Annotated in this window: 53 protein-coding genes (1 of these 53 running past the window's edge); 30 read left to right on the forward strand and 23 right to left on the reverse strand. The window is 71.1% G+C overall.

What is annotated here, in order from left to right:
• Positions 1-23 precede the first annotated feature (23 nt).
• The 3 genes from ACFPIJ_RS42585 to ACFPIJ_RS42595 all read right to left on the reverse strand — a co-directional run bounded on the left by ACFPIJ_RS42585 (position 24) and on the right by ACFPIJ_RS42595 (position 2,871).
• Positions 24-467 carry a MarR family winged helix-turn-helix transcriptional regulator gene (locus ACFPIJ_RS42585; protein ID WP_380124458.1) on the reverse strand — a complete coding sequence of 148 codons (444 nt, stop codon included), beginning with the start codon at positions 465-467 and terminating at the stop codon, positions 24-26.
• Between the two features lie 144 nt (positions 468-611).
• Complete coding sequence (locus ACFPIJ_RS42590; protein WP_380124460.1) at positions 612-1,841, reverse strand: MFS transporter; 1,230 nt, start codon at positions 1,839-1,841, stop codon at positions 612-614.
• Positions 1,842-1,923: 82 nt separating this feature from the next.
• Entirely contained in the window at positions 1,924-2,871 is a 948-nt protein-coding gene (locus ACFPIJ_RS42595) for a quinone oxidoreductase family protein (RefSeq protein WP_380124462.1), read from the reverse strand.
• An 87-nt stretch (positions 2,872-2,958) separates the two neighbouring features.
• On the opposite strand from ACFPIJ_RS42595, the gene ACFPIJ_RS42600 reads away from it, so the two are divergent.
• The 3 genes from ACFPIJ_RS42600 (at position 2,959) to ACFPIJ_RS42610 (ending at position 4,992) form a co-directional block, all read left to right on the forward strand.
• Complete coding sequence (locus ACFPIJ_RS42600) at positions 2,959-3,417, forward strand: MarR family winged helix-turn-helix transcriptional regulator (RefSeq protein ID WP_380124464.1); 459 nt, start codon at positions 2,959-2,961, stop codon at positions 3,415-3,417.
• A 218-nt stretch (positions 3,418-3,635) separates the two neighbouring features.
• Positions 3,636-4,226: a hypothetical protein gene (locus tag ACFPIJ_RS42605; RefSeq protein WP_380124465.1), complete on the forward strand. Its 591-nt coding sequence runs from the start codon at positions 3,636-3,638 to the stop codon at positions 4,224-4,226.
• Positions 4,227-4,395: 169 nt separating this feature from the next.
• Positions 4,396-4,992 carry a cadmium resistance transporter gene (locus ACFPIJ_RS42610; RefSeq protein ID WP_380124467.1) on the forward strand — a complete coding sequence of 199 codons (597 nt, stop codon included), beginning with the start codon at positions 4,396-4,398 and terminating at the stop codon, positions 4,990-4,992.
• A 2-nt stretch (positions 4,993-4,994) separates the two neighbouring features.
• Here ACFPIJ_RS42610 and ACFPIJ_RS42615 read toward each other — a convergent pair whose 3' ends face one another.
• The gene (locus tag ACFPIJ_RS42615) at positions 4,995-5,429 is read right to left on the reverse strand and encodes an aldo/keto reductase (RefSeq protein ID WP_380124469.1); all 435 of its coding nucleotides are present in this window, start codon (positions 5,427-5,429) and stop codon (positions 4,995-4,997) included.
• Positions 5,430-5,600: 171 nt separating this feature from the next.
• Between ACFPIJ_RS42615 and ACFPIJ_RS42620 the strand changes: the two genes are divergently transcribed.
• The 4 genes from ACFPIJ_RS42620 to ACFPIJ_RS42635 all read left to right on the forward strand — a co-directional run bounded on the left by ACFPIJ_RS42620 (position 5,601) and on the right by ACFPIJ_RS42635 (position 9,786).
• Positions 5,601-5,954, forward strand: coding sequence for a PRC-barrel domain-containing protein (locus ACFPIJ_RS42620; RefSeq protein WP_380124471.1), 354 nt, complete (start codon positions 5,601-5,603; stop codon positions 5,952-5,954).
• Between the two features lie 100 nt (positions 5,955-6,054).
• The gene (locus tag ACFPIJ_RS42625; protein WP_380124472.1) at positions 6,055-6,576 is read left to right on the forward strand and encodes an aspartate-alanine antiporter-like transporter; all 522 of its coding nucleotides are present in this window, start codon (positions 6,055-6,057) and stop codon (positions 6,574-6,576) included.
• 25 nt (positions 6,577-6,601) lie between these two features.
• A complete protein-coding gene (locus tag ACFPIJ_RS42630; RefSeq protein WP_380124474.1) occupies positions 6,602-8,317 on the forward strand; it encodes a bifunctional aspartate transaminase/aspartate 4-decarboxylase in 1,716 nt (571 codons plus the stop codon).
• On the forward strand, positions 8,314-9,786 hold the full coding sequence (locus ACFPIJ_RS42635) for an aspartate-alanine antiporter-like transporter (protein ID WP_380124476.1): 1,473 nt from the start codon (positions 8,314-8,316) through the stop codon (positions 9,784-9,786). The genes ACFPIJ_RS42630 and ACFPIJ_RS42635 overlap by 4 nt, the downstream gene beginning before the upstream one ends.
• A 123-nt stretch (positions 9,787-9,909) precedes the next feature.
• On the opposite strand, the gene ACFPIJ_RS42640 is transcribed toward ACFPIJ_RS42635, so the two are convergent.
• Positions 9,910-12,297, reverse strand: a complete 2,388-nt coding sequence (locus ACFPIJ_RS42640) for a CHAT domain-containing protein (RefSeq protein WP_380124478.1) — start codon at positions 12,295-12,297, stop codon at positions 9,910-9,912.
• Positions 12,298-12,310: 13 nt separating this feature from the next.
• On the reverse strand, positions 12,311-12,631 hold the full coding sequence (locus ACFPIJ_RS42645) for a hypothetical protein (protein WP_380124480.1): 321 nt from the start codon (positions 12,629-12,631) through the stop codon (positions 12,311-12,313).
• Positions 12,632-12,662: 31 nt separating this feature from the next.
• Between ACFPIJ_RS42645 and ACFPIJ_RS42650 the strand changes: the two genes are divergently transcribed.
• Positions 12,663-13,556, forward strand: coding sequence for a hypothetical protein (locus ACFPIJ_RS42650; protein ID WP_380124481.1), 894 nt, complete (start codon positions 12,663-12,665; stop codon positions 13,554-13,556).
• Positions 13,557-13,704: 148 nt separating this feature from the next.
• Entirely contained in the window at positions 13,705-14,454 is a 750-nt protein-coding gene (locus tag ACFPIJ_RS42655; RefSeq protein ID WP_380124483.1) for an MBL fold metallo-hydrolase, read from the forward strand.
• A gap of 8 nt (positions 14,455-14,462) precedes the next feature.
• Here the strand turns inward: ACFPIJ_RS42655 and ACFPIJ_RS42660 are convergent, their stop codons facing one another.
• Positions 14,463-15,125 (reverse strand): response regulator, encoded by a 663-nt coding sequence (locus ACFPIJ_RS42660; RefSeq protein WP_380124485.1) that lies wholly within the window; start codon positions 15,123-15,125, stop codon positions 14,463-14,465.
• Positions 15,122-16,234: a sensor histidine kinase gene (locus ACFPIJ_RS42665; protein ID WP_380124487.1), complete on the reverse strand. Its 1,113-nt coding sequence runs from the start codon at positions 16,232-16,234 to the stop codon at positions 15,122-15,124. The genes ACFPIJ_RS42660 and ACFPIJ_RS42665 overlap by 4 nt, the downstream gene beginning before the upstream one ends.
• A 116-nt stretch (positions 16,235-16,350) precedes the next feature.
• On the opposite strand from ACFPIJ_RS42665, the gene ACFPIJ_RS42670 reads away from it, so the two are divergent.
• From ACFPIJ_RS42670 to ACFPIJ_RS42685, 4 genes are read left to right on the forward strand one after another with little or no spacing between them, the layout of a single operon-like run.
• On the forward strand, positions 16,351-17,394 hold the full coding sequence (locus ACFPIJ_RS42670) for a pectin acetylesterase-family hydrolase (protein ID WP_380124489.1): 1,044 nt from the start codon (positions 16,351-16,353) through the stop codon (positions 17,392-17,394).
• 8 nt (positions 17,395-17,402) lie between these two features.
• Positions 17,403-17,624, forward strand: a complete 222-nt coding sequence (locus ACFPIJ_RS42675) for a hypothetical protein (protein WP_380124491.1) — start codon at positions 17,403-17,405, stop codon at positions 17,622-17,624.
• Entirely contained in the window at positions 17,621-18,694 is a 1,074-nt protein-coding gene (locus ACFPIJ_RS42680) for a sensor histidine kinase (RefSeq protein ID WP_380124493.1), read from the forward strand. The genes ACFPIJ_RS42675 and ACFPIJ_RS42680 overlap by 4 nt, the downstream gene beginning before the upstream one ends.
• Positions 18,691-19,353, forward strand: coding sequence for a response regulator (locus ACFPIJ_RS42685; RefSeq protein WP_380124495.1), 663 nt, complete (start codon positions 18,691-18,693; stop codon positions 19,351-19,353). The genes ACFPIJ_RS42680 and ACFPIJ_RS42685 overlap by 4 nt, the downstream gene beginning before the upstream one ends.
• On the opposite strand, the gene ACFPIJ_RS42690 is transcribed toward ACFPIJ_RS42685, so the two are convergent.
• The gene (locus tag ACFPIJ_RS42690; protein ID WP_380124497.1) at positions 19,283-19,684 is read right to left on the reverse strand and encodes a hypothetical protein; all 402 of its coding nucleotides are present in this window, start codon (positions 19,682-19,684) and stop codon (positions 19,283-19,285) included. The two genes, ACFPIJ_RS42685 and ACFPIJ_RS42690, sit on opposite strands and share 71 nt — an antisense overlap.
• 217 nt (positions 19,685-19,901) lie before the next feature.
• Between ACFPIJ_RS42690 and ACFPIJ_RS42695 the strand changes: the two genes are divergently transcribed.
• Positions 19,902-20,435, forward strand: a complete 534-nt coding sequence (locus tag ACFPIJ_RS42695; RefSeq protein WP_380124499.1) for a DUF2306 domain-containing protein — start codon at positions 19,902-19,904, stop codon at positions 20,433-20,435.
• On the opposite strand, the gene ACFPIJ_RS42700 is transcribed toward ACFPIJ_RS42695, so the two are convergent.
• A complete protein-coding gene (locus ACFPIJ_RS42700; RefSeq protein WP_380124500.1) occupies positions 20,398-21,591 on the reverse strand; it encodes a hypothetical protein in 1,194 nt (397 codons plus the stop codon). The two genes, ACFPIJ_RS42695 and ACFPIJ_RS42700, sit on opposite strands and share 38 nt — an antisense overlap.
• A 79-nt stretch (positions 21,592-21,670) precedes the next feature.
• A complete protein-coding gene (locus tag ACFPIJ_RS42705) occupies positions 21,671-22,210 on the reverse strand; it encodes a GNAT family N-acetyltransferase (RefSeq protein WP_380124502.1) in 540 nt (179 codons plus the stop codon).
• Positions 22,211-22,300: 90 nt separating this feature from the next.
• On the opposite strand from ACFPIJ_RS42705, the gene ACFPIJ_RS42710 reads away from it, so the two are divergent.
• The 4 genes from ACFPIJ_RS42710 to ACFPIJ_RS42725 are packed head-to-tail and all read left to right on the forward strand — an operon-like array spanning position 22,301 to position 26,659.
• Positions 22,301-23,428: a M20 family metallopeptidase gene (locus ACFPIJ_RS42710; protein ID WP_380124504.1), complete on the forward strand. Its 1,128-nt coding sequence runs from the start codon at positions 22,301-22,303 to the stop codon at positions 23,426-23,428.
• Positions 23,418-24,854 carry an aminotransferase class I/II-fold pyridoxal phosphate-dependent enzyme gene (locus ACFPIJ_RS42715; protein WP_380124506.1) on the forward strand — a complete coding sequence of 479 codons (1,437 nt, stop codon included), beginning with the start codon at positions 23,418-23,420 and terminating at the stop codon, positions 24,852-24,854. The genes ACFPIJ_RS42710 and ACFPIJ_RS42715 overlap by 11 nt, the downstream gene beginning before the upstream one ends.
• Positions 24,855-24,899: 45 nt before the next feature.
• Positions 24,900-26,261, forward strand: a complete 1,362-nt coding sequence (locus ACFPIJ_RS42720; RefSeq protein ID WP_380124508.1) for a serine/threonine-protein kinase — start codon at positions 24,900-24,902, stop codon at positions 26,259-26,261.
• Complete coding sequence (locus ACFPIJ_RS42725) at positions 26,258-26,659, forward strand: NACHT N-terminal helical domain 7-containing protein (RefSeq protein ID WP_380124510.1); 402 nt, start codon at positions 26,258-26,260, stop codon at positions 26,657-26,659. Before ACFPIJ_RS42720 ends, ACFPIJ_RS42725 begins: the two co-directional genes overlap by 4 nt.
• 263 nt (positions 26,660-26,922) lie before the next feature.
• On the opposite strand, the gene ACFPIJ_RS42735 is transcribed toward ACFPIJ_RS42725, so the two are convergent.
• The gene (locus tag ACFPIJ_RS42735) at positions 26,923-27,120 is read right to left on the reverse strand and encodes a hypothetical protein (RefSeq protein WP_380125427.1); all 198 of its coding nucleotides are present in this window, start codon (positions 27,118-27,120) and stop codon (positions 26,923-26,925) included.
• Positions 27,121-27,349: 229 nt separating this feature from the next.
• Between ACFPIJ_RS42735 and ACFPIJ_RS42740 the strand changes: the two genes are divergently transcribed.
• Together ACFPIJ_RS42740 and ACFPIJ_RS42745 are read left to right on the forward strand one after the other, a co-directional pair.
• Positions 27,350-28,120, forward strand: coding sequence for a hypothetical protein (locus ACFPIJ_RS42740; RefSeq protein WP_380125429.1), 771 nt, complete (start codon positions 27,350-27,352; stop codon positions 28,118-28,120).
• Between the two features lie 56 nt (positions 28,121-28,176).
• Positions 28,177-31,296 carry an NACHT domain-containing protein gene (locus ACFPIJ_RS42745; protein WP_380124512.1) on the forward strand — a complete coding sequence of 1,040 codons (3,120 nt, stop codon included), beginning with the start codon at positions 28,177-28,179 and terminating at the stop codon, positions 31,294-31,296.
• A gap of 33 nt (positions 31,297-31,329) precedes the next feature.
• Here the strand turns inward: ACFPIJ_RS42745 and ACFPIJ_RS42750 are convergent, their stop codons facing one another.
• The 4 genes from ACFPIJ_RS42750 to ACFPIJ_RS42765 all read right to left on the reverse strand — a co-directional run bounded on the left by ACFPIJ_RS42750 (position 31,330) and on the right by ACFPIJ_RS42765 (position 37,615).
• On the reverse strand, positions 31,330-31,701 hold the full coding sequence (locus tag ACFPIJ_RS42750; protein ID WP_380124514.1) for a hypothetical protein: 372 nt from the start codon (positions 31,699-31,701) through the stop codon (positions 31,330-31,332).
• 63 nt (positions 31,702-31,764) lie between these two features.
• Positions 31,765-35,457, reverse strand: a complete 3,693-nt coding sequence (locus tag ACFPIJ_RS42755; protein WP_380124515.1) for an effector-associated domain EAD1-containing protein — start codon at positions 35,455-35,457, stop codon at positions 31,765-31,767.
• Complete coding sequence (locus ACFPIJ_RS42760; RefSeq protein WP_380124517.1) at positions 35,454-36,536, reverse strand: hypothetical protein; 1,083 nt, start codon at positions 36,534-36,536, stop codon at positions 35,454-35,456. Before ACFPIJ_RS42760 ends, ACFPIJ_RS42755 begins: the two co-directional genes overlap by 4 nt.
• Positions 36,533-37,615, reverse strand: a complete 1,083-nt coding sequence (locus ACFPIJ_RS42765; protein WP_380124519.1) for a trypsin-like peptidase domain-containing protein — start codon at positions 37,613-37,615, stop codon at positions 36,533-36,535. Before ACFPIJ_RS42765 ends, ACFPIJ_RS42760 begins: the two co-directional genes overlap by 4 nt.
• A 154-nt stretch (positions 37,616-37,769) precedes the next feature.
• On the opposite strand from ACFPIJ_RS42765, the gene ACFPIJ_RS42770 reads away from it, so the two are divergent.
• The 5 genes from ACFPIJ_RS42770 to ACFPIJ_RS42790 all read left to right on the forward strand — a co-directional run bounded on the left by ACFPIJ_RS42770 (position 37,770) and on the right by ACFPIJ_RS42790 (position 46,816).
• On the forward strand, positions 37,770-39,005 hold the full coding sequence (locus tag ACFPIJ_RS42770) for a lipase family protein (RefSeq protein WP_380124520.1): 1,236 nt from the start codon (positions 37,770-37,772) through the stop codon (positions 39,003-39,005).
• Positions 39,002-40,942 carry a caspase family protein gene (locus ACFPIJ_RS42775; protein WP_380124522.1) on the forward strand — a complete coding sequence of 647 codons (1,941 nt, stop codon included), beginning with the start codon at positions 39,002-39,004 and terminating at the stop codon, positions 40,940-40,942. The genes ACFPIJ_RS42770 and ACFPIJ_RS42775 overlap by 4 nt, the downstream gene beginning before the upstream one ends.
• Entirely contained in the window at positions 40,939-42,015 is a 1,077-nt protein-coding gene (locus ACFPIJ_RS42780; protein WP_380124524.1) for an effector-associated domain EAD1-containing protein, read from the forward strand. Before ACFPIJ_RS42775 ends, ACFPIJ_RS42780 begins: the two co-directional genes overlap by 4 nt.
• Positions 42,012-44,951, forward strand: a complete 2,940-nt coding sequence (locus ACFPIJ_RS42785) for a tetratricopeptide repeat protein (RefSeq protein WP_380124526.1) — start codon at positions 42,012-42,014, stop codon at positions 44,949-44,951. The genes ACFPIJ_RS42780 and ACFPIJ_RS42785 overlap by 4 nt, the downstream gene beginning before the upstream one ends.
• An 86-nt stretch (positions 44,952-45,037) precedes the next feature.
• A complete protein-coding gene (locus ACFPIJ_RS42790; protein ID WP_380124528.1) occupies positions 45,038-46,816 on the forward strand; it encodes a lysophospholipid acyltransferase in 1,779 nt (592 codons plus the stop codon).
• Positions 46,817-46,822: 6 nt separating this feature from the next.
• Here ACFPIJ_RS42790 and ACFPIJ_RS42795 read toward each other — a convergent pair whose 3' ends face one another.
• Both ACFPIJ_RS42795 and ACFPIJ_RS42800 read right to left on the reverse strand, forming a co-directional pair.
• Positions 46,823-48,220, reverse strand: a complete 1,398-nt coding sequence (locus ACFPIJ_RS42795; RefSeq protein ID WP_380124529.1) for a hypothetical protein — start codon at positions 48,218-48,220, stop codon at positions 46,823-46,825.
• Positions 48,217-48,735: a SigE family RNA polymerase sigma factor gene (locus ACFPIJ_RS42800; protein ID WP_380124531.1), complete on the reverse strand. Its 519-nt coding sequence runs from the start codon at positions 48,733-48,735 to the stop codon at positions 48,217-48,219. Before ACFPIJ_RS42800 ends, ACFPIJ_RS42795 begins: the two co-directional genes overlap by 4 nt.
• Before the next feature lie 83 nt (positions 48,736-48,818).
• On the opposite strand from ACFPIJ_RS42800, the gene ACFPIJ_RS42805 reads away from it, so the two are divergent.
• The gene (locus ACFPIJ_RS42805; protein ID WP_380124533.1) at positions 48,819-49,328 is read left to right on the forward strand and encodes a DUF3995 domain-containing protein; all 510 of its coding nucleotides are present in this window, start codon (positions 48,819-48,821) and stop codon (positions 49,326-49,328) included.
• A 43-nt stretch (positions 49,329-49,371) separates the two neighbouring features.
• On the opposite strand, the gene ACFPIJ_RS42810 is transcribed toward ACFPIJ_RS42805, so the two are convergent.
• The gene (locus ACFPIJ_RS42810) at positions 49,372-49,956 is read right to left on the reverse strand and encodes a dihydrofolate reductase family protein (RefSeq protein ID WP_380124534.1); all 585 of its coding nucleotides are present in this window, start codon (positions 49,954-49,956) and stop codon (positions 49,372-49,374) included.
• Positions 49,957-50,059: 103 nt separating this feature from the next.
• Positions 50,060-51,481 (reverse strand): MFS transporter, encoded by a 1,422-nt coding sequence (locus ACFPIJ_RS42815; RefSeq protein WP_380124536.1) that lies wholly within the window; start codon positions 51,479-51,481, stop codon positions 50,060-50,062.
• Positions 51,482-51,569: 88 nt separating this feature from the next.
• Between ACFPIJ_RS42815 and ACFPIJ_RS42820 the strand changes: the two genes are divergently transcribed.
• The 4 genes from ACFPIJ_RS42820 to ACFPIJ_RS42835 all read left to right on the forward strand — a co-directional run bounded on the left by ACFPIJ_RS42820 (position 51,570) and on the right by ACFPIJ_RS42835 (position 53,424).
• Positions 51,570-52,061: a winged helix-turn-helix transcriptional regulator gene (locus ACFPIJ_RS42820; protein ID WP_380124538.1), complete on the forward strand. Its 492-nt coding sequence runs from the start codon at positions 51,570-51,572 to the stop codon at positions 52,059-52,061.
• A 98-nt stretch (positions 52,062-52,159) separates the two neighbouring features.
• Positions 52,160-52,615 (forward strand): hypothetical protein, encoded by a 456-nt coding sequence (locus ACFPIJ_RS42825; protein WP_380124540.1) that lies wholly within the window; start codon positions 52,160-52,162, stop codon positions 52,613-52,615.
• Positions 52,569-53,096, forward strand: a complete 528-nt coding sequence (locus ACFPIJ_RS42830; RefSeq protein ID WP_380124542.1) for a hypothetical protein — start codon at positions 52,569-52,571, stop codon at positions 53,094-53,096. The genes ACFPIJ_RS42825 and ACFPIJ_RS42830 overlap by 47 nt, the downstream gene beginning before the upstream one ends.
• Entirely contained in the window at positions 53,068-53,424 is a 357-nt protein-coding gene (locus ACFPIJ_RS42835; RefSeq protein ID WP_380124544.1) for a transcriptional regulator, read from the forward strand. The genes ACFPIJ_RS42830 and ACFPIJ_RS42835 overlap by 29 nt, the downstream gene beginning before the upstream one ends.
• A gap of 44 nt (positions 53,425-53,468) precedes the next feature.
• On the opposite strand, the gene ACFPIJ_RS42840 is transcribed toward ACFPIJ_RS42835, so the two are convergent.
• From ACFPIJ_RS42840 to ACFPIJ_RS42850, 3 genes are all read right to left on the reverse strand, one after another.
• On the reverse strand, positions 53,469-54,053 hold the full coding sequence (locus tag ACFPIJ_RS42840; protein WP_380124546.1) for a GNAT family N-acetyltransferase: 585 nt from the start codon (positions 54,051-54,053) through the stop codon (positions 53,469-53,471).
• A gap of 71 nt (positions 54,054-54,124) precedes the next feature.
• Complete coding sequence (locus ACFPIJ_RS42845; protein WP_380124548.1) at positions 54,125-55,270, reverse strand: hypothetical protein; 1,146 nt, start codon at positions 55,268-55,270, stop codon at positions 54,125-54,127.
• Positions 55,270-55,541, reverse strand: the 3' portion of a protein-coding gene (locus ACFPIJ_RS42850) for a hypothetical protein (RefSeq protein ID WP_380124550.1). 82 nt of this gene lie beyond the right edge of the window; 272 of the gene's 354 nt are visible here — the last part of the coding sequence; the start codon falls outside the window, past its right edge; its stop codon occupies positions 55,270-55,272. Before ACFPIJ_RS42850 ends, ACFPIJ_RS42845 begins: the two co-directional genes overlap by 1 nt.

Raw genomic sequence — 55,541 nt, forward strand, 5'->3', positions numbered from 1 at the left:
GCGCGGGAGGGGTCAGGCTGCGGTTACGACCGCGTCGGTTGCGGCAGCTCCGCGGTGATCTTGGAGAGCAGGGCGTGCAGCGTGTCCCGCTCGGCCTGGCTCAGCGGGGCGAGGATGGTCTCCTCGGTGGCGGCCATCGCGGTGTCGAACCCGGCGATCAGCTCGACGCCCGCCGGGGTCGCGTAGACGCGCTTGCTGCGCTCGTCGCCGCCCTCGGTGCGGCGTTCGACGAGCTCGCGGCGTTCGAGGCCCTGTAGCAGGCTGGTGACGCTCGCTGCGCTGGTGCGGGTGACCTCCGCGATGTCCCGCTGGATCGCACCGGGGCGCTTCGCCAGGTAGCCGAGCACGAAGGCCTGCGGGTGGCTGAGCTCGCGGGCCCGGATCCAGTCCTCGCCGGCCTTCTGCTGCGCCCACCCGATCCAGCGGACCAGGTCCAGCGGGCTGGTGAGCTTCGGTGCGTCGTCCATGCTTAGAAAGCTAACCGTTAGAGTTCTAACTGTCAACGGGCGGGCACGTGTGCGGCCCGCCACCCTGGCCACGCACGACCACATCCGCTGGTACGTCTACCGCTGACACCCGTCGCACACCTCGAGGACCGCAACGCCGCGCCGTCAGCTGTCGACGGCGCGGTCCCCAGCCGAGCGGGCCATCACCGTCAGCCCGGCGACAGCCAGCAGGCCGAACGCGGCCGGGATGAGAAAGACGTGGGGTAGCCCCACGACGGCGGCGCCGATGCCGCCGGCGGCTCCACCGAAGGCCGAGGCGAGCGCGGTGCAGCTGAGGAAGATCGCGGACGCAGTGGCGACCGCCGTCGGCAGGAGCCGCTGGGCGACGATGATGCCGAGCGCGGCGAAGACGCCCCACACGCCGCCCATGAGGATCTGCCCGGCGAAGAGCCCCGCCGCGGTGCCGGTGACGGCGAAGCAGACGTTCGCGGCGACGCCGAACCCGGCGCCGAGGACCATCAGCCACATCATCCCGGTCCGCCGGGCCACGAGCACGGCGAGCGGCATGAGCACGATCTCGACCAATGGCTGGATGCCGATGACCGCGCCGCTGAGCCCGGCGGCGAGGTGGAGCTGGTCGTTCATGTAGATCGGCAGGTACGCGTATTTGATCGGCTCACCGGCGTACACCAGGACGTAGAGCGTCGTGAACGCCAGCAGCGGCAGCATCGCCCGTACCCCTGGGCTGGTGTGCGGTTGCCCGTCGGATGACGGTGCGGCGGCCGGGGTTCGCTGCGTGCCGAGCGGCACCACCTGCAGCAGCGTGCAGAACGCCGTCGCGACCAGCATGGTGCGCAGTGATGTCTGCGCGGCCAGGAACGATCCGGCGACCGGGCCGACCACCCAGCCGCCGGTCAGGGCCATCCGCACGACGGCGACCACCCCGTCGTTGCCCGGGTTCGGGTTGGCCTGCTGCTCGTCGTGGACGGCGGCGAAGAGCTGCGACGTGGCGGCACCGCCGAACGCACCGATGACGGCGCTGATCACGTAGGGCATCCACAGCTGGGTGGAGTACGCGATGGCCAGCCAGCCCACGAAACCCGCCACCGCGCAGAGGCGGAACAGGCCCAGCCGCCGGCCGGTACGGTCGGAGCGCCGCCCGACCAGGTATCCGGCCACCGGCGCCGTCAGGTTCGTCAGGTAGAACAGCCCGGCCGCGGTGAGCGACGCGTGCAGGTCGTTGACCAGGAACAACGCGATCTGCGGAGCGGCCGCGGAGAACCCGAGCGCCGACAGGAACACCGCGATCGTCGCACCGCGGTACAACGGCGACGTGAGCGTCAGCCGCAGCGCCGAGGTGCGCGCCACGGGGGTCTCCAGTTCGGGCAATGCCATGCGCCACTCCTTCCAGGGGATCGCACCCTACGTGGCGGCGGCACCGGCTGGCCGGACGGGTCACCGGGTCAGCGGCAGGAGGTCACCCGACGCGGACGATGCTCTTGCCGTGGGTCGCCCCGCCTGCCAGGTCGGCGATCGCGGTCTCGACGTCGGCGAGGTCGTACTCGGCGGTGATGTCGATACGCACCGAACCGTCGGCGACCAGTGCCATCGCTCGGGTGGCGCTGTCGGCCAGCCGTTGCGGGTCGGTCTGACTCGCCAGGTTGCTGTTGTACGTCAGCAGCGACTGGCCCTGCATCAGCAGGTCGTTGGCCGACACGGTGACCGGTTCGAAGGTGGCGATGTTGCCGTAGACGACGATCCGGCCGTGCGGGGCCAGCCGGGCCAGGTTCGCCAGGCGGGTCTGGCCGCCGATCGGATCGAGGATCACGTCGAACCGCTCATCGCCGAGCGCGTCGGGGAACTCCGCACGCACCAGCACCTCCTGGTAGCCGGACCGGCGGGCGTGCTCGACCTGGTCGGGGTTGCCGACCACGCCGACCAGCCGGCGCGCGCCGGCGGCGGGGGCGAACTGCCCGGCCAGTGAGCCGACGCCGCCGGCCGCGGCGTGGATCAGCACGCTGTCCCCGGTGCGGACCCGGGCGACCGTGTTGATCAGGTCGTAGGCGGTCGGGGTCACCCACCCGAAGCCGGCCGCGGTGCGCGGGTCGACGTGCGGTGCGGCGATTGCCAGCACCGACGGCGCAATGACGACCTCGCCGAACCCGCCGCCACCGATCAGCGCGGTGACCCGCTCGCCGACGCGCGATCCGGGCACGTCCTCGCCAACGGCGACGATCTCGCCGGCGGCCTCGAAGCCCGGCACGAACGGGCGGGGAATCGGGAAGTGCCCCGCGCGGACGAGCACGTCGCCGTATTGCACGCCGGCGTAGTCGACCCGGATCGCGACCTGCCCGGGACCTGGCACGGGTTCGGGGACCTCCTCGACGCGGAACCGGTCGTCGGCGTCCAGCACAACAGCCCTCATGGTTTCAACCTTCTGTGGTGACTCAGTATCCTGATACTCGGAATCTAGGCTGTATCAACTAGCTGAGTCAACTGAGGAGATTGTGACATGGTCGACGTGCCGGTGGAGGAGTACCTGTGCACCCGGATCCGGCGCGCCGAACAGGCGCTGATGGCCCACCACGAGGCCGTGCTGCGCGGGTACGGGCTGACCATGACGCAGTACACGGTGCTGCTGACGCTCTCCCGCGAGGACGGCATGTCCGGCGCCCAGCTGGCCCGCGCCTGCGGGGTCACCCAGCAGAGCATGGCCACCGTCCTGACCGGCCTGGAGAACAAGGGGCTGATCGGCCGCCGCCCCTCCCCGGTGCACGCGAAGGTCATGATCGCCACGCTCACGGACGCCGGCCGGGACGTGCTCGACCGCGCCTACCGGGAGGTCATCGTGCTCGAGCGCGCGCTCACCGACCGGTTCGCCACCGACGAGCACCGGCAGCTCTGCGACCTGCTCGACCGGGCCATCGCCACCCTCGTCGAGCAGACGCCCACCCCGCACGCCGGCCGCTGAGCCCGGCGCGGTCATGAACCGGCTGCCCTCGGGCTGCTCGCCGTCCTCGGCCTCACCGTCATGGCATCTCGGCTGAGCGGTACCGCCGTGCGCAGGACGCCGCCGGGGTGGAGCCTGAGTCCCGGACGGAATCGGTGCTTGGTTTGCCCGGCAGGGCAAGCGTTCGGAGAATCGGGGTCGTGTCAGCACATCATCTGCCGGACAGCGGCGAGGACGAGATGGTCGTCGAGAGCTATGTCGCCGGGTGTCCGATCGGTCCCGAGCTGGCTGGGCAGCTCATCGAATTGGCGGACCTGCCGTGGGACGATCCGGATGTCACCGACCGGGCGCTGCGCCGCCTCGGATGGTCCGACGAGGACATACCGATCGACGAGGCCCGCTTCGTCACTGCCGCCGGTCACGTGGTCCATGGCGACCGTTGCCTCTACATGCCGTTCGCCCACTCCTACGGTGTGGGCGGAGAGCTGTGGCCAGATGACTTCTGGGGCTCCTTGCCCGGCTGGACCAGCCAGCGGGGGGCAGGCCGCGAGGAGTTCGCGGCACACGTGGACGTCGCCATCGATCGGTTCGCCGAACGGCTCGGTACACCGGAGTGTGACGTCAGGACTGAGGGCACGCGGATCGCCATCGGCCGGTACTCATGGCGGTACGCCGCCTGGCGACGCGGCGGCAACGTCATAGTGGTCGGCCCGGCCCTGGATGGCTTTTCGTACTGTCAGGACGAGGAGGCCGTCGTCTACCTGGGCGGCTTCCCGGAGAATGCCCCATTCCCGGACGCCGCCGGATTCCTCGACCTCATGCGCAGCTAGGCGGAGTTTGGAAACCCCAGGCTGCCGCTCTGTGACCCCTGCGGAACAGGAGCAACGCTGATCGCTACCGTCGTAGCCGCCGGCGGGACGTGCTCGACCGTGCCTGCCAGGAGGTCATCGTGCTCGAACGCGCCCGCACCGCACGCCGGCCGCTGAGCCCGGCGCGGTCATGAACCTCGGCATCATCGGCCAGGCGGCCGGCCTGTTCGCGGTCACCAACATCGACGACCTGCTCGTCCTCGCCCTGTTCTTCGCTCAGGGCGCCGGTCACCGGGGCTCGACGAGGAACATCGCCATCGGGCAGTACCTCGGCTTCGCCGCGATTCTGGTCGCCGCCGTGGCCGCCGCGTTCGGCGCGACGTTCCTGCCCGACAGCGTCATCCCCTATCTCGGGCTGCTCCCGCTCGGGCTGGGCGTCAAGGCCGCGGTGCAGGCGTGGCGGCACCGCGGCGACGCCGACGAGGAAGCCCGGGCCGGGTCGGACGGGCCGAAGGTCCTCGAGGTTGCCACGGTGACGTTCGCCAACGGCGGCGACAACATCGGTGTCTACGTGCCGGTGTTCGCCACCGCGGGAACCGGCGGCATGAGCGTCTACGTCGCCGTCTTCCTCGTTCTGGTCGGTGTCTGGGTCGCCGCCGGCCGGTACTTCGCCACCCGCCCCGTGATCGCCAGGGCGCTCAGCCGGTGGGGGCACATCCTGATGCCGGCCGTCCTGATCGGCATCGGCCTGCTCATCCTCGTCGAGGGCGGCGCCTTCGGGCTGTAGGGCTACCGGCGGTTGCCGATGCCTCCGGTGGGGGCGATGGCGTCGATGTGGGCGAGGTCGTCGGCGGTCAGTGCGAGGTCCACGGCGGCGATGTTCTGTGCGACGCGGCCGGGGTTGCGTGAGCCGGGGATCGGGACGATGGAGTCCTTCTTGGCGAGCAACCAGGCCAGGGCGAGCTGTGCGAGGGTTGCGTCCCTGGTCTCGGCGAACTTGGTGAGCTCGCTGACGATGGCGACGTTCTGGTCGAAGTTCTCCGGCGCCCACCAGGGGATGAGCTGACGGAAATCGGCGGCGCCGTAGTGCTCGCGGGACTTGACCGCGCCGCTGAGGAAGCCGCGGGCCAGCGGGGAGTAGGCGACGAAGCCGATGCCGAGCTCTTCGACCACCGGCAGCAGCGGCTCGGCGTCGTGGGCCTTGGCCGATGAGGCTCTGGACACGACCGGCGACCGGGACGCCTTCCTGGCGGCACGCCGTGCGGCCATCGTCGCCGCCGTCGAGCGGCTCTTCCCCGCCGTCAGCACACCTGATCGTTGACAGCGTGCTGGCGTGGACCAGTTCGGTCGTGCTCCGCTGCGGTCGTTGCACGCAATGGTGGGTATGTCGTCTGCATGGAGGATCTCGGTACGCCGGTGCCGTACTCGGCCCTGCCGATCGGGGTGCCGGTGTTCGATCGCGACGGGACCCGGGTCGGCGTCGTGGAGCACGTGCTGGCCGACGTGGACAGCGACGTCTTCCACGGCCTGATCGTGCGGCCCCAGTATCTGCTGAAGGGCGCGGTGTTCGCCGACCGTGACCAGGTCGACGGGTTGCACGAGCACGGCGTCACCCTCACCGTCCCCGGTGCCGAGCTGCACGATCCGGGTGAGGACCCGGTCGCGGCCGAGGCCGCGGAGGGCCCGGCGGGCGAGACGATCCGTGAGCGGCTGCACCAGGCGTGGCGGTGGCTGCGGCAGCCGCGATGACCCGGGCCCGGCGGCACGGCCGGCGCGCCGGGGTGAGCGGTGAGGTGAACGGCCACCCGTGGCAGGGACGGATCGTCACTTTCCACTTAGCCTGCCCGATATGTGGCATTGGTTCCGTAGTGCGCTGCAGGACCACGCCGAACTCGCGATCTTCCTGACCCTGGCGCTGGGTTTCCTCGTCGGACGGCTGCGGTTCCGCAGCGTCGTGCTCGGCCCGGTCACCGGCACCCTCCTCGCCGGCGTCCTCGTCGGGCAGCTCGACATCACCATCCCGGACCTCGTCAAGACGGTGGCGTTCATCGGGTTCCTGTTCGCCCTGGGCTACCGGGTGGGGCCGCAGTTCTTCGCCGCGTTACGCAAGGACGGACTGCCACAACTGGTCGTCGCGGTCGTCGGCTGCGTCGCCGGGCTGCTCATCGCCTACGGCATGGCCCGGGCCATGGGCTACGGACCGGGGTGGGGCTCCGGCCTGCTCGCCGGCGGACTCACCCAGTCGTCGATCGGCGCGATCTGCGATGCGGCGAAGAGCCGGGTGCCGGTGCTCGGCTACACGGTCCCGTACGCCATCGGCAACACCCTGCTCACGATCTGGGGCGCGCTCATCGTCGCCCTGTTGTCCTAACACCGTCGAACTGGGGGAAGCGGCCATGACCAGCAGAGCCGACCAGCAGCGCCTGGAGACACTCAGCCCGTTCGAACTCAAGAACGCGCTCATCGCACTCGCCGACGGCATCACCCGACCCAACGCGGTCTCCATGCTCAACGCCGGACGGGGCAACCCGAACTGGGTCGCCACCGCGCCCCGCGAGGCGTTCTTCCTGCTCGGCCGGTTCGGCCTGGAGGAGTCGAGGCGGGACTGGGACGAATGGGAGGGCGTCGGCGGCATGCCGGCCCGCGACGGCATCGGTGCACGCCTGGACCGGTTCCTCGCCACGCACGCCGCCGAACCCGGCGCGGATCTGTTGCGCGGCAGCGTCGAGCACGGCGTCCAGCGGCTCGGCTTCGACCACGACGCCTGGGTCTGGGAGCTCACCGACGCCGTGATCGGCGACCACTACCCGCAACCGGACCGGATGCTGCCGCACCTGGAGCAGGTGGTCCACGCCTACCTCGTGCAGGAACTCTGCGGCGGCCGGGCACCGGCCCAGCCGTTCGACCTGTTCGCCGTCGAGGGCGGCACCGCCGCGATGTGCTACCTGTTCGACTCGACCGTCATCAACGGCATCCTCGACCCCGGCAACACGATCGCCATCATGACGCCGATCTTCACCCCGTACCTGGAGATCCCGCGGCTGGACCGGTACCGGTTCGACGTCGTGGAACTGCGGGCCTCACGCTACGACGACGAGGGCTTCCACACCTGGCAGTACGACGAGGACGAGATCGCGAAACTCGCCGACCCGAAGGTCAAGGCGCTGTTCCTGGTCAACCCGTCCAACCCGCCGTCGGTCGCCCTCGCCGCGCGGGCCCGCGAGCAGATCAAGACGATCGTCGCCACCACCAACCCCGACCTGACGATCATCACCGACGACGTCTACGGCACGTTCGTCGACGGCTTCGAGTCGTTGCTGTCGACCGTGCCGCGCAACACCATCGGCGTCTACTCGTTCAGCAAGTACTTCGGCGCCACCGGATGGCGTCTCGGGGTCATCGCCATCAACCGCGACAACATCTTCGACGAGAAGCTCGCGCGGCTGCCGGAGGACCGCGCGGCGGCGCTGCGCCGGCGGTACAGCCCGCTCACCCTGGAACCGGACCGGCTGACGTTCATCGACCGGATCGTCGCCGACTCCCGCCAGGTCGCGCTCAACCACACCGCCGGGCTGTCGCTGCCCCAGCAGGCGCAGATGGGCCTGTTCGCGCTGTTCGCCCTCCTCGACACGCACGGCGACTACAAGCGGACCTGCCGCAGCATCATCGACCGGCGGATGCACGCCCTCACCAAAGGCATGGGCGTCACGCTGCCGCACGACCCGCTCGCCGCGCGGTACTACGTGGAGCTGGACGTGCTCAACTACGCCCGCCGCTGGATCAGCCCCCAGTTCGCCGACTGGCTGCAGGCGACGTTCGAACCCGTCGACCCGGTCTTCCGCCTCGCCGAGAAGGGCTCCGTGGTGCTGCTCAACGGCGGCGGTTTCGACGGGCCCGAGTGGAGCGTGCGGATCAGCCTGGCCAACCTGCGCTTCGACGCGTACGAACAGATCGGCGGCTGGCTGCGCGACGTGATGCGCGACTACCAGGCCGAGTTCGAACGCACCGGCGGCCAGCTCCCGGCTCGCACCGACGGCGGGCATTTCACCGACGAGGCGATGCTCGCCAGCGGCATGGCCACCATGATCGAGCCGGCCAAGGCGGCCCGGTGAAACAGGCCCTGACGGACCTGCTCACCTCCGTCGAAGGTCTCGTCCTCTTCGTCTGCCTGGCCCTCGGCTTCGCCCTGGGCAAGGTCAAATTCTGGAAGATCTCCCTCGGTGGCGTCGCCGGCACCCTCATCGTCGCCATCTTCGTCGGCATGCTCGGCGTCACCCTCAACAGCCAGGTGCAGAACATTGCCTTCGCCATGTTCATCTTCACCCTCGGCTACATGAGCGGCCCGTCGTTCTTCGCCAGCCTCAACCGGACCAGCCTGCGCTACGGCATCTTCACCGTCGTCGAGGTCATCACCATCCTGGCCGTCGTCGCCGGCGCCACCCTCGTGCTCGACCTCGACGAAGGCACCGCCGCCGGGCTGCTGGCCGGCGGAGCGACCGAGTCCGCGGTGGTGCTGCTCACCAGCCAGTTCGCCCCGGCCCTGATGCGGGTCAACCTGCGCGACGAGGCGACGAAACTGTGGGCGAAACTCGGCGGCGGCGCCACCGAGGAAGGCACCACCACCCAGGCCCTGCCCGGCATCGTCGGCCGGGTCCACGAGGTCACCACCGCTGCGGGCCGCACCGTCGAACAGGCGGAACGGTCCCTCGGCGACGCCGTCGCGATCGAGCAGCTCCACCGCGGCGGCACCAGCCTCGACGTCACGCCGGCAACCCGCCTGGAGGCCGGCGACGTCGTGCTGCTCAACGGCCGCCGGGAACTGCTCCTCGACGCCGCCGAGACCATCGGACCCGAACGCTCCGGCATCCCCGGCATGGACCTCAACCTCGACGTGCAGCAGGTCGTGCTCACCACCAAGCAGTACGACGGCGCCACCCTCGGCGAGCTGCGGCGCACGATCGCGCCGCAGCGCCGCCACGGCGCCTTCCTCACCGGCGTCACCCGCCTGGACCACGCACTGCCGGTCCGCGACGGCACACCCATCAACGCCGGCGACACCCTGCAGTTCACCGGCCGTGCAGCCGACCTCAACCGGTTCCTGCCCGGCATCGGCTTCCGCATCGACCCGGCGATCAAGATGGACGTCATCGCCATCGCCACCGGCATCATCATCGGCATGCTGATCGGTACCATCGAGATCCCGCTCGGCTCGATCCCGCTGTCCCTCGGCACCGGCGGCGGCTGCCTGCTCGCCGGACTCGCGTTCGGCTGGCTCCGGGGCCGCAACCCCCGCCACGGCCAGTACCATCCCGCCGCGGCCCAGGTCGTGAAGGAACTGGGCCTGGCCACGTTCATCTGCGCCGTCGGACTCTCCTCCGGCCCGCAGGCCGTCGACCTCATCGCCCGCTACGGCATCGCCCTGCCGATCGTCGGGGTCCTGGTCACCCTCATCCCGGCGTCGATCTCCCTGCTGGTGGCCTGGAAACTTCTGAAACTCCCGGCACCGCTCGCCCTGGGCGCCGTGGCCGGGCAGCAGTGCTCCACCCCCGGCCGCCACCGCAGTCCAGCAGGCGGCCGGTAACACCACCCCACTGATGAGCTACACCGTCGTCTACGCCATGTCCAACGTCGTGCTACCCCTGCTCGGCCCCATCGTCGTGGCCATGACCGGCGCCCTCACCTGATCCGGCGAAGGTCGCTGCTGTCAGTACACACCCATGCACTGGAACGACGCCCACACCAGCGGGGTGGCGAGGTCGGACGGGAGCATGAGCCTCGCGCCCTCGGTGAGGTCGAAGTCGCTGACCCGCCATTCCGCGAGGCGGCGGAGCTGGCAGGCACGCAGCGCGGACGCAGGGTCGACGCCGGCAACGAGAGCGTCGAGGAGGTCCTCCTCGAACGCCAGCGTCGCCGGGTGATCGAGAATCGGCCACGCGGTGCCGATGACCTGCCGCGCACCGCGCAGCAGGCAGGCAGCGCTGAGGCCGAGCCACTCGCCGCGGCCGGCGCCGACGGCACCGCCGGAGCTGCAGGAGGAGAACACCACCCTGGCCGGAAAGGCGAGCCCGGCGCCGAACGTGAGGTCCTCGGCGGTGAGCAGGCCGTCCTCCAGGCGCAGTGCGGCGTCCACGCCGGCAACGCCGGCGTCGGAGTGGCCGGTGAAGAACGCGATCTTCGGCGCGGCGGGTGCCGTGGCGGCCAGCGCGCGCAGGAAGTTCTCCCGCGACGCCGGCTGCGACGTGCGGTCGACCCGCTTGCTGTTGCGAAGCGTGACCTCGTAGGCGCCTTCGGCCTGCGCGGCGACGCTCAGGGTGCCGTCCGCGTCGATGCACGCCAGAGCTATGGGGTAGGTGTCCACAACGTAGACCGGCTGTGCCGCCGCGGCCTGCACCACCGGCACCGGGGGCGCCCAACGCAGGACGGCCTTCTCGATGAGCCGTTCGACCCGTCCGGCCGCTCCGCGCAAACCGAGCAGGCAGACGGGCAGGGTGGCGAGAAAGCCGCCCGCGATGACCAGCGACGGCGCCCACTGCGGCACTGAGGTCGCGTCCCACAACGCGGCACGCAGCGGCCCGGGCACGAGGATCTCACCCACGGCGAGCGCGGCGGCCTCTTCCGACGCGGGGCTTCGACAGAACGGCCGCCAGAACAGCTCCGCGATCGAAGCTCCGTCCGCGTCGAACGAACCGGCCGCGGCGGTGAGCTGATCAATCTCGGGTTCGGTGAGGTCACGGTAGCCGGTGAAGAGCTCGAGACCCGGCGACACGACCGCCCAGAAGTATCGCTGATCGATGATCGCCGCACCCCACCACCACGCGTCGGCACCGCCGACGGCGGCGATGATCTCGAACAGCGCGGTGTCCGCCGGCTCGACCGCGTCGGGCGGGAAGTGCGGGCGGAGCCGTGACGGGCCGTCGACGGCGAGCGGATGGATCGCAGACAGCCGCACCGCGCCGGTGCGCGCGACCATGCGGGCCATGTTGGTGTCGCCGGTGCCCGTGGAGTCGGCGATGCGCCCGATCGGACGGACCTGCAGGCGACTCGACTCGAGCAACTCGATGAACAGGCCACGGTCGCCGATGTCGGCCGCCTCTGTGAGGGCGACGTAGCGCGCCACGTCGCCGCTGCGGGCGCTCTGCATGGCGCGCACGACCGTCGCCGCGGTCCGCGCGGCCGAGGTGTCGCGCAGCGCGACGGCCCGCAGCGCGAGGTGCAGTTTGCGGTGCCGCAGCGGGGCCAGGCTCGGTTGGGTGTGCAGCACCGTCGCGACCGTCTCGCAGATCGCCGCCTGCCAAACCAGGTTGTCCAGGCCGGACGTGGCGTCAAGGGCGCGTGGCAGTTCAGCGATCAGGCCGTTGCCGAGGATGATCGGCCGTTGCCGGGTGACCCGCAGGAGCTCGAACATCGCGACGTACTTGTCCCATTGCCGCTGCTCGCGCATTCGTGTCAGCGCCCGCAGCAGCCTCGCCTGCCCTTCGGCATGCAGGTCCGGCGACCCGAAGGCGAGAATGAGGCTGGCCAGGTTGGCCTCGGCGACCGCCCGGTCATCGGCGTTCCTGGTCGCCTCGATCATGCCGCGCAGCTCGACGATCTCGGCGGCGACGTCGCCGGGCTCGCCGGTCTCATCGGCGGTGTCGATGTCCTCGAGCCGGATGATGTACTCGGCGATCTCGTCGAAATACGGTCCTTCGACGGACTTCGCCAGTTTCTTTGCCTGCTTGAGCGTCTCCACCCCGAACGCGTGCATATCGTGATCGATCAGCATCACGGCGAGGTCGTGCAGCATCCGCACCAGATCCTCGCGGTTGTCGGGATGCCGGGACAGGGCATCCTCAGCGAGGCCGTATTCGTGGATCGCCTGATCCAATGAGCCCATTCCGGCCTGGCAGACGGCCTGGATCTGATGGGCGACCCCGAGGTACTGGTCGGCCCGCTGACCGGTCGCGCCCCGCTCCTCCAGCCACCGCATGGTGGCGTTGGCGAGCGCGAACGCCTTCTCGAACCGGCCCTCATCCATGAGGTCCGCCGCGTCGTCCAGTTGCCGCTCGGCGCGTTCCCGCTCAGCGGCAGATAACGCAATCTCGCCAGACATCGGGCGACTCGTGTCAGTTGGACCGGTCGGCAATGGTCGTCAAGGACTCGCCGATACTGCGCAGCACTGCCTGCTGCGCCTCGCCGTGCTGCGCCGTCAGCCATTCGAGGTCGATGTTGATGTCGACCTGGTCACCGATCTGGATGCGGAGTTTCTCCGCGCGCGGCTGCCGCCGGAACGATCTGATGATCGCCTGCCACAGCAGCTTGAGCGAACCGGCCGCGACGAGGAGCGTCACCGCATTGGCCGCGATGCCCGTGGCGGTCACCGCGAACTGCACGACGTCATCTGCGCCGCGTGCCTCGAGCGGCTTCTGCGCGAGGCCCTTCGCCACCAGGTCGTCCCCGACCGAAGTCGGCACACTGATGCTCAGCAAATTCACGATCATCTCCGTCCGGCAATTGCTGCGGGCGCGTCGCGCCGATTACATTACAGCGGGCACCGGACGCCGCGGAAATGAGCTGAACGTGCACGAACTTATTTGCCGGCAGGTCACACATCCGCCGGACATCGACGACGGCACGGCGGTTGCGGTATGGCCGAATCTCATGGTCCGCCTTTCGGGTGACGAAACCATCCGTTGGCGCGGACTCGCGGACACATCGTTGTCCCGATACAACCGGTCGGCGCCGGAAGGCAACCGCTACGAGTTCGCCTGGAATCTGGTCGAACCGGCCGAGATCCTGGTTACCGACACCCGATTGATCTACCGCGCGAATCACCTCGGCACGAGGCCGGGCCTGGCCGCCGCGTTCGGCGCCGGCGCCATCACCCAGTTCCGCAGTGCGGCACTGCGGCCCGACGCCTATGCGGGCCACATCCAGTTCGACTGGGTCGCCAACGTCGCCTTCGGGCACACCCAGCTGCTCGGGATCGCGGCAGCGGTCATCCTGGTCACGACCCTGGGACACGGCGACGGTCCGCTGCGGCTGTCGATGACATTCTCGACGCGGTGGGGCGGCACCACCGTCGAGGCGGCCCGCATGCTGGCCGCCGCGCTTGCCGGCAACGTCGCGCGGCACCGCCTCGCAACCGGCCGTGACCGGCTCTCCGACGACGACGCCCGCGCGCTGGAACGGCAACGCGACGGTGCCGAACCGGTGATCCTGGACCCGCGGACGCTGCGCTGGGACCTGCCCGGCGCCACGCTCGTCGGCGCGAGGACACCGTCGCTCGGTGAGCTCCTGACCGCGCTGGACCAGGCGATTCTGCGACTTCCCCGGCCTCGGGCGGTCGGGGGCGTCGGGGCAGAGCGCTGACCGGGCGTCACCCCGTCGGACACGACCCGAGCCGACACCCAGACATTGATCGTGCACACCGGCTCAGCGCCGTTGGACCATGCGAAGTGTCTCGGCGGCCTCCGGCCTGTAGCGCTGCGGCGATGCCCGCGCTGGCACACTGGCGGGCATGGTCGACTGGTACACGCGGGCCGAGGTGGGCACCGACGTCATCCGGATCTCGGAACCGCACGTCAACGAACTGCTGTCGGCGAACTTCTGGTGGTTGCGCGGCACCGACCGCGACATCGTGATCGACGCCGGGCTCGGCGTCGTAGCGCTGCGGGACGCGATCCCGGGCCTGTTCGCGCGCGACCCGATGGTCGTGCTCACCCACGCGCACCTGGATCACGTCGGTGGGGCGCCCGAGTTCGGCGACCGGGCCGCCCACCCTGCCGAGGCGGGGCTCCTGGAGACGGGTGTGCCGGCGAGCCTGTACGGCGCCGAGCTCTACGACAAACTCGGGATCGACGCAGCGGGCGAACCCGTCCCGGAGCTCATGCTCGACGTCCTGCCCGATCCCGGCTACGACCCGGCCACGTACCGCATCGCACCGATGACCGTGCACCGCACGCTCGACGACGGCGCAAAGGTCGACCTGGGCGGGCGGGAACTGACGGTGCTGCACCTGCCCGGCCACACCCCGGGCAGCATCGCCCTGCTGGAGGAGCGCACCGGGACGCTGTACTCCGGCGACATCATCTACGACGGTGGCCTGATCGACGACCTGCCGAACTCCGACGTGCCGGCGTACCGGCGAAGCATGCAGTTCCTCGCCGACCTCGACGTGTCCGTCGTGCACCCCGGCCACGGGCGCAGCTTCGACCGGACCCGCCTCCGCCAGCTGGCGGAGACCTACCTGCGCAGGACAGCCGGATGACGGGCCCGTTACGCGCCGGGGCGGACCAGGCCGCACTCGTAGGAGAGGATGACGGCCTGCACCCGGTCGCGGAGGCCGAGTTTCGTCAGGATGCGGCTGACATGGCCCTTCACGGTGCCCTCGGTGAGGAACAGCCGGCCGGCGATCTCCGCGTTCGACAGCCCCCGCGCGATCAGCTCGAGCACCTCGCGTTCCCGATCCGTCAAGACCCGCAGTTCAGCTTCGGTGCGGGGGAGAGGATCGCCGGACGTGCCGATGTGCCGTTCGATGAGCCGGCGGGTGATCGGTGGCGCGACGATCGCGTCGCCCCTGGCCACCACGCGGATCGCGGACAGCAGGTCGGCGGCGAGGGTGTCCTTGAGCAGGAACCCGCTCGCGCCGCAGCGCAGCGCCGAATACACGTACTCGTCCAGGTCGAACGTGGTGAGGATCAGGATGCGCGGCCCGTCCGGCAGTGAGGCCCGGATGCGGCGGGTCGCCTCGAGGCCGTCGACCTCGGGCATCCGGATGTCCATCAGGATCACGTCGGGTGCCGCGTCGGCCGCCAGGGTGACGGCCGCGGCGCCGTCGTTCGCCTCGCCGACGACGTCCATGTCGTCGGCGTTCTCGAGGATCATCCGCAGACCGGCCCGCAGCAGCGCCTGATCGTCGACCAGCAGCACCCGGATCATGCGGGCCCGGCCGGATCGAGGGGGATACGGGCGCGCACGACATACCCGCCGTCAGGCCCCGGCCCCGCGGTCACCGACCCGCCGAGCAGCGCCACGCGTTCCCGCATGCCCCGCAGCCCATTGCCGGTCCCCGCAGCAACGGGCCTGCCGTCGTCGACGGCCTCGAGGACCACCTCGGTAACGCCGTAGGTCACCGAAACCCGGGCACGGGCGCCGGGGCCGGCGTGCTTCATGGTGTTCGTCAGCGCCTCCTGGATGATCCGGTACGCCGACACGCCCACCCCCGTCGGCACCGCCCGCGCAGCACCGTCGACGCGCAGCTCCACCGGAGTCCCGGCCTGCCGCACCTGGTCGACGAGGCGCGGCAGGTCCGCGAGGCCGGGCACCGGCGCAGCGTCCGTGACCTGATCGAGCGACGACAGCACGTGCCGCATGTCGGCCAGGGACGCGCGGCCGGTCGCCACGATGGTGTCCAGCGCGGCCAGGGTGTCGGCGGGCCGCTTCGCGAACGCCGCCGCGCCGCCCTGCGCCTGCATGACGATGACCGCGAGCCCGTGCGCGACCACGTCGTGCACCTCCCGGGCGATCCGGGCCCGCTCGGCCGCCACCGCGAGTGCGGCGGATCGGGCCAGCTCATCGAGGTACGCTCGCCGACTCTGCACGCCCCATCCGATCGCCCACGCTACGACCAGCAGCGCGCCGAGCACCGGGATCCCGGCCGTGCCCTCCTCCGGTTGGAGGGTCTGCCCGCCGGAGCCGAACGGCCCGGTGTACTGCCACCCGTCGCCAGTTCCGTACACGGACCGTGCCGTCGCCACGACCAGACCGGCGCCGAGCAGCGGCAGGGACACGCCGCGCCGCCGGTGCGCGGCGATCGTGTACAGGATCAACGGGACGGCCAGGTCGGCAGTTGCCGACGGTGACACCACGGTGGCGAGCAGGGCCACCGCGAACGCCGGGATCGGCCACCTGCGACGCACCGCCACGGCCGCCGCGCAGACCCCGGCCAGGAGCCAGTTCGCCGGGTCGTACCCCATCAAAGCGACGATCACCAGCAGGACGGCGAGGAAGGCGTCCTGGATGTCTGGTCTCCGGAAGGCAGTCTTCATACCAGGCAGAACCATAGGGCCTCGGCGCGACCGCCCGGAACCCGTCGGAAGTCATGGTCCGGGACATGACCGCGGACAGGTGCGCGCTCGGCCCGCCCCCACCGAGCCTGGGACGCATGAGGAAAGCATTGGCCGTCCTGGCCTTGGCCTGCGCAGGTATCGTCGTCGTGCTCAACGGCCGGGCGCACGGCCTGGAATGGACCAGGGTCGCGCTCGCGGGGGAGTGCCGCTGCGCCGACGGCAGCGAGTTCGCCGTCTGGGAACGGCGCGCCGATCCGAAGAAGGTCGTGCTCTTCCTCAACGGCGGCGGTGTCTGCTGGGACGCGACCACCTGCGCGTTGACCGGCGACCACGGCGAGAACGACTTCTACGACTGGAGCCTGCAGGGCACCGAACCGGAGAACCGCAGCGGCATGTTCGACGTCACCAGGTCCGACAACCCGTTCGCCGGCTTCTCGTTCATCTACGTGAGTTCCTGCACCGGCGACGCCCACCTGGGCAACACCACCCAGGTGTACTCGCCGGCGCTCACCGTCGAACACCGCGGCTTCGTCAACGGTACGGCGGCGCTCGCCTACCTGGCTGCGCAGTACCCCGGCGCCACGCAGGTCGTCGTCGTCGGCAAGACCGCCGGGTCGGTCGCCGCGCCCCTCTACGGCGGCCTCGTCGCCGACCGGCTCCCCAACGCCAAGGTCACTGTCCTCGGCGCCCAATCCGGCGCGTGGCCGGACCATCCCGACTTCAACGCCGACATCCTCGGCGCCCGGTGGGGCGCCTACGCCGCCATGTCCGGCTGGCCGGTGCACGGCCTCACCGTCCGGGACTGGGGCGTGCCCAGGTTCTGGACCCAGGCCGCCGCGCACCACCCGGACCTGGTGCTCGCCCGGTTCGACTTCGCCTACGACCCGCACGCCACGTCGGAACTGACGAGGTGGTCCGACGGGGACCTCCTCGCCACGATCGACCGCAACGAGGCAGCCATCGAGGCCACCGGGGTGCGGCTGCACAGCTACACCGCGCCCGGCGCCGACCACCAGATCTTCGAGCCGGACCGGTTCTACACCCTCAAGGTGAAGGGCGTCCGGCTGGTCGACTGGATCACCGCGCTGGTCGATGGGAAGAAGCCCGCCGACGTCCACTGCGACACCTGCGCCGGTTAAGGTGAGGCGTGGGGCTGGCGGAGCGCATCGAGGCGACCTGGGCCGGAGCGGACCGCGACGCACCGCAGCCGACCCTCACCCGGTTCCGGGCGCTGCTCGACGAGCACCCGGGCGACGTCGCCGCCCTCTACGCCCACGCCTGCGCCCTGGACCCGGGCCTGCGCCGTTACCAGTGGGCGTTGCAGCGGTACGCGGCGGCCCTCACCGACGACGACCGGCGGCATCCGTGAGGCTGCCCGCCGGTCGCGACGCCGTGACGGCACTCGGCGCGGTGGCGGTCGCGGTCCTGCTCTCCGTGCAGGCGGGCACCTCGCAGGGCGACGCCCGGACCCTGGACGTCTGGGGTTACGCGCTCGTCGTCGTGGCGGCGGGGGTACTGGCCTGGCGGCGCGCGGCACCCGTCGCCGCTTTGGCCGTCAGCGTGGCGGCGAACGCCGCGTACCTGCTCGCTGGGTACCCCTACGGCCCGAGCCTGCTCTGCGTCGGCTGGGCGATGTTCGAGGTCGCGTGGCGGCGCCCGATCCGCAGGTCCGCGCTCCTCGCCGCGGTCGCCGCCGTGACGTCGGTGGCCGCCGTGCTGCCCCGGCTCATCGGCGAGCTGGACATCCTCGCGTTGGGCCTGGTGCTGTGGGGCGCGTGCTGGCTGGCGTTGCCGTGGTCGCTCGGCGCGCTGCTGCACGTGCGGTCCGCCGCCCGGGCGGAGCTGCTGGCACGGGTGGCCCTCGAGGAACGGGTCCGGATCTCCCGCGAGGTCCACGACGTCGCCGGCCACGGGTTCGCGGTGATCGCCATGCAGGCCGGCGTCGCCCTCGTCGTGCTCGACGAGCAGCCGGAGCAGGCCCGCGCATCCCTCGAAGGCATCCGGGCCACGGCGACAGCCGCCCTCGGCGACCTGCGCCAGGTCCTCGACGACCGCCGCCCCGCGGTGGTCCTGGACCTGGCGGCGTTGGTGGCCCGGGCCAGGGCCGCCGGACTCCCGGTCGAGCTGACCAGCACCGCCGGTGACCTGCCCGCCGCCGTGCAGGACATCGTCTACCAGGTGGTCCGCGAGTCGCTGACGAACGTCATCCGGCACGCGGGCCCGACCAGCGCCGCCGTTGTCGTCGCCCGCGAACCGGGCGCGGTGCTCGTCACGGTCACCGACCGCGGCACCGGCTCGGCGGACGTCGTGGCGGGGCGCGGACTGGCGGGACTGCGTTCACGGGTCGAGGCCGCCGCAGGATCGTTCACGGCGGCCGGACTCGAGGCGGGAGGCTTCGAGGTACACGCGAAACTGCCGCTGGACGGAGACCCCGCATGATCCGCGTCGCGCTCGCGGACGACCAGGCACTCGTCCGCATGGGTCTGCGAGTGCTGATCTCCCGCGAACCGGACCTGACGGTCGTCGGCGAGGCGGCCGACGGGCACGAGGCCCTGGCGCTCGTCCGGCGGACGAACCCCGACGTGGTGCTGCTCGACATCCGCATGCCCGGCCCGGACGGGCTGCGGGTGCTGCGCGACATCACCGGCGACCCGTCGCTGGCCGGCACCCGCGTGGTCATCGTGACGACGTTCGAGACCGACGAGTATGTCCTCGACGCGGTCCGCGACGGCGCCAGCGGCTTCGTGCTCAAGGACGCCGAACCCGCCGACCTGGTCCGCGCGATCCGGGCCGCCGCCAACGGCGACGCGCTGCTGTCCCCGTCGGTGACCCGCCGCCTGGTCGAACTCGTCGGCCGTCGCATCCCTGGTACCGGTGCCGACGTCCCCGCAATGGACACGCTGACCGAGCGGGAACGGGAGATCGTCGCCTGGGTCGCGACCGGCCGCTCCAACGACGAGATCGCCGCCGAGCTGTTCATCAGCCCGGCGACGGTCCGCACCCACGTCGGCCGGGCGATGCTGAAGCTCAACGCCCGGGACCGTGCCCAGCTGGTGGTGTTCGCGGTGCGGGCCGGCCTGACGATCCCGCGCGCCTGAGTGCCACCGACCCGGCGCCGATCGCGATCAGCACCCCGGCCAGCTGGATCGCCTGACCGGCGGCGACGCTCGCCCCGTGCTGCCCGGTGAGGTTCGGCCAGCCGGTCGGGCTGATCGCCCACCCGACGGCGACGAACAACCCGAGGAACACCCCGACGGCCGGCGCCCACCGCCACCGCGCCACGCTCACGAACACCGCACCGGCCAGGAGGATCACGATCCCCGGCGGCACGGCCACCGGAAACTCCACCCCGGCCGCCCATAACACCGCAATCCCGGCCGCCCCGATGATGAGGCCACCGACCGTCACCGCCCGCGAAGTCACATTCATGAAGTGCAGCCTTACCGCTGCTCTTCTGCGCCGCGTCCACGTGCGCGTTGATGTCCCGTACGAAGATCTTCGTACGGTGGCTTCGCCCCCAGGCGGATGCCCTCGCTTCCCGGGCCCGCGACGCTGAGGCATGCGCAGGTGGCTTCTCCTGGTCGTGGCGATCATTTTCGGTCTGGTGCTGAGCTTTCCGTACCTTCGTGGTGGCAGCCGTCTCGATGTGCCTGACGGAGTGCAGTACTGGGTGCTGGTCGCGCACGTGCTCACGGCGACGGTGGCGCTGGTCGTCGGGCCGGCGCAGTTCATCCCCCGGATCCGGGCGCGCCGCGGGGTGCACCGGGCGCTCGGCCGGACCTACCTCCTCGCCGGGGTGCTGCCGGCCGGGCTGACCGCGATCCCGGTGGCCCTGTGGTCGGGCCACCTGCTGACCCAGCTCAGCCTCACCACCGCGGCCGTGCTCTGGCTGGTGACGGGCGGGCTCGCGTACCGCGCCGCCCGCCGCCGGGACTTCGCCGCCCACCGGCGGTGGATGCTGCGCAACTACGCCCTGACGTTCCTCGCGGTGACGTCCCGCATCCTCGTGCCGGTGCTGCTGCTGTCCCGGATCCCGTTCGGCGGGGCGGGCGTCGGCTCGATCGGCGAGGACGCCCCGTCGATGATCCCGATCGGCCAGACCCTCGGCTGGATCATCAACCTGGCCCTGGTCGAGGTCCTCATCAGACGACGACGATGCCACCCAGGGCGCGCCACATGAGGTCGGCGGTGGCGGGGGCGTCGAGGGCGGTGAAGACGAGCGCGAGGACCGCGCCGTTGCCGGCCCAGACACACGCTGTGCCGTGCTGGTCCGTGGTGGTGAACTGGGTGCACCGGGCGCCGCGGGAGAGTCCGTCCTGGGCGAGGCGGAAGTGGTCGAGCGGGGCGCCGCCGAGTGGGCCGAGCGCGGCGAGGACCGTGTCGAGGGCGTCGGCGTTGAAGGCCTTGTCGTAGGCCTGGCCGGTGCCGCCCCAGATCGCGATCGTGTGCCCGGCCGGGTCGCGGTAGTAGGCGGTGAACGGCACCTCGACGCCAGGGAGCGGGTGCGCGGTGCGCATCGCGGTCGCGGGGGACTGGTTCGACTGCCGCGCGTACTCGGCGATGGCGGCCGGCGCCCGCAGGGTGGCCCGCGGCCGGACCTGGCTCGGTCCGGCACTCGGGCTCGCCGCGACGCTGGGTGGCAGCGAGGCGCCCGACGCGTGCGGCACCGTCGCCGGGACGGTGACGGCGAGGGTGACGACCGCGAGCACCAGCAGGCCGGCCAGTCCCGCTCCGAGGACCCCGCCGACCAGGAGGGACTCGCGGGGAGCGGTCGGGCCCGGCGTCCGCGTGAGGCGGCGCCAGACGAGGATGACGTACGCCGAGAGTAGCGTCACCATGGCGATCCGTAGGGCCGTGTACCCCATCAGTGCGTAGCCGTGGCGCACGAACGCGTCGGCGTCCGGCTGGGGGCGACTGCCGACGAACAGCGAGAACACGATGACCAGCACCAGGCTGAGCCGCCAGACCGTGTACGTCCAGTGCCGCAGGATCTCGTCGCGTTCGTAGCCGAGCCGTTGGACGGTGCGCCGGCTGCTGACGGACCAGCAGAGGAAGGCACCGACGTACACCCAGATCCACACCAGCGTGACCGAGCTGAGCAGCGCGGTCAGGTCGAACACCGTGCCCGACGCCGAGGTGGAGATGACCGCGGCCAGCGCCACGATGTTCAACACCAGCAGGCTGAGGTAACCGAGGGTGACGGCCACGAACAGCCAGGTCAGCACCTGCCAGCCGAGCGGTGGGCGCGGCCGGGCCACCGTCATCGGCGGACGGCCGCCGTGCTCGGGGCACAGGTGCCCGTCGCCGGTGGTGAAGCCGGGAGCACCGCAGATCATGCAAGGCATGGACACAAGATCGGGACTCTAACAGCCCGCTGCGCCTGTCGCGCTCCCTATCAGGCGAGGTGAGGGCGCGTCAGGAGGTGGGTACCCAGAATCGGAACTTGTCGCCGCGGCGGTCCTCGAGGACGCCGCCGTTGGCTTCGATCACCCGGCGGGAGGCGGTGTTGGTGACGTCGCAGGTCAGCAGGGCGGATTCGATGCCCAGGGCGCGGGCCACCGGCAGGGCGGCGCGGAGCATCGCGGTGGCGTGGCCGCGACGGCGGGCCGAGGGGCGGATGTCGTAGCCGATGTGGCCGCCGGCCTCGCGCAGGTGCGGGGTCAGTTGGTGCCGGATCGCCACGCGGCCGAGGTACTCGTCGGCGTGCAGCCACCAGAGCGTCGTGGACGGCACGTGATCGGCGGGGCGGGGAGTGTCCGGCAGGGCCAGTGCGCGGAGCCGGTCGACGTAGGCGGCGAAAATCTCCGGCCGCGCCCAGCCGGGCTCGAACTCGCGCAGGTCCGCGCCGAGCGCCGAGCCGTCGGCGGGACTGCCGCGGCCCTCGTCGCGGAACTCGGCCATGGCGCTGACGAACGATCGATGGACGCGCACCGTCGGACCGCTCAGCTCCGCCATGCCCATATTGGTACCGAACCGGGCGTGCCCGCGCATCCGGATTGTCCGACGGCACCTTGATGACCGCGATCAATTGTCTACGCTCGGATCATGGGAGACGTGGCAGCCGACGCGCTGCACCTGCTGTCGGACCTCGTCGGCATCGACAGCGTCAACCCGGGCCTGGTCCCGGCCGCCGCGGGCGAGGCGGAGATCGTCGAGCACCTCCGCGCGCGGCTGCACGGTTCGGGCTTCGCCACCACCGTCGTGACGGCACCTGGCCACGCCGACCGCCCCAGCCTGATAGCGGTACCGCCCGGACCGGGGCAGCGGCCGACGCTGGTGCTGAACGGCCACCTCGACACCGTGGGTGTGGCCGGGATGCCGGCGCCGTTCACGCCCCGGTGCGACGGCGACCGGCTCTACGGGCGCGGCGCCGCGGACATGAAGGGCGGCGTCGCGGCCATCGTCGCCGCCGCGGAGCACCTGGTCGCAGTGAACGCGCCGGTGCGCCCGGTGCTCGCGCTGGTGGCCGACGAGGAGGACGCGAGCCTGGGCAGCGAGGCCGTGATCGACGCGCTCCCCGGGCTCGGGATCCGGCCCGACGCCTGCCTGATCGCGGAGCCGACCGACCTCGCCCTGACCAGGTCGCTGCGCGGGTTCGCCGTCGTGCGGGTGACCTTCACCGGCCGCGCCGCGCACAGCTCGCAGGCGGACCTCGGCGTCAACGCCGTCACCCACCTCGGTCGGCTGCTGCACGCGGTCGACGAACGCGCCGCGGCGGTACGCGCCGGCGGCGGCGACCTGATGGTGACCGTCGCACGCGGCGGTGGGTCACCGTTCGTGGTGCCCGACCACGCCGAGTGCCTGGTCGAGCTGCGCACACCGGCGGGCCGGTCGAGCGCCGAGGCACTGGACGAGGTGCGCTCCCTGCTCCGGCCGGACTGGGACGCCACCGCCGACCTGGTCGCCCACCGCGACGGCTGGCGGCTCGACGACGCAGGGCCGGCCGCCGACCTCTCCCGCCGGCTCGGCGACGAACTCGGCACCGGCCCGACGTTCGACGCGCCGTACTGGATGGAGGCACCGCTGTGGCAGCGGCGCTGCCCCACCCTGGTGTGCGGACCGTCCGGCGGTGGGCTGCACGCCGTCGACGAGTGGGTCGACGTGCGGCAGGTCGGCGCCCTCGCGGCCGCGCTGACGACGGTCCTCGCCGGCTGGCGGCCCGATGCCGACTGACCCGCGCGGCCTCCGCGGCGACGCGCCACTGCTGGACGCCTGGCTGCGCTTCAGCGAGAACCCTCCGACACCGTTCACCATCCCGGGCCACAAACAGCGCGGCGACCTCGTCGGCGACGTGGTCGCCGGTGACGTGCCGCTGTACGCCGGCCTCGACACCATGAAACTCAGCACCGGCGTCCTCACCGAGGCCGAGGCCCGCGCGGCGCGGCTGTGGGGCGCGGACTTCTGCCGCTTCTCCACCGGTGGCGCGACCCACGCCAACCAGGCCGTCGCCCTGGCCGTCGCCGGCGACGGCGACCGGGTCGTGGTCAGCCGCACCCTGCACCGTTCGCTCCTGCTCGGGCTCGTGCTCGCCGGCCTGACCCCCGTCTGGGTGCGCCCCGAGGTCGACCCCGCCACCGGCCTCCCGCTGGGCGTCGCGCCCGCGACCGTCCGGCAGGCCCTGGCCGCCAACCCCGACGTGCGGGCCGTGTTCGTCGGTGACCCGTCCTACGTCGGCGCCGTCGGTGACATCGCCGGCCTGGCCGACGCGGCACACGACTTCGGCGTGCCCCTGGTCGTCGACGCGGCCTGGGCCGCCCACTTCGGCCTCCATCCCGCGCTGCCCCGGCACCCGCTCCAGCTCGGCGCCGACGTCATGGTGACCAGCGCCCACAAGACGCTGCCCGCCTGGAGCCAGGCGGCGCTCGTGCTGGCCCGCACCGACCGCGTCGACACTGCCCGCCTCGACACCGCCCGCCTCGACGCCGGGGTCGAGGCGACCGCGACCACCAGCCCCGCGGGCGCGGTCCTCGCCAGCATCGACGCCGCCCGCGCGCTGCTCGAACGCGACGGCCACGCCCTGCTCGGCGACGCCATCAGCGCCACCCGCGCGGCCCGCGACCGGCTCCGCGGCGTCGACGGCCTCACGGTCCTCGACGGCCCCGCGGTCGACCCGCTCAAGCTGACCCTGCTCCTGTTCGGCACCGGCGCCGACGGCAACCGCGTCGAGCAGGACCTCCTGGCCGCCGGCCTGCCGGTCGAGTCCGCCGACCGCGACGTCCTCGTCGCCGTCGTCTCCCTTGCCGACACGCCGGACTCCCTCACCCGCCTGACCACCGCCCTGACCGACTCGATCGACCGGCACCGCGGCGCACCGCGACCGGTCGTCGGACCCGCCGCGTACCGGGTCGAGCCGGTCGTCTCGATGCCGCCGCGGCAGGCGTTCTTCGCCGCCGCCGAGACGGTCCCGATCGACCGGGCCGTCGGCCGGGTCTGCGCCGAACTCATCGCGCCGTACCCGCCCGGCATCCCCGTCCTCGCCCCCGGCGAGCAGATCACCGCCGCCGCCCTCGCGGCCCTCAACCACGCCCGGCTCGCCGGCGTGAGAATCGCCTACGCCGCCGACCCGTCCCTCAGCACTCTGCGGGTCATAAGTAGCTGAGTGTCGGAGCGCGGCTGACTGCGGGTAGTTGGAACAATGGCGGCCGTGACTGTGCATCGCGTCGCCGACGCTGACGGGGTCGAATGGACGTACGACGATCACAAGACGATCGGCGATCCCGGTGGTATGGGCAGCGTGTTCGAGGGCGCGGGCCGCGACGGCACGCCGGTGGCGGTCAAGCGGGTCCGGCTGCCGTACCCCGGCGTGAGCGCCGAACGCCGGCGCGACCGCGAGGTGCAGATCAGCGAGCTGCTGCTGCACACGAAGCAGTCCGGTAACGAGACCTCGCACCTCGTCGTGCCGCTGAGCTTCCAGTTCGTGGACGAAGATCTTTACATCGTGATGCCGAAGGGCGATGAGTCCCTCGGGCACGCGCTGCGGACACGACCGTTCGACCTGCCGTCCGGCGTGCAGGTCGTGCGGCAGATCGCGCTGGGACTCGAACAGCTCGCGGCCGGGTCGATCGTGCACCGCGACCTCAAACCGGACAACGTCCTGCGGTTTGGGTCCACCTGGAAGATCACCGACTTCGGCCTGTCCAAGAACCTGTCCGAAGGTCCCGTGACGGTGTCGCTCGCTGCCTGGGGCACCGAGGCCTACACCGCGCCTGAGCTGTGGAGGAACGAGCCCGCGCTACCGCGGTCCGACCTGTACGCACTCGGAGTGCTCGCGTGCGAGGTCTTCACCGGGGCACGACCGTTCCCCGGCCCGAGCGGCGAGTACCGCCGCCAGCATCTACAGGACCCGCCGCCCGACCTGCGCGAACTGCCGCCACGGCTGGCCCGGCTGACCCTCCGGCTGCTGGCCAAGAACCCAGCCGAGCGTCCTCAGGATGCCCGGGCGGTCGTCGAGGCGATCGACGCGTACGCCCGCGGCCTGCGCCGCGACCAGGAAGCCCTCGTCGACGCCGCGCTCGACCTGGAACGTGCCCGGGCCAACGGCCGGGCCGGCGAGGCCGCCGCCACCGACCGCGCCGCGCAGGCCGAGGCGCTGCGGCTGGAGGCGATCAGTGAACTGGGTGACGTCCTCGCCAACGCCCACGACGACGTCCACGAAGCCCTGCCCGACGCCCGCATCGACCGGGCCGCCCATGAGATCCTGATCGCCGGGCTCCGCATCGCCTTCGAGACGTCGGAGCCGCTGCGCCTGTCGGCCGTCGCCGATCCCGGCGGCTCCGTGCTGACCGGTGTGGTCCGGCTGGTGCCGCCGCACGGGCCGGCCCAACTGGGCGAGGTGTTCGCCCACCTGGCGTACCTCCCCGGATCTGACGGACGGCGGCGCTGGACGTACACCGGACCTGATGCGACCGACACCGACCGGCGCACGCTCGATGACGGCGCGGTCCTCACCATCGTGCGCACAGCACTGGCCGCCGCCGCGCACGTCCGGAAGGTCGGTAGGGCATGACCGACGAGCACCGCATCGCCGACGCAGTCCGGGTCATCGAGGGCGGCCGCGAGAGCAGCCTGTTCACATGGATCGACGCCGCGAACCCGGGCGACCCCGACGCATGGAGCCTGGACATCCGGCTGTTCGATCCGGAGAACGAGGTGATCAAGACACTGCACGACCTCTGTGGTGCCGCGGCCACCCGCCTTGCCAGCGCCGATCCGATCAACCGTGGGCCGCTGATGAGCGCGACGCACACCGTGCTCGTGGTCTCGGCGTTCTTCACCGAGCTCGCCGATCAGGAGCCGGACGCCATGGCGATCTTCGAACAGTCGCACGCCTCGCGCTGGCCACGCTCGATCGGACCGCGATCTCGCTGTTGCTCGGCATGCGGGTGCTGGCGCCCTCCCCGATAAGGACGTCGAACTTCATCGACAATGCGATCTGGCGGCTGTACGCAGAAACGGCATCGCTGGTCCGCGAGCGTCTGGTCATAGATCTCCCGGACCAGCCGTCGTCAGCCGTCCGGATGCTGGAACATCAGTTCCTGTATGAGTTGCCGTCCGGTGCGCTGCGACGCTACCGCAAATATGCACTCGCCGTGGCCGCCCAGGTGCCGGCGTTCACGGTCTGGACGATATTTGACGACGATGTTCCGGGCGTTCCGAAGCCACGGCCCTCACGATCGGTCGTTTCCGGATCGGACATCGAGGCGATGCTCCACGAGGTCCGGTTGCGGCTGGATCAGCAGCCGACGGGTCTGTCCGGGTTCCGCGGTGCGATGGACCGCGTCGAGAGCCGTTTCCAGATCCTGGACCAGTGGGCCGAGTTGGCCAAGCTCTATCTGGACGAGATCGCCCGTGACACGGTCGATCACGACCCGAGCGCGCCGCGACTGCCCGCGTTGCGGGACCTGTACATCAACCCGGCCTACCGGGCAAGACTGTTCGAGCTGGGCAAGGACCACCCTCACGAGGAAGGTTGGTGGGAGCGGATTCCGGCCGAGGACGAGGTCCAGGGGTTTCTGGTCCGCTACCTGTTGTCGCCGATGGGCGTTCGCCGCACTGGAACCATTGCTCCGCGCCGCGCCCCCGGTGGACGAAGCTGTGGACCTGATGCAACTGGCGTTCCCGGCCCGGCACGCCCAGGGGGAGGCGCCGACGTCCGAAGCCCTCCTCCGTCATCGCATCCGGTTGCTGGCGCTCGATCCGGGCGCCATCGAAGCTCCAATGCTCGCCGCGTTTTCCAGCCAGCTCGCCGACTTCGGCACGGCCAACCTGGCGATCCGTGCCGAGTTGTTGTTCGAGGCCCTCCGTCCGTCGCGGCCGGCCCCCGCCGACCCGGACGCGTTCCGCGCGGTGCTGTGCGAGATCGCCAGGCCACTGGGTGAGCACCGCCCGTCCGAGCACCAACTGCCGATCGCGATCGGACTGGCCCGCCTCGGCATTGCCGACCGTGATCTCCCGTCGAGCCTCTGTCTGGTATCGATTCTGTACGATCCCAGCCATGCCGTGCGTCTGGTCGACCGCGACTGGCGCCTGGCGGCCGACCTCATCGATGCGATCCGCTCGACGTCCCGCCAGCGGGCCGCCGGCCGGGCCGTCCACGTACTGATCACCATGCCGGTGCCGGTCCTGCGCGGGTTCTGCGAATCTGACGTGCTGTTCGTCGCTCACTGCGCCCAGCGCGACTATCCGGACGCCGCGGCGCAGCTGCTGGCCAACTGGACGGAAGGGCTCCGGCTCCAGGAGCACCTACCCATGGTCGGCCTGCTGCGCGACAGCCTTGCCAGACGGGCCGCCCTGACCCGCGTGGCCTCGGCCCTGCGTGCGGTGGCGGGCGTCTCGAGGCCGGCGGTCTCAGCACCTCTGGCGTAACGCATTCGCCGCTTCGGAGGGTTCGGCAACGAACGCTGGGAACGTAGATTTCGTTCGTGCAGGTGGATCCACTGACCACGTTCCGCGGCGCTCTGCAGCTGCTGGGCAAGTACGACCGGCCGGTCTTCGACGCGCTGAACACGCTTCTCGGCGGCGCGCTTTCGGCGACGCCGACGTATGAAGCCGTTGCCCTGTTCGGCTGGATCGACGAGAAGGACGAGGCGACCAGAGCGCTTCGCGTGCTGCTGGACAGGGGCAAAGACCGGTTACTGCGCACCAATGGATCCGAACGGCAACAGTTGATCGCTGCCGTCCACACGGCGATCGTGATGTCGGCCTTGCTCAACACCCTCAGGATTCTGGAGGAGCGACTCCGGGACCCTGGCCCACGCGTCCTTGAGTGGCTGTACGGTGCGCAGATACCGGTACCGTCTGCCGTGCAGGGATTCGATGGAGCGTCACCGAAGTTGGCGGAACTTGGTGACCAGGCGCTTGCCAAGCTACGCGTGGTCGGCCAGACCCTGTTCGTCCCGATGTTTCTGCACCGGTACGCAGCGAGATATCAAGACCTGTCAGTGGACCTGCCGGAGTTCGGCATTTGGGCGGTGCTCGGCGAACCCGCTAGGGCCCGCCAGTCCATCGACGATCTGCACGCCGGGCTCGGACAGGCGTTGGTCGAGCAGACAGCGGCGATGCGGCGCCTCGCACGGCTGATGGAATGCCTCGTCGGCGAACCGGAGACGGAACTGCCGTTCGCGGCCGCAGTGGTGTACGCGACGAACGGCGCCGCCTTGGACGACACCATCCTGCCGCTCGAAGCGGCAGCAGAGATTCCCGACCTGGTGCTGCCAACCGTCGGCCGCCTGCACCAGACGCCCCGCTTCCGGGCGACGGTGTACTCGCCCGGAGCCCAGCCGGCGGCCGACCGCTGGTGGACCGACGACGACCCGACTCCGGTGCGGGACGATCTGGAACTGTTTCTCGCCGGTCACTTCGCCGGCGAGGACAGCACCCGCCGGCCGTTGCTACTCCTCGGGCAGCCGGGTGCGGGTAAGTCCCTGCTCACCAGGGTGCTGGCGGCGAGGCTGCCGCCGAGTTCGTTCACCGTGGTTCGCGTGCCGCTGCGGCGGGTCGACTCGACCGCCCCCATCCATGAGCAGATCGCGCAGGCAATCGACGTTGCCACACACGGCCGGGTCACGTGGGCGGAGCTGGACCAGGCGTCTGCGGGCACGATCCGGGTGGTCCTGCTCGACGGCTTCGACGAATTGCTGCAGGCGTTGCCATCGGGTCGGCGCGGTTACCTGCAGGAGATCGCGGACTTCCAGCGGCTGGAGGCGGCACTCGGCCGCCCGGTAGCCGTCATCGTCACCTCGCGCACCATTGTGGCGGACCGGGCCACCATCGCACCGGGCACGCCGATGATCCGGTTGGAGGAGTTCGACGAGCACGAGATCGGGCGTTGGGTCGAGGTCTGGAACACCTCCAACGCGGCTCCGGTCGACGCCGGGCGGGTCCGGCCGCTCCTCCAGGAGGATGCCCTCGCCTACCGCGATCTCGTCGCCCAGCCGCTGCTGTTGCTGATGTTGGCGTTGTACAACGCGGATCCTGCCACGACGCTGGAGCAGGGCCTGACCAGCCCCGCCCTGTACGAACGGCTCTTCAGAACGTTTCTGCGCCGCGAGGTCGCCAAACTCAACCTCGGTGACCAGGCGGACCGCGAGGCCGAGCGACGACTGTGGCGGCTGACGGTGGCGGCGTTCGGGATGTTCAACCGCGGCGGGCTGTACATCATGGACACCGAGCTCGGCGCCGATCTGGCCGCCTTTGACGGCGTGCCGGACGGCGACCGGACGCGCGGGCAGCGCACGGTCGGCGAGTTCTTCTTCGTCCACGCCTCTGAGGCCGACACGCACCTGCGCGGCGAGGCGAGCCGCTGCTTCGAGTTCCTGCACGCCACGTTCGGCGAGTACCTCGTCGCGCGGCACGTCGTGCGGCTGCTGGACGAGCTGGCCGACACCCGCGACGGCCGGCGCGTCGACGACGACGAGCTCTTCGCGCTGCTATGCCACCAGCCCCTGCTCGGTCGCAGGCAGGTGCTGGACTTCGCGGCCGGCGTCGTGGAAGACCTGGCCGACGGTCGCTGGCCGCTGATCGCCGCGTTGCTGCAGCGGCTCGCGTCGACGGTGCGGGACCGGTACGGCACCGAACGGCTACGCGACTACCGTCCACAGCGGACGGATCGGGTACGGGAGATCGCCGCCTACTCCGCCAACCTGGTCACCCTGCGGGTGTACCTCGACAGCGAGGACGCCGAGGTGCCGATCACCGCGTTCGCACCGGAGCGGGCCGACCCGCTCGCCTGGTGGCGGTCGACCGTGACGATCTGGCGGGCCGGCCTCGACGAGGCCGGCTACGCAACGGTCCTGTTCGGCCTCGACGTGACGGATCGGACCGTCCATCCACCCGACCATCAGTTCGGCTACGAGTGGCCGGTCACCGCTGCCGAGGCCTTCGTCGCGCGGCGAAGCTCCCGATGGGTCCCGGCTGAGCGGCCCGCCGTCAGCTCCGCGCAGCTGATGGTGCAGCCCGCGCAGGAGTTCGACATCCGGATCGGCGAGGCGTTGCGTGGCTTCAGTTTCGTCCGCGAAGGCGACTTCTCCCCACCTGGCCTCGCCTCTTGGGCGGCCACCGCCACGCTGAACGAACCACTCGACGAGATGTTTCTCGACGAGACCATGAACGGGATCAGCTCCGGGGAGTACGACGCGCTGCCGGGGGAAATGGGACCGAAAGTGCGGCAGTGGCTCGCCAGGACACTGGCGATGCACGGCCGGGGCCTGGACTACGACTCGGTGCTCGCCATCGTGCGGTACCTGATCGCCGACCGGGGCATCGACCTGCCGGACCTGGTGACCGTCGTTGCGGGCTTTCCGGAACTGCTCCGTGACGAGCCGAGCCTGGTGACGTACTTCCGCTATGCCGGATCGGCGACGAAAGGCCTGTTCGGCTTGCTGACGATTGCCGAACGCGGGGCCGACGAGGAGCTCGCCGCGCTCCTGCATGAGGCCGGCGGGGGATCGACGGAACACGCGATCGGTACGCAGGCGCTGATTGCCCTGGTGCTCAGGCTCGACCAGGCGATCACCGAGCGCGGCGACCCGTCGGGCAGCTAGTACCTCTGACGCAGGGTCACGATGACGGGCGGTTCACGTGTCCAACGGCTGGCACATGACGTGGTAGCCGGGGAGCTTGTCCTGCGCCGGGGAACCCTTCGGGTACACGAGGATGAACCCCGGCGCGACCACCACGGGTCGTTCCGTGCCGGGCGCCAGGTTGCGCCGGTCGGCGCTGTTCACGACACACCGGAACGCGCCGCGGTGTGGCGCGTGGCCGGGCAGTTCGAGGGTGGCGTCGAAGCGCCACGCCAGGCCGCTGATCTGTTCCTGGCCATGGATGCGCACGACGCCCCGCACCCCTTCGGTCTTCATGTGCTGCTTGAAGTCGGCCTGGAACTGCGCGCTGCGCACGTTGGACACCACCGGGATCCCCGACCAGCGGCGCGGTTCTGACTGCGTCATCGCCGTACGGTACGGGAGAACCCGCCCCTGAACTGTCCCCATTGGACAACGCTGGACGCAAGATCAGGCGAGTTCGGTCGTGATCAACTCGGCGATCCCCAAGGCTGCCAGCTGGCGGGTGATCACCGCAGCCGAGAGGTAGCGGTTCGGGGCGATGAGCATGCCGATCAGGTCGAGGTCGGCGTCGAAGCACGGCGCTCCGGGCAGGGTGGCGGAGGCGGTGTGCGTGCCCGAACCGTCCGGCTGCATGTGCGTGATTTCGCCGAACGAGATTCTGTTGGGCTGTAAGACCAGCACGTGTTCGCCGACATCGGCCGTGGCGGAACGGGTGAGGTTGATCCAGCCGCGAGCCGCACCCGTCGTGCCTGAGCGTTCACCACCGATGGGCTGCGCACCGGGCGCTCCGCGGAGCCGGAGCAGGGCGACGTGCTCGGTGGACGCCACCAGCCAGTCGGCGGCGAGCACGAACTGCGTCCCTGGGCCGAGGACCTCGCCGGAGCTCCCGAAGGTCTCGTCGAACGTGACCCGTGTCTCGGCGACCCACTGCAGGCGGATCATGTCGGCGGTGGTGAGGATCAGGTCGACCCCGACGAGAAGGCCGGCCGTGGCGAGCGAGCCGCCGACGGTGACCGTGCAGATGCGGCTCAAGCGCTCCGCGAGATTGGCTCGCCACAAGGCGGTGTCGAAGGCCATGCCACGAATTGCTGTTTCCATCGGCGTGACGAGGCCCGCCGCCTCCGCCAGTTCGGTGAAGGCGGGGATGTGCGGGAACGCCCGAGCGGCAGCGATGACCAAGTCGCTCAGCCAGCCCTCGGCGTTGGCGGCGAGGACCAGCTCGAAGGCGATCGTGAACGGGGCGTCAGCGGCAGTGAATGAGTCGAGGCTGCGATCGAGCCGAAACAGCAGGAACTCGCGGAATTCCGTGCTGTTCGGGACGGCCTCGACCAGTGCACGGGCCAGTCGCATGCGATTCGCGCCGCTGAGGCGGACAACGGGCCTTGGCGCAGTGGAAGGGTCGGCGGCGGCCGGGTGCGCCGGCTCGATCTGCAGCGCCGTGCGCAGCATGCCGTTCAGCGCGGATATGACACCGGTCAACGGGCGGTCGAGATCGGCCCGGAACAGCTCGGTGAGGAGCTGGGTGAGCCATCGCCGGCCCGCGTTCAGGACGTGACCGGTCCAGGCCGTGGTCAGCGACGACGAGTGCACCGTGACGCCATACTGGCGGGCCAGCCAGCCCGGCGACTCCTTGCGCGCCGCCGACAGCTCGAGGTCGAGCCGGGCGAGCGCCGCCGCCATCGCCCGCAGGCCGCGCAGGTCGTTGTCGGCGAGACCGGCGAAGGGGATGAGGCGGGCCAACCGTGATGTGACCGAAGGGTCCGTCACGAGGCACACCCAACGGGCCAGGTCCGGGTCGTGCTCGAACTCGCGGTCCGGCAGGGCGTCGCTGAGGTCGCGGATCAACTGGTCGATCCGGGCATCGCCGGCGCCGCCCGGGACGACGGGCATCAGCTGCCGCAACGCCGCGTGGCGGGTCGCGGCGTGCAGTTCGCCGGTCGACCGGGCCGCGCCGACGGCGAACATCTCCAGCTGCTCCAGCACGTCCGGGAGGTCATCGTCATGCCGGGACACGAGCATGATTTCGGCCTGCAGCAGGGTCAGACGCAGGACGTGCGGCCACGCTTCGACCGACGCGGCGTGATCGACCGCCCGGGCAAGCAGCGCCAGCCCCCGGTCCCACTGCTCCAGATACCGGTGCGCAGTCACCTCCAGCGCCGTCAACGGGCTCACCGGGCTGCGGTCTTCGCGGTCGGCGAACAGATCGAGCACCGCGGTCGGGCGGGTCACGTCGGGGTCGCGCAGGAGCCGCTCGGCCTTCCCGGCCACCAGCCGCTCCCAGTCCTCAAGGGACGCGAGCCGCCGGGTCTCGGGGTCGACCTCGAGGCCGAGCCGCGACGCGAGGAACGCCCGTCGTGCGCCGGTGAACTCGCTCATCGTGGAGGCCAGCAACGGCTCCACGCCGGGCAGCCACCGTGCGTCGATCAGGTAGAGGTCTTCGTCGAGCGCGAGCCGGTGGTAGATCTCCTCGGCCCGGTCGACGGGGTTGTCCGGGCGGCCGGCGTAGTACTCCACCGCCCGCTGGTCGATGGCGCGGACCTTCTTCGGCTGCTCGGACCGCAACAGGTCGACCATCAGCCGCCGGACGTCCTGGCGATGATGCAGCGAACCGTCCGCCGCGACGCGCACCAGCGACACCTCGCGGCGCAGCTCCTCGAACAACACCACGGGGTCCGCCGACCCGAGATCGCACGGTTCGGCGAGGACGCGTTCGATGAGTTCGGGCGTGATGCGGCGCAGCACCAGGCCGGGATGGGCGAGCCCGCGCACCTGCGGGTCATGGATGTGTCGGAGGATCCGTTGGTACAGCTGGCGCTGCAGCAACGTGTCGCTGACGTTGAGGTGCAGCTGCCATGGCCGCCCGCCGAGCTCGTGGCCCTCCTGCGCATAGACCTGCGCGGCCAGCTTCAGGCTGAGCGGGCTCCCGCCGACCTGCTCGACCAGCCGCGCGGCGACGTCGGGATCGCCGACGCCGTGGGCCACGAGGAAGGCCTGCGCCGCCCCGGGGTCGAGGCCGGTGAGCTCGATGGGGAGCACTGGATGGTCGTACACCTCGGCCCGCCCGCTGATGCACACACGCAGCCGCGGCACCCGTTCGTGCAGCTCCTCCAGGTAACGCCAGATCTCGCCCACCTGCTCCTGGCTGCGCCACTGCACCTCCTCGAACGTGTCGAGGACGAACAGCAGCGGTCGGCCGGCGGCGTGGGTGCGCACCACGGTCCCGAAGTCGTGCACCGCGCCGTTGCGGATCCGTTCCGGATCCCGGCGGCCCTGCGCGAGCTGGCGCTGCCACTGCTGCCGGATCGCTTCGCACCGCTCGCGCGCGTCAGGGTGTTCGACGCCGAGCTGGCGGATCGCCTCCATGAACAGGGTGAGCGGTTCGGCCGCGTCGACGTCCGGGCGATCGAAGTCCAGGTACACGACCGGATGCCGGTCCTGCTCGTCCACCTGGGCCCGGAGCAGGATGAACTTCGCCAGCAGCGTCGACTTGCCGACGCCACCGGGTCCGTGGATCAGCACGGGACGGAATCCGCCGCCCGGGCGCTCCAGAAAGTCGTGCAGCGACCGCAGCTCGTCTTCGCGGCCGCTGAAGGTGGTGCCGACCAGATGCTCGAACGGTTGCAGGAGCTTCAGCCACTCCAGCCGGGCATTGAGCACGGTCGCCGCCGGTACCCCCGGGAAGCCTGCCGCACGCAGCCAGTCGCAGACCACCACGGTGCAGGCGAAGGTCTCCAGCGACTGCTCCGCCAGGGGCGGCGGCGAGCCCGTCAGGTACTGCTCGAACACGACCTGCAGCGGATCGGGCGGCCGGTCCGGGTTGGCCGCGAGCGCTACGTCGATGGAGCCCTGCTCGCGGAGGCGGCGCAGGACAGCGACGCGGACGTTACGGTGCAGCGTCCACCGCCGGATGCCGGCCGCGTCGGCGGTGGGCTCGCTGTGCTGCAGCAGCAGATCGACGCTGTCGGACGCGCCGCCGTCGACCGGGCAGAGCGAATCGGGGGTGAACCAGGCGAGGACGGCCGCGGCGTCGTGCAGGCCTCCATGCACCGGATCCGGCGGACTCGAGGTCGGCCGGGTCGCGGCGACAGTCGCCAGGACCTCGTCGATGAGGTGCTGGGGGATCGCGCCTCGGCTGCTCATGCGCTGCCCCGGGATGCGTAGAGGAGGTCCAGTTCGTCGCCGGCCCGTTCGCCGACGGTGCGCAGGTAGTCCTCGCCGGCCGGGTCGAGCCCGCTGAGCACCCGGGTCGCCAGCTCCACGAGCTGGGCGTCGGTCCATGGGACGCCGAGCTCGTCCAGCGCGTCGCGGAAGAACTCGAGCACCTCGGCAACGCCGATCTGGTCCAGGTCGTGGGTCCTGACCTGCCGGCTGATCGCGGCGAGGGAGCCGCCGTAGCCGAGCAGGACGAGCCTGAGGCCGGTGAGGTTCTGCGCGATCCGCCGGGCCAGCTCGCCGATCAGATCGAGCGTCGACTGCAGCGTGACCACGCTGTCGAGCGCGTCGATGAGCAGCCACGGGTTGCGCGGGTCGTCGGCCGCGAACGGTTCGAAGTCGTCACAGAATTTGATCACCCACGTGGACCATTGCCCGTCGTGCGGCGGGTCGGCGACCTGGCACTGGTAGCCGAGCTTCGCGGTGATCGAGACGGCCAGGTCGTGCGGGGTGACGACGACCTGCGGCCCGCGCATCCGGGCGAAGACGGCCAGGTCGACGGGGACCACCCGGGGCGACTGCCGGACCAGGTGGTGATACGAGATGAGCTGCAGGGTGTGCGACCTGCCGCTGTACCGCGGGCCGTTGACCACCAGGATGCGCCGCCCGTTCGGCTCGCGCAGCTGGCGGAGCCCGTCGCGGACCGTGCCGCGGTCGATCATCACGTATCCGCCGCTGAGCCGGCACGCGGTGAACGGGTCGGCGTCGGCCTGCGCCGGCGCGTGCCGGAGCCCGTCGAGAAGCCGCTGCAATGTGGGGTCCGGCACCTTCGCCACCGCCTGTTCGAGCAGGCCGACGAGCCACCCTTCGCGTTCGGCGTTCATCGTCACGGCGAGCACATTGCCGCTGAAGTCCGTGCCGGCGATCTCGTACTGGTCGAACATCCGGTTGCACCGCATCAGCAGTTCGACGATCCTTGGCCGCTGCGGGAACGCCGCCAGCAGCGCCTCGTAGATCGGGATCAGGTCCTTCGGCTGGACCGGCACCTTCGCGTAGGCCGTCGTCATGGGCCGAACGCCGCTGCGGTACGGAGTGCCGACACGGGAATGCCCTGGTTGTACTCGGCGACCCCGAACGCGGGGTATCGGGGATCGCCGGCGTGATGGACCGCGACCCACTGCCAGTCCGGCCCGAAACACGGCGAGCCGGACGACCCTGGTTCGGTGTTCGTCGTGTAGCGGACCCGCGTGCCGGCGTTGTTGAGGCCGAGGACCGCCTCCGAGTCGATCGCCACCTGCAGGGGCTTGCCGTCGGCGTGCTGCACGATGTACAGGGCGCGGACCTTCGTGAAGTCGTGGTCGGTGGCCGGAATCTTCAGCCAGCCGCGTGGCGTCCACTCGCCGTCGTCGGTGGGCCCGCCGACCGGTTCCTCGCCCGCCCGCGCGGCCAGCCGCAGCACCGCGTAGTCGAGTTCGTCGGCGGACGGTTCCCCGCTGGGTGGGACCTCGACGTCGTGCCGGCTGAACGGGCTGTGGTCGACCTTCCACTCCTCCGCGAGCCGGTGCACGGTCCCGGGTGCGGGCGTGACGCCGTCGGCGAGGTAGCGGTAGTCGAACCGCAGCGCGACCGAGGCCGGCGGCACGTCACCGTCGATCACGGCCTTGACCACGTGGTAGTTGGTCAGGACGACGTCGGGTCCCACGAGGAAACCGGTGCCGGTGCCCAACCCGTCCGGGAGGGACACCTCCACCCGGCACACCTGGCCCTCGATCTCGCCGAGCCGGGCCAGCCACGTGGCCAGGTCGAAGATCGAGTTGGACTGCCGGATCTTGAGTTCGAGCGCCCCGCCGCCGAGGCCGACCTGTGGCGCCAGCTCGAACCGCTGGGCGAACGCCAGCAGGCCCGGGTCGCTCGGCAGCGCCTGCCGGGCCGCGGTGAGCAGGTCGCGCCACCACAGTCCGGCGTTCGCGTCCTGGACGATCTGCAGCAGCGCGTCGCGGTACCCGACCTCGGCGCCGACGAAATCGTCGAACCGCTGGTCCAGCCGGCCCAGCAGCAGCTCCCGGAACCGCGGCCGCGTGAACGCCGCTGCGAGCAGGTTCCGCAGCTCGATCTGTTCCGGACCGGTCAACCGGCTGGGGGTCATCAGCGAAATGGCCTGTCTGTCTGGGTGTTCCGTAGCATGCGCCTGATCCAGCACAGTGATACCACGAATGCGCACCGCGACGACCGGGGATCAGCCGTTCAACCGACCCGTAGTCGTCCGTCGATCCGACCGACGTTGCCGAGAAGAGGGAACCATGCCGATTGTGTTCATCCACGGAGTCGCGACCCGGGACAGCGCACCGGATCAGACCGTGGTCGACCTGATGCGGCGGTACCTGTCCGACGTCGTCTCGCCCGGCCGCGAGGTCGACGTCCACTACGTGTACTGGGGCGACGTGGGCGCGCGGTTCGCGTGGGGCGGCGCCTCCCGCCCGCGGACCCGGCTCGCCGGCCAGGGCGGTGACGACGCGCCGTCACCGGCGTCCCGCGCGGTCCTGGCAGCCGACCTCGGCCCGGCGCTGCCCGGCCTGCCCGCGCCGGCTGCGGCGCCGCCCGTGCCGTCGCGACTGGTGCCATCCGGTCCCGCGCCGGCGCCGCCGTTCAGCCTGCGGACCCTGCCCGCGGACGCGTTGAGCGACTTCCTCGCCTCCGTGCTCACCGCCGACGGGGTGCGTGACGCCGCCGTCATCATCGCCGCCGACGACGCCGCGCACGACCAGGCGCTGACGGCCGCGCTGACCGCCGCCGGGGGCCTCGACGAGGAATGGGACCTGGTCGGCCAGGCGATCGACCGGCGACTGGACGCCGGCCCGCTGGCCGGCATGGGCGCCGGGGACCGCTGGACGCGCCTGCGCGACCGGGTCGGCGAATACCTCGCCCGCGGCAACGACGCCACCGGCTACGCGATCACCACCGTCCTGGCCGAGACCCGCCCCCGGCTCAACGACCTCGCCACCACGTTCGTCGGTGACGTCTTCGAGTACATCGACCGCCGCGGCACCGTCGCCGAGGTCGGCGAGATCCCGAGACGCCTCCTCACCGCGCTGCGGCAGGCCAGCGGCACCGGCGAACCCGTCGTCGTGATCAGCCACAGCATGGGTGGCCAGATCGTGTACGACGCGGTCACCACGTTCCTGCCGCAGCTGCCAGGCAACCAGGACCTGCGCGTCGACTACTGGTGCGCGACCGCGTCGCAGGTCGGCCTGTTCGAGGAGATGAAGCAGTTCCTCGCCAGCGACCCTTCGCACCGCTCGGGCGTCCCCGTGCCGTTCCCCGACCGGAAGTACCTCGGCGGCTGGTGGAACGTCTGGGACCACAACGACTTCCTCAGCTACACCGTGCGCGGCATCATCGACGGCGTCGACGACGAGCCGTTCGACTCGGGGATGAGCCTGGTGTCCGCGCACTCCGGATACCTGGTCCGGCCGAGCTTCTACCGGCGCCTGGCTTCGAAGCTCGCAGCCGCGGCCGAACAGGGGTGGGGCCGATGACGCGGCTGGTCGCCCGGGCCGAACCCGGCAACCCGGGCCTGTTCGTCAACCCCGACTGGCAGCCGGGTACCCCTGGCGCGTTCGCGGTCGTGATCGGCGTGTCGGACTACCCGTACCTGCGCGACGGCAGCGGTTGGCACCCGGGCGACGAGACGTTCGGGCTGGGGCAGCTGTACGTGTCGGCGGCCACCGCCACCGCGTTCTTCGAATGGTTCAGCGACAAGTACGACTTCCAGGGCACCCCGCCCGCACGGTGCTGGCTGCTGCTGTCCCCGACCGCCGAGGAACGCGCCGCGTCCGCCGCGGCCGTCGGCTCGGCGCCGGCCACCCTCGAGAACTGCGAACTGGCGCTGCAGGCCTGGTACGCGGCCATGGAGTCCAACGGTGCCGCCACGGCGGACAGCCGCGGGTACTTCTTCTTCAGCGGCCACGGCCTCGAGGTCTCCCTCGACGCCCAGATCCTGCTGCCCAGCGACTACCTGCGCGGCCCCGGCCGGGCCGTCAACAACGCGATCAGCACCGACAATCTCCTCAAGGGCCTGGCGTCCTCGCCGGTGCCGCAGCACTACCTGTTCGCCGACGCCTGCCGCAACGACGTCGCGAGCCTGCGCCAGTACGTCGTGCAGGGCCGCCCGATCCTCAACGTCCGGGCCGCCGGCGCAGCCAACCCCGACGTCCTCACCGGCATTCTCTACGCCGCCGCGTCCGGCACCATCGCCTGGCAGCCGTTCAAGCTGTCCGACGGCCTGTCGCTGTTCGGCCGGGCCCTGATCGACGGTCTGCGCGGCCTGGCCGGCGTCGAGCTGCAGGGCTGCAACGCCGGGCGGTGCGAGGTGCGGTTCAACCCGCTGCAGACGTACCTGAAGAACCGCGTCACCCAGCTGCTGGCGGACTTCGGCAGTCCGGAGAAGGCTCGGATCCGCCAGGGCGGCAGCCCACCGGACGTGGGCGTCACCGTGGTCGTGGACAGCCGGTCACCGTTCGAGAGCCTGACCGGTCCCGCGCCGGTCGGGCAGGTCCTCGCCGCCCGCTACGACGTGACCGAGGTCGGGCTGAGCTGGACACCGGCGGACGGCGAGGTTTCGGCGCACCGGATCTTCGGCAGCGAACACATGTCGGAGATCTGGATGCGGCACGTGCATGCGTCCGACCTGCGCACCGGCGCCTCAGCCCTGGTGGTCGTGCGCGAGGTGCACCGCAGCGACAACACCCAGGCCTACCGGGTCGTCCTCGAACTGCCACCGGCGCCGGACGGGCATTGGCTGTGCCTCGACGACCCGGGCCGCGGCGGGCGCCGGTTCGCCGTCGCGTTGCCCGACGACAGCATGACTGCGCCCCTCTACGAACTCACCATGGACTTCGAGTTCGACGATTCCGGCATCCGCTGGATCTCCGCGGTGGAGGCGCGACTGGCGTTGTCCAACCGGAGCCGCCTCGGCGAGCTGGCCCGCATGTGGAGCAGGTACGAGCTCGCGAACGCCGCGGACGCCGCCCACGAGCTGGACACTTCTGGTCTTCTGCAGATGGTCTTCGACAAGGTGAAGTCGCCGCTGGCCGCGACGGTCGCTGCGACGCTGCTGTTCCGAGCTCGCAGGTATGACCTTCTGCCAGTGTCGTGGCTGGCGAACCTCACAACGTGGTTCATGTGGAACACCGACGCGGCCGTGTTGTGGGCTGCGCACCCGGACTACCGCCGCGAGGTGGACCCGGACAGGTTGCCGCTGTTGGAGCTCAAGCTGCCGTACCTGGCCGAGGTGCTCCAGATGGCCTGGCGGCTACTCTCGGACCTCGGCCCCGACGACGACCCACCCTGGCGGCTGCAGGCGCAGGTGCACCGGGCGATGAGCGTCCACCGGCCGGGCGGCCTGTTCGCCGTCTACTCGGGCCCGGCCCAGGACCTGGGCAGCGATCTGGTCCGCCCGCGCAGGCAGCGATGACGTTCGCCCGGCCGAACCTCCAACCACGCGACCTCCTCGCGGCGCGCGGAATCCTGCTCGCGGCGTTCCCCGACCGGCAGCGGCTCGAAGAGCTGGTCATGTCGTGCAACCACACCCTCGACGAGCTGGAGGTCGTCGGCAACGACTACCGCGGCAACGTCCTGGCGGTGGTGAAGGCGGCGCTCGCCGACGGCTGGCTGATCGAGCTGTTGAGCAACGCCTCGGCGCTCGTCCCTCGCGACGACGCGCTGCGCGAGATGCTCGACCGCGTGACGCCGGCCCCGCCGCTGGTGCTCACCGACCACTTCGCGGCGTGCCGGCTCAGCGGCGGGCATGTGCTGATCGACCGCTCCCGGCTCCGGGCGGCGCTGCGGGAACTCTGCGAGCCCACCGGCCGGCGCGTCCTTGTGGTCGGCGGCCCACGACGGACCGGGAAGTCGCACACGACCCAGCTCATCGCGTACCTCCACACGGTCCACCGCACGTTCCGGGTCGCCCACGTCGACCTCGAGGCGATCGCCCGGCTGCTCGGCCCCGACCCGGTCGTCACACCCCACGACGTCGCCCGACGCATCGTGCGGATGCTCGACTACCCGCTTGAGCTGGCCGCCCCCGCCGGCACGTCGTGGCCGGAATGGGTGCTCACCTTCTGCGAAGGGTTCGAGTCGCACGCCATGCGCGACGACCGCAACCCGTGGATCGTCATCGACGGGTTCAACCACGTCGCCGCCATGCAGGCCACCGTCGACCTGGTGAAGGAACTGGCCCGCCGCATCGACCGGTTCCTGACCGGGTTCCGGCTGGTCCTGCTCGGCTTCGAGGAGTCCCTCGCCGCAGTGAGCCAGCACACGACGATCGAGACCCTGGAGCAGATCGGCGCCGAGGAAGTGACACAGTTCTTCCGCGACGCCTACCAGCAGCTCGGCGTGCCGTGGACCGAGCAGCTCCTGCTCGACGCCGCCGCCCGCGTCCTGGCGGACCTGCACCCCGAGCAGCACGACTACCTGCGGGTGCTCGGTGATCGGGCGGGCCGGGCTCTCGCCGAAGCCGCCGGACAGTCGGTGAGCGCATGACGCAGTACGGCCCTCTGCACGAGGCGGCCGCGGTCCTCGTCTGGTACTGGCCGTCGGACATCGCCCCGGCCGGCGACATCGACCTGCTCCTGCTGGATTCGAACGTGACCGTCGACGCGGCATTGGAGCGGCGGTGGACGCTGAGCACGGATGTGCGCATCCAGGTGCTCCGCCGCCTCCGGCAGGAGGGGCGGATCGGCGAAGCCTTGGCCGCGACCGAGGACCACCCGACGGAACCGATGCAGAAGTACCTGGAGTGGTACCTCGCCGGCGAAGGGCCGTCGATCGACAGGATGGATCTCGCGGACCTCGTCTGTGCCCGGACGATCTGCGAATGGCTCAGACCCGCGGGGTTCGACGGCCTGCCGGACGCGTCCGCGCTTGCGGCGCGGCTGGACCGGCTCCTCCTGCTGCAGCCACTGGAGACGCTCGCCGCCAAACGGGAACCCGACGACGGCGACCATCTCGGCGCGCTCCGCGAGTTGGTCCAGCCGCAGGTCGCGTCCACCCTCGCGATCCTCGACGGTGCCGGCAGTCCGGCCACCGCCGCCCGGTTCCTGCTCGACCGGGCCCGGGCCGGCCGCCCCATCGCGTACCTCGACCTGAACCGCCCGGACGTCCGTCCGGCCACCCTGCTGCCAGTACTGCTGGAAACGGCCCGGCAGTTTCTTGTCCAGTTCCCGCAGGCGGCCGATCGCTGCGCCCCGATCCTGCAGGAATGGCAGCGCCGGCTGGCCTCCGGCGGGACGGCTCCCGGCTGGAGCGACGCCTTCGCCACGATCACCGACGGTGCGCAGATGCTGCTGGTCATTGACGTGCCACGGCAGGTCTTCGGGCTGTGGCAGACGGTCGCGCAGCTGCAGGAGCACCTGCCCCAGCTGCGGATCTGCCTGTGTCGCCGCCGAACCGCCGGGCTCGACGGGCGAGTGGACCTGCCGCCGGCGTCGGAGGTGTCCGTCGGCCGGAACCTGACCATGAACGCGATCCGGGACCGGTCGGCCCTCGCCTACCGGGTGCTGCGGGTACTGACCTGGATGGCGCCGCACCCTTTGCCCGAGGACGTGCTGCTGGCGCTCTCCGACGATCCAGCGGGTCTGGACGATGCGTTGGCGTTGCTGGCGTCGTACTCGATGATCAGCTGGGACGCCGGAACCGTCCAGGTGCACGGGTCGGCGCGATCCGGAGTCCGTGCCACGACAGCGGATAACGGCCTGGCCGAGGCGGTTCGGGTGCTGGCGGTGGCGTTGCCGACCGACTTGTCCGATGATGTCGGCAACTCGTCGCGGTGGGAGGCCCTGCTGCCGCACATCGACACCGTGTTGGGCCACTTGAGTCCTGCGCATCCCTACGCCGCCGCCTTGGACATCGCCAGCGGCGCGGCACGGTACCGGCAATCTCAAGGCCAGGTCACGACGGCCCTGGTGGCATACGACCGGCTGGTCACCGATGCTTACCGGATCCTCGGCCCGACCCACCCCAGCACCCTCGTGTTCCGGGGCAATCGTGCCGTCGCCCATCGCCAGGCAGGTCACCTGGACCAGGCGATCGCGGGGTTCCAGGGGGTGCTCGCCGCGATCAGTCAGGTGTTCGGTCCCGAACACCCCAATGCGCTGATCATCGGCGGCAACCTCGCAGAGGCCTATCTCGATGCTGGACGGGTCGGCGATGCGATCTCGGCGTTCGAGCAGGTGCTTCCCGGCTTCGACCGGGTGTTCGGGGACAACCACCCCGACACCCTGGCCATCCGCCACCACCTGGCCGATGCCTACGGTCGGTCAGGCCGGCGCGGCGCGATCGCGATGGCCCGGCAAATGATCGACCGTTGGCGTCAGGCGCCAGCCGGCAACCCTGACCTGCGGGCGGCGGTGGTGGACGTGGACAACGACGTCGCCACCCTCCTGGCTGACGCCGGGCGCGCCGCTGGCCGGTTCGGGTACGAGGACGCGGCACGGGCGCTCGGGGCCGCGGCTGACCGGATCGGCGGCGCAGCGGCCACCGTCGTCGTGGTCGGTGAATACAAGCGAGGCAAGAGTTCGCTCGTCAACGCCCTCGTCGGCCGGCCGGAGCTGCTGCCGGTCGACGAGGGCGTGGCGACGAGCACGCTCCTGAGTGTCGGCTACGGCGAGACCGACGCGGCCACCGTCATCGACGCTGAGCATCCGCACGGGCGGCCGATCGCCCTCGACGAGCTCGCCGACTATGCGGCGGTGGACCCGCAGACCAGGCTGCCGCGGCACCCGGAGGTGCTGGAGGTGAAGGTCACGGTGCCGTCGGCGCTGCTCGGCGAGGGTGTCACGTTGGTCGACACGCCCGGCGTGGGCGGGATCGTCGCGGGGCACGCCGCGGCCACCCTCGCGGCGCTGCCCCATGCGGATGCGCTCCTGTTCGTGGCGAGCGGCACGTCGGAGCTGACGGTGTCGGAGTGCCAGTTCCTGGCCCAGGCCGCCGAACTGAACGGCACCGTGTGCTTCGTGCTGGCCCAGACCGACAAGTACCTGCAGTGGTCGGTGGTGCTCGACCGCAACCGGGACCTGGTCCGGCAGTACGCGCCGCGGTACGCGGGAGCGCCGTGGTTTCCGGTCAGCAGTCGACTCAGGTCCGCGGCCGACGAGGTCGCCGCCACGGCGCCGGAGCAGGCCGCGCGCCTGCTCGCCGACAGCGGGTTCCCGGCGCTCACCACGGCGCTCACCGACGACATCGCCGCACGCGCCACCCGCATCCGCCAGTACGACGCGGTCACGGTCTGCGCGCAGGTGCTGCTGGAGCTGATCCGCCGACGGGGTGCACTGCTGGTAGGCATGCCGGTGGAGCCTGCGGAACTCACGGCCCTGTACGACCGCTCGGTGGCCCTGCTGCGGGCCTTGGAGCAGGCACCGCGATCCGGTGTCGTTCCGCTGGGCATCGCGGACAAGCGTGACGTTCGTCTGCCGAAGTGACCGACGCGGGGTCGCCGTCGCGGTGTTTGACGGAATCCGGCCGTGCCAGCAGACTGGCGGCACACTGCTCAACAGCGAGGTGGTCGATGTCCTCGGACACGCCTGAGGTGGCCCAGCTGCTCGCCGACGACGGCTTTGCCGGGCGGCTGGCCGAGCTGGCCGGTTCGCTCGGGCGGGACCGGGGCGAGGTGGCCGCCGAGGCCGCCGGCTACCTGCGCGAGATGGGCGCGATGCACAGCGCGCGGGCGATGAGCACCTGGTCCAGGTTCACGACGTGGATGTTCCGCGCGCACGAGCTGCTCGTGGACGAAGAGGCCGCGCGCCGGCTGCAGGGGCTGGACCAGAAGTACTCGCTGCTGTTCCTGTTCTCGCACCGGTCCTATCTGGACGGTGCGGCGGTGCCGGTGGCGCTGGAGCGGCACGGGCTCAGCCCGGCGTTCACGCTGGGCGGGGCCAACCTGAGCTTCTTCCCCGTCAACCATCTTGCCCGCCGCTCCGGCATCGTCTACATCCGCCGGGCGACGCAGGACCAGCCGGTGTACCGGCTGACGCTGCGCGCGTACATCGGCCAGCTGATCCGCAACCGGCAGAACCTCAGCTGGTCCATCGAGGGTGGCCGGACCCGCACGGGCAAGCTGCGTCCGCCGACCTACGGCATCCTGCGCTACGTGGTGGACGCGATCGACGCCGCGCCGGACACCGAGGCGCTGATCGTGCCGGTGTCCATCGTGTACGAGCAGCTGCACGAGGTCGGCGCGATGACCGCGGAGGCACGCGGCGCGCGGAAACGGCCCGAGGACGTGCGCTGGCTCGTCAACTTCGCCCGGCTGCAGGCCAACCGGCTCGGCCGGGCCTACCTGGACTTCGGTGAGCCGGTCCCGCTCCGCGAGCGGATGGCCGAGCTGCGCGACGACCAGCAGGGGCGGCACGTCGTCGAGCGGATCGCACTGGACACGTCGCACTGCATCAACCAGGCGACCCCGGTGACCGTAACCGCCGTCGTCTGCCTCGCGATGCTGGCCGCCGACCGGGCGCTGACCCTGGACGGGGTGCTGCGGACCGTCGCGCCGATGGCGACCTACATCGCATCCCGGCGCTGGCCGGTGGCGGGCGCGGCGGACCTCACCGACCGGGACACGGTCCGCCGCACGCTGCAGGAACTGGTCGCCTCCGGGGTGCTGACGAGCTACGACGGCGGCACCGAGCCGGTGTGGGTGATCGGCCCGGGGCAGCACCTGGTGGCCGCGTTCTACCGCAACACCGCGATCCACCTGCTGGTCGACCGGGCGATCGGGGAGCTCGCCCTGGTCGCCGCGGCCGAAGGCGGCCCGGACGGTCTGACGACGGCGACCGAGGAGGCGCTGCGGCTGCGCGACCTGCTGAAGTTCGACTTCTTCTTCGCCAGCCGCCGCAACTTCGCCGAGCAGATGGCGCTGGAGCTGGCCATCATCGAGCCGGGCGACGCCGACACGCTGCGCGAGTTCACGCCGGACGACGCACGCCAGTGGCTGCAGCACGGCCGGCCACTGGTCGCCCCGCTGGTGCTGCGGCCGTTCCTCGACGCCTACCACCTGGTGGCCGACCGGCTCGCCGCCTGGGAGGACGAGACGTTCGACGAGTCCCGGTTCCTCGACGAGTGCCTGCGCGTCGGGCGGCAGTGGGCGTTGCAGGGGCGGCTGGCCAGCGAGGAGTCGGTGTCGCTGGAACTGTTCAAACCGGCGCTGCAGCTGGCCCGGCACCGCGGGCTCCTGGACGCGGGCCCGCCGGACCTGCGGCAGCGCCGGTCGGACTTCCGCGACGAGCTGCGCGAGTCCGTCCGCCGGGCGACGGTGGTCGCCGAACTGGTGCGTCAGCCACCCGGATAGCGGCGGTCATCCGACCACCCTGGTCCCCGGGGTGTCACCCGGCAGCTGGCTCGAGTCGTTGTCCAGGACGTGCAGGGGAGTGCTCGCGATCGTCACGCCGCCGGAGGTGTACGCGGTGACGACCGCAGGGCTGCCCGGCGGGACGGTGGTCGTGCCGGCTCCGGACGCGTCCAGTGACACCGGCACGGGGGAGCCGCCGCCGGCCGTGACGGTGACCGACGCGGCGCCCGGCGGTGCCACCACGACGACCTGGTCGGTCTGGGTGTCCTTGCCCTCGGCGCGCAGCCGCCACGCGATCGGCCGCTCGAAGGCGCCGGCGGCGGGCAGGAGCAGCCGCAGGTCGAGCCGCCGCCAGTCGACGCCGCCGTGCATGGCGTACACGATGACGCCACCACCGTGCGGCTGGACGGTCAGCAGGCCGGCGGGCAGGCCGTTGACGGTGCCGGTCCACAGCAGCCTGATGGTCACGTCCTCGACCGCGAGGCGGCTGTCGTTCAGTGCCGTCACTGCGAACGCGAGGAACCTGTCCCGGTCCAGGCCCGGCCCCCGCGCGTCGCGGGCGGCGGCGTCGAGCATCTCGGGGCTCGGATCCATTCCGCTGCCGTAGCGGCCCGACCAGCCGCCGTCCAGGCCACCATCGAAATAGGGTGCGCCATCGACGGTGATCCGGGTCGCGAGCCGCGGCGGGCCACCGGGCGGCAGATCGGCCAGGGCGACGCCGCTGCCGTCGGCGGAGGTGGCGAGGAGCCGGCGCTCCACAGTGCCGGCCGCGGAGTACGTGGCGCCGCCGCTGATCGTCACCGTCGCCCCCGGAGGTCCGATGACGACCGCCACGCCGCCGCGGTCGACCGAACCGTCCAGCAGCGTCGCGACCGGAGTGTCCGCGTTCGTGTTCGAGTCCTGCTCCATCTGCTCGGGCGCGGCGCCGGTCGGCCCCGTGTACCAGACCAGCGTCCAGCTTTTGATTACCCCGAAGTGCAGCGGCACCAGGACAAGCGCAAGGCGCATGCCGGGGACGTCCCCGGCGTACACGACGCGGATCGTGCCCCGGTCACCGACCCGCCACCACCCCTCCGGGTCCTGCATGTCCTTGACCTGCCGCCGCAGCCCGTCCTGCCAGGCGACGTCGCCGGCGAGGCCACCCCTGGGCGGACCCGCCGACAGCCGCGACGGGGCGGCGGCGACCGCGACGCCCGGCATCCAGCCCGGCAGCGGCACCACGTTGCTCTGCACGCCGACCGCGAGCACGAGGAAGCCGGCAACGGCGGACCGTCGGACCCGGCGCAGCCGCCGGTGGCGGGTCTCCCGGGCGGCGAACCGCGGCCACGGGTCCTCCGCCGTGGTGGCCTTGGCGGCCTCGTCGGTCAGGGCCGCGCGCAGAGCGGCCGCAACATGCTCGGTCATGCCGGATCTCCCTGCAGGCGGGCCGGGGCGTTCCCCGGGTACGGGTCGATGTGGTCGCGCAACCGGGCCAGACCACGCGACGCCTGGCTCTTCACCGACCCGGTCGAGCAGCCGAGCACCTTGGCGATGTCGGCCTCGCTGAGGTCCTCGAAGTACCGCAGCACGAGGATGGCCCGGGTCCGCGGCGGCAACTTCCGCAACGCCACCAGCAGCTGCTGCCTGGTCTCCGCCTGGTCGTACTGGTCCGCCGCCGGCGCCGCATCGGCCGCCAGCAACGGCACCTCGACGACCCTTCTGCGCCGCCGCCAGGAGATCGCGGTGTTGACCATCGCCCGGCGCACGTAGAGCTCAGGCGCGTCGGACCGCAGGATCCGCCCCCACCGCCGGTGCGACTTCTCCAGCACTGACTGCACGAGGTCCTCGGCGGCGCCCCGGTCCCCGGTCAGCAGCAACGCTGTGCGGGTCAACGGCCCCCACTGCGCCGTGACGAACGCCCGGAACCCGTCATCGTCCATAGAAGGAAAGACGCCTCCTGCGGCGAACAGGTTGAGTGTGCCTTCCAGATCCAGCAGAGCGGCCGGCGGTAGCATCGACGACCATGACGGCCCGGAGGCTCCGGCAGGCGGCGGCGGTCACCTTCGGGTGGATCGTCGTGTTCGACGCGCTGCACGTGTACTGGCAGCTGGGCGGCCGGTTCGGGTTCGGCGACCAGGCCGACCCGCTGCCCTCGGCGCAGACCGCCGGGCAGCGGGTGTTCGCGGCGGTCGTGCTGGCGCTGTTCGTGATCGGCACGGTCCTGCCGCTGGCGTTCGTGCAGGGGTGGGGCCGTCGCATCCCGCGCTGGATCCTGCTCACCATGGCGTGGGTCGCCGCGGGGCTGCTCAGCGTGCGCGCCGTGGCCGCGTTCCTCGACGACGCGATGCGCACCGTGTTCGGATCATCGACGGGCCTGACCGGGCTGACCTACGAGCAGCTGCTGGGCACCGCCACGCCCTCGGCGTACACGTTGTGGTCCGCCCGCACGATCGACGCGTACTTCCTCCTCGGTGGCGTGCTCTACGGCGCGACCGCCTGGTATGCCCGCCGGGCTGAGACCGGAAAAGACTAACGGCGCAGTGACGATCCATGCCAGCTGATGCCCGCGGACCGGTTCAGGCATGCAGAGTGGGCCGGTAGATGAGCTCCTGGGTGCGGCCGTCGAGCGTCCGGCTCTCGAGCAGCTCGAGGTCGAAGTCGGCCGCGTCCTGGAAGATCGGGTCCGTGCCGGTCCGGCCGCTGATCACCGGGAAGATGGTGACCTGGACGCGGTCGACCAGGCCGGCGGCCATCAGCGCCCGGTTCAGCTGCAGGCTGCCGTGCGAGCGCAACGGCACCGCGGACTCCTTCTTGAGGCGGGCGACGACCTCGACGGCGTCGCCGCTCTCCAGGGTCGCGTCCGGCCAGTCCAGGGGCCCGCGCAGGGTGGAGGAGACCACCGTGGTCGGCATGGCCTTCATCCGGGTGCTGATCGGGTCGGTCATCGGCGACTCCGCAGAGCCCGGCCCGAGGAAGTGCACGAACTCCCGGAATGTGTTGGCCCCGATGACCAGCCGCTGCTCCTCGCTGAACTGGGCGAGCCGACGGTCGAGAAACTCGGGTCCCTGCTTGCCCCAGTAGCCGCCCCAGTCGCCGTTGCTGTCGTAGGAGCCGAAGCCGTCGAGGGTGCAGAAGACGTCGAAGGTGTAGGTGACAGTCATGGTGTTCGCCTCCGCGGTATGGGTGCCCTTCCTGGGCGGCCCTCACTCCACCTACGAACAGCACGACCCCGATCCGACAACCGCGTGCGGATTTTTCCTGGGTTCAGCGCTCCGGGAGTGAGATTGCCACGGGTTGACCCGCCCGTGTCCGGAGGCCGAAGGCGGTCACCGCCACGGCCACCACCGTCGCGGCCAGCGGGACCCACAACGCCACCCGCACCGCGGCGAGCCCCGTGTCGCCGGTGAAGGCGCCGGATCCACCGTCCAGGGCGGCCACACTCACCGCGGTCACCGCCGACAGGCCGAGCGCCGTGCCGAACTGCAGGGCCGTGTACAGCAGGCCGGCGGCGAGGCCGTGCTCGTCCTCGTCGATGTCGTCGGTGGCGGCCATGGTCAGCGGACCGTAGGCCAGCGAGAAGCCCAACCCGAGCAGCACCAGCGCGGGCAGCATCATCGCGTACGTCCAGTCCAGGCCGACCGGCAGGAACACGGCGTACGCGAGCGCCGCGGACACCAGGCCGCCGAACAGCACCCGCACGTTGCCGAACCGTTCGACGAGCCTGGGTGTCAGGGTCGGCGCGAGCACCGTGTCGACGGCGACGACCAGCAGCGCGAGACCGGTCTGCAGGGTCGTCCAGCCGCGCAGCTCCTGCAGGTACAGCGTCATCAGGAACTGAAACCCGGCGAACGCGGCCAGAAACAGCAGGGCGACGAGGTTCGCCCGCACCAGGGGAGCCGACCGCAGGATGCCCAGGCGCACCAGCGGTGCCGCCGACCGCTGCTCGACCGCGATGAACATCAGCAGCGCCATGATCGCGGCCGCGAAGACGGCCACCGTCACGGCCGTGCCGTCGCCGGGGCGCTCGAGGCGGATCACACCGTAGACCGTCAGGAGCATCGCGGCGGTGCTGGACACCGCGCCGGCAAGGTCGAAACGCATCCATCGGAACGCGCCGGCGTCGCCGTTGTGCTCCTTCAGCAGGGGTACGGCTGCCAGCAGGATCAACGCGGCGACGATGACCGGTGCGAAGAAGACCCATCGCCAGCCGATCGACGTGAGGAGGCCCCCGGCGACCAGGCCGAGGGAGAACCCGCCGGCCGCCGCACCGGCGTAGACGCCGAGCGCCTTCGTCCGTTGCGGGCCGGCCGGGAAGTTGCCGGTGATCAGCGCCAGACCGGCCGGTGTCATGAACGCCGCCGCGACCCCGGTGACGAACCGGGCCAGCAGCAGCATCCAGCCGGTGGTCGCCAGGCCGCCGATCCCGGAGAAGACCAGGAAGACCATCAGCCAGAGCAGGAACATGCGTCGATGGCCGAGCAGGTCGGCGGCCCGCCCGCCGAGCAGCATGAAGCCGCCGTAGCCGAGGACGTAGGCGCTGACCACGCCGCTGAGTGCCCCCGTCGACAGCCCGAGGTCGGCTCGGATCTCCGGCAGCGCGATGTTGACCATCGCCACGTCGATGCCTTCGAGGAAGATCGCGCCGCACAACACGAACAGCACGCCCCACGCGCGCGGTGTGAACATCAAGAATTCCCTTCTATCGGACCGGTATCCGCAAGGCCTGCCGGTTCCTTCTTGTAACTAGGAGCATCGTTGGGCACCATCGGGAGGTATGAAAGAAGGCACTTCCGAGACACCCGGTTACTGCCGGGATACCGAGGACTACGACGTCCGGCAGTGGGACACCAGGGAGGACTGCGAGGTCCGGCAGATCCTCGACCGGATCGCCGACAAGTGGTCACTGCTCGTGATCGCCCTGCTCGACCGGCGCAGCCTGCGCTTCACCGAGCTGCGTCGCGCGGTCGACGGGGTCAGCCAGCGCATGCTCGCGCGCACCCTGCGCCAGCTGGAACGTGACGGCCTGGTGCACCGCACGGTCCACGCCGTCGTCCCGCCGCGGGTCGACTACGAGCTGACGCCGCTCGGCGCGACCCTGCACTCGACGATCCGCGCGCTCGTCGACTGGACCGAGGGGCACCAGAACGAGATCGCCGCCGCGCGCGCCGCCTACGACATCCGCGAAGCCGAGGAGCGCGCAGCCCAGGAACAGGAGGTGGCCCGCCGCGACGCCGTCGCCCGCGACGTCCTCGCCGGCCGTCGCTGAACGGAACTGCCGCAAGCTGCGACTCACTTGCCTGAGTGGAAAACGAGGGGTAGCTTTCTCTTCAGGAAAGTACGTGACTGGAGAGGAAGGGCGCCGGCATGACTACCGCCGCCGACCAGGACCAGCGCATCCAGGGGCTGCCGGTGTGGTATCTGGTGCTGGCTGGGGCGCTGGTCGCCAGTTACGACATCAGCCACGAGGCTCCCAGCGGCAGCCCGGCACGGGGTCTGTTGCCGGTCGGGATCCTGCTGCTGCACCTCGTGCTCTGGGTGAGCGTGCTGCGCCGGCGGATGCGATACACGCGGGCCGTGCTGCGCTCGCCCCGCACGCGGGTGCTCGCCATCTGCCTGACTGTGCTGCGCGGCCTGCTCGGTGTGCTGCTCGGCGGGCTTTACCACGGCCCGCACCCTCACCTGGTGATCGGACTCGTCATGTTCGTGCTCGTGCCGGTGGGCATCTGGTGTGACCAGTGGCTGATCCTGCGGGTTCTCCGGAGGGAGCGTGAGCATGCCACCGCACAAGCCGGCAGCGCCGCCGACCATGCCGCCGTCTGACGAGGAGCCCACGCCCCAGCAGGCGGCGCGGTCGCTGCAGGAGCTGACCACCCGCCGTCATCAGGCGGCGCGCGTGCGCTCGCCGCGCTGGATGCGATGGCTCGGCGGCGCGGTGCTGGCAGGAGAGGGGCTCGCCCAGGACCTGTTTCCACCGGCGTCCGGGGTGATCAGCCTCGGCGTGATCGCCGTGCTGCTGGTCCTCGCGCTCGCGGTTCGCTTCCGGCCGGTCGGGGCCGCTCTGGGCTACCGTGCGTCGGTACGGGGCCGGCCGCCGACCAATGTCTCCGTGGTGACCATCGGTGGGATCGCCGCGATCATCGCCGTCGAGTTCGCACTGCACCAGGTGGCGCAGCAGACCCACTGGCCCTGGAGCCATACGATCACCGGGGTCCTCGTCGGTCTCCTGCTCGCGCTGGGTCTGCCCTGGGCAGTCGAGCAGGCTTATCGGGACCATGAGGAGGCACGGCGCGATGGCGACTGAGGGACTGCAGCAGACGCTGCTCGATCCAACCCGTTTCTCGATCGTGTCCTTGCTGGCGGCCACCGATTGGGCCGAGTTCGGCTTCGTCCGCGACACCGTCGGGCTGTCCGACTCGGCACTGTCCAAGCAGGTCGCGACGCTTGCCAACCTGGAGTTCGTCGAGGTCGTAAAGGGCTACGTCGGCAAGCGTCCGCGCACCTGGATTCGGCTGAGCACCACCGGCCGCTCCGCACTGGGCCGTCACATCACCGCGTTGCAGCACATCGCCGCCACCGCGGCCGAGCATGGCATCGCCCACCGCGTCGAGCGGGGCCCAGCAACGGCGTGAGGCGGTCGAGGAGGGTTCGTGCCGCTTCTCGACTCCGCACGACATCAGGGACGATTCCCAGCCCACTCGCCGGCGAGCATGGCGAAGACCAGTTCGGTGCACCACTCGCCCTTGAGCTTCTCGTTGTTGACGAAGCGCGCTTCCTGCCGCATCCCGATCCTGCGGGCGAGGTTCGCCGAGGCCGTGTTGCGTTCGTCGATGCTGGCGGTGATCCGATGCAGTCCCAGCTCGTCAAAGCCGAGTCCCAATGCTGCGCGCGCCGCTTCGGTTGCGTAGCCACGGCCGGCGAAGTCCGGGTTGATGGCGTAGCCGAGCTGGCCGCTGCGGTGTTCCCGGCTGCTCCAGAGCAGCATCACCTCACCTACCAGAGTCCGGGTCGCTGCCACTTCGACGCCGAGCGTCAGCGCCTGCCCCTCGTCGGTGAGCGCGGTTGTCGCCCACGGCCCGGCCAGCCGGTCGATGACCGCTGCACGATTCAGCGGATCGAAGGGGACGTACCGGCAGACGTCCGGGCGGCTGCGGTAGGCCAGCAGCGCGTCGGCGTCGTCGAATCCCAACGGGCGCAGCAGCAGTCGTGGAGTTCGGACCGGATAGCCAGTGCGGAGCTGAAGGTGTCGCTCTCGTTGCACGACGACATCATGTCAGCCGTCGCGCAACCAAAAGATCAAGCCACGAGGACCGTCCACCATGGGAACTCGGCTCAGTCCAGCGGGATCGGCTCGCGACGGAAGGTGAGCCGGGTTCCCGGGCCGGTTCGGTGCCGGCGCAGCACCTGCCGGATCAGCGCGACGCCGGCCTCGACGCTGTCGAAGACGCCGATGCTGATCGTCACGGCCCGCTCGCCACCGGGCGCCAGCGACCAGCCACTCGTCGCCGCCCAGCCGAGGTCGGCCTTGCTCAGCGTCCGGTGCAGATCGACGCGCACCGCAGAGGCGAAAGCGTCCGACCGGTTGCCCAGGGGAAGCTCGAGCTCGAGCCGGTGCCGCCGGGAACCGCGCAGCGGGCTGGGGCCGAACCGTTCCGCGACGAGTGAGCCGCGCGGCAGCCCGGCACGCTCCTCGTCGGTCCAGCACCGCTCGGCCGGGCCGCTCGCAGCGGGCAGATCACCGGTCGCCAGCGTGGCTTCGGCCGCGTTCAGCAGGTCCCGCCACGCGGCGAACGGAAACTCGCCACCCGGGCGGCGCAGGCTGTACAGGTAGCGGTCCACGCCGACCGGTTCGTCCTGATCGACCGTCCAGGTCCCGGCGGCGTCCTGGCGCCATGCCACGCCGCTGTGCCGCCCGTCGACCCGGTGCAGCCAGTCCCGGGTGCGGGGCCACCACACCGCGACCGGCACCGGCGGGCCGAAGTCGATGGGCAGGGTCGGCGTCATCGGGTCCGTCGTCACGCGGGGGAGGGGTGGCGTCCCGAACGCGGCGTCCATCAACGGCGTGACGGCGTCCAGGTCGTCGCCGTGGTCGAGGACGACGAACCGCGCGGCCAGTGCCAGGACCGGGCCGGGATGCCGCAGTGCGGGGTCGAGCACGGCGGCAGCGCGGGCGATCAGGTCGAGCTCGGTCCAGCGCAGCGCGTCGGGGTGCCAGTGGGACTGGTCGTCCCAGCCGAGCTCCAACGTCGAGGCGCTGTCCTGGGTACGCATCCCCAAACGGATGATGCCGCATCGGGTGTCGAAGTCGAGCACCAGCGCGTAGCCGCCACCGACCGGAAACACCGCGCCCAACGGCACGATCTCGACCTCGGCCTCCTCGTCTTCGTCGTGCGCGTCGCGGGCGCCGACGTCGAAGAAGTAGGCACGCCAGAAGTCCGGGTCGTCCAGGCGGATTCGCAGCTGGTCGGGCAGCGGCATCAGGCCGGACCTGCCTCGGCGTCTGTCGCGGGTTCCTCCGCGCGCACGAAGGCGAACGGCGAGTCGGAGACGAACGACAACTGCACCGAGAGCTCCCGAACCTGCGCTTCGAGCAGCGGCCGGCCGGCGACCGCAACCGCGTAACCTGCGATCTCGACCCGGCTGATCGCGTGCTCCTCCACCTGGGGCCCGCCGTCCCACTCGTCGGTGACGACCTGCCGGTGCGCTTCCACCCGGATCTGCCCGACCCCGGCCACCGCCCAACGAAACT

Origin of the sequence: Dactylosporangium cerinum (genome assembly GCF_042653625.1) — a bacterium.
In the GTDB taxonomy this organism is placed as follows: Bacteria; Actinomycetota; Actinomycetes; order Mycobacteriales; family Micromonosporaceae; genus Dactylosporangium; species Dactylosporangium cerinum.

Coding starts and splice junctions, on each gene's coding strand:
- ACFPIJ_RS42585 (WP_380124458.1), bottom strand. CDS start 467: ATGGACGACGCACCGAAGCTCACCAGCCCGCTGGACCTGGTCCGCTGG.
- ACFPIJ_RS42590 (WP_380124460.1), bottom strand. CDS start 1,841: ATGGCATTGCCCGAACTGGAGACCCCCGTGGCGCGCACCTCGGCGCTG.
- ACFPIJ_RS42595 (WP_380124462.1), bottom strand. CDS start 2,871: ATGAGGGCTGTTGTGCTGGACGCCGACGACCGGTTCCGCGTCGAGGAG.
- ACFPIJ_RS42600 (WP_380124464.1), top strand. CDS start 2,959: ATGGTCGACGTGCCGGTGGAGGAGTACCTGTGCACCCGGATCCGGCGC.
- ACFPIJ_RS42605 (WP_380124465.1), top strand. CDS start 3,636: ATGGTCGTCGAGAGCTATGTCGCCGGGTGTCCGATCGGTCCCGAGCTG.
- ACFPIJ_RS42610 (WP_380124467.1), top strand. CDS start 4,396: ATGAACCTCGGCATCATCGGCCAGGCGGCCGGCCTGTTCGCGGTCACC.
- ACFPIJ_RS42620 (WP_380124471.1), top strand. CDS start 5,601: ATGGAGGATCTCGGTACGCCGGTGCCGTACTCGGCCCTGCCGATCGGG.
- ACFPIJ_RS42625 (WP_380124472.1), top strand. CDS start 6,055: ATGTGGCATTGGTTCCGTAGTGCGCTGCAGGACCACGCCGAACTCGCG.
- ACFPIJ_RS42630 (WP_380124474.1), top strand. CDS start 6,602: ATGACCAGCAGAGCCGACCAGCAGCGCCTGGAGACACTCAGCCCGTTC.
- ACFPIJ_RS42640 (WP_380124478.1), bottom strand. CDS start 12,297: ATGTCTGGCGAGATTGCGTTATCTGCCGCTGAGCGGGAACGCGCCGAG.
- ACFPIJ_RS42650 (WP_380124481.1), top strand. CDS start 12,663: ATGCTCAGCAAATTCACGATCATCTCCGTCCGGCAATTGCTGCGGGCG.
- ACFPIJ_RS42655 (WP_380124483.1), top strand. CDS start 13,705: ATGGTCGACTGGTACACGCGGGCCGAGGTGGGCACCGACGTCATCCGG.
- ACFPIJ_RS42660 (WP_380124485.1), bottom strand. CDS start 15,125: ATGATCCGGGTGCTGCTGGTCGACGATCAGGCGCTGCTGCGGGCCGGT.
- ACFPIJ_RS42665 (WP_380124487.1), bottom strand. CDS start 16,234: ATGAAGACTGCCTTCCGGAGACCAGACATCCAGGACGCCTTCCTCGCC.
- ACFPIJ_RS42670 (WP_380124489.1), top strand. CDS start 16,351: ATGAGGAAAGCATTGGCCGTCCTGGCCTTGGCCTGCGCAGGTATCGTC.
- ACFPIJ_RS42685 (WP_380124495.1), top strand. CDS start 18,691: ATGATCCGCGTCGCGCTCGCGGACGACCAGGCACTCGTCCGCATGGGT.
- ACFPIJ_RS42690 (WP_380124497.1), bottom strand. CDS start 19,684: ATGAATGTGACTTCGCGGGCGGTGACGGTCGGTGGCCTCATCATCGGG.
- ACFPIJ_RS42700 (WP_380124500.1), bottom strand. CDS start 21,591: ATGATCTGCGGTGCTCCCGGCTTCACCACCGGCGACGGGCACCTGTGC.
- ACFPIJ_RS42705 (WP_380124502.1), bottom strand. CDS start 22,210: ATGGCGGAGCTGAGCGGTCCGACGGTGCGCGTCCATCGATCGTTCGTC.
- ACFPIJ_RS42710 (WP_380124504.1), top strand. CDS start 22,301: ATGGGAGACGTGGCAGCCGACGCGCTGCACCTGCTGTCGGACCTCGTC.
- ACFPIJ_RS42715 (WP_380124506.1), top strand. CDS start 23,418: ATGCCGACTGACCCGCGCGGCCTCCGCGGCGACGCGCCACTGCTGGAC.
- ACFPIJ_RS42725 (WP_380124510.1), top strand. CDS start 26,258: ATGACCGACGAGCACCGCATCGCCGACGCAGTCCGGGTCATCGAGGGC.
- ACFPIJ_RS42750 (WP_380124514.1), bottom strand. CDS start 31,701: ATGACGCAGTCAGAACCGCGCCGCTGGTCGGGGATCCCGGTGGTGTCC.
- ACFPIJ_RS42755 (WP_380124515.1), bottom strand. CDS start 35,457: ATGAGCAGCCGAGGCGCGATCCCCCAGCACCTCATCGACGAGGTCCTG.
- ACFPIJ_RS42760 (WP_380124517.1), bottom strand. CDS start 36,536: ATGACGACGGCCTACGCGAAGGTGCCGGTCCAGCCGAAGGACCTGATC.
- ACFPIJ_RS42765 (WP_380124519.1), bottom strand. CDS start 37,615: ATGACCCCCAGCCGGTTGACCGGTCCGGAACAGATCGAGCTGCGGAAC.
- ACFPIJ_RS42770 (WP_380124520.1), top strand. CDS start 37,770: ATGCCGATTGTGTTCATCCACGGAGTCGCGACCCGGGACAGCGCACCG.
- ACFPIJ_RS42775 (WP_380124522.1), top strand. CDS start 39,002: ATGACGCGGCTGGTCGCCCGGGCCGAACCCGGCAACCCGGGCCTGTTC.
- ACFPIJ_RS42780 (WP_380124524.1), top strand. CDS start 40,939: ATGACGTTCGCCCGGCCGAACCTCCAACCACGCGACCTCCTCGCGGCG.
- ACFPIJ_RS42785 (WP_380124526.1), top strand. CDS start 42,012: ATGACGCAGTACGGCCCTCTGCACGAGGCGGCCGCGGTCCTCGTCTGG.
- ACFPIJ_RS42790 (WP_380124528.1), top strand. CDS start 45,038: ATGTCCTCGGACACGCCTGAGGTGGCCCAGCTGCTCGCCGACGACGGC.
- ACFPIJ_RS42795 (WP_380124529.1), bottom strand. CDS start 48,220: ATGACCGAGCATGTTGCGGCCGCTCTGCGCGCGGCCCTGACCGACGAG.
- ACFPIJ_RS42800 (WP_380124531.1), bottom strand. CDS start 48,735: ATGGACGATGACGGGTTCCGGGCGTTCGTCACGGCGCAGTGGGGGCCG.
- ACFPIJ_RS42805 (WP_380124533.1), top strand. CDS start 48,819: ATGACGGCCCGGAGGCTCCGGCAGGCGGCGGCGGTCACCTTCGGGTGG.
- ACFPIJ_RS42810 (WP_380124534.1), bottom strand. CDS start 49,956: ATGACTGTCACCTACACCTTCGACGTCTTCTGCACCCTCGACGGCTTC.
- ACFPIJ_RS42815 (WP_380124536.1), bottom strand. CDS start 51,481: ATGTTCACACCGCGCGCGTGGGGCGTGCTGTTCGTGTTGTGCGGCGCG.
- ACFPIJ_RS42820 (WP_380124538.1), top strand. CDS start 51,570: ATGAAAGAAGGCACTTCCGAGACACCCGGTTACTGCCGGGATACCGAG.
- ACFPIJ_RS42825 (WP_380124540.1), top strand. CDS start 52,160: ATGACTACCGCCGCCGACCAGGACCAGCGCATCCAGGGGCTGCCGGTG.
- ACFPIJ_RS42830 (WP_380124542.1), top strand. CDS start 52,569: ATGCCACCGCACAAGCCGGCAGCGCCGCCGACCATGCCGCCGTCTGAC.
- ACFPIJ_RS42835 (WP_380124544.1), top strand. CDS start 53,068: ATGAGGAGGCACGGCGCGATGGCGACTGAGGGACTGCAGCAGACGCTG.
- ACFPIJ_RS42845 (WP_380124548.1), bottom strand. CDS start 55,270: ATGCCGCTGCCCGACCAGCTGCGAATCCGCCTGGACGACCCGGACTTC.